Genomic DNA, 57,671 nt, shown 5'->3' on the forward strand with positions numbered 1-57,671 from the left:
GGAACTTCATAACGTGGGCTGCCCACCAAGTCCCACCAAAAGTCACCACCGTTGTGGATCAAGGCACGTACGTTGTTGATGTCAAGCTCCACAGAGGAACTTGCAGGTGCACAGTTTGCTGTAGTGCGCAACCCTTTTTCACTCGCACGTTTCTGGCCAATGTTCTCCTTGGCAAACAGTCCCGATGTCCCCAGCAAGGCCAGGCACGCGAAACCAAATACAGTCTTTGAAATCATTTTTTCCATCTTCATCATCGCTAGGATTAGAAGTTAATTTGAACACCGAGGCGAATACGACGCGGCAAGCTGTAGTTACCAGGATTTTGCATCCTGAGCGTATACAGGTAGGTGAATGCATCACCATCAATTGCAGCATTGATTGCTTGCTGACCGACACCTGTGCTGAGGTAACCATCGTCTGTTGGCAGACCGGAGGTTTTGTAGACGTTCAGCACGTTTTTGGTGTTGAGAAGGTTCAGCACTTGGAGATAGACGTTGAATGCCACTTGCTTGGAGCGGATGGTATTTCCTTTGCCATCAGACATTTCTTTGCCTTCTGCATCAAGCTTGGCTTTTCCACCCATCATGAAGTCCTTGTCGACTTTGGCATCAAAACGCAGCTGCCAAGGCAAGCGGCTACCGTTAGGAGTTCCAGAAAGCTGGATATTCTGGTTGATGCCTCCTTGAACGTCGGCCGAGTTGGCCAAGGAGTTCACGGAGTAAGGCGTACCTGAACCGAGATAGAAGGTCAAGTTAGCTCCAGCATTTGACAGCGGATACAGCGTTTTCTCTCCAAGGGTGATACCAGGACCTTTGTTATCATCGCCATAGAAGCGATAGTCAATGTTTCCTGACACACGGTGGCGCTGGTCAAAATCAAGCGGAAGCAATGCACGGATTGCGGTAAATCCGTCCACCGCACTCAAAGCATTTCTGCTGGAAGTAAAGCTGGAACCGGTACCTGCTGCAAACTGCATCGTGTAGCTTGCCGACATGCGGATGTTCCGCATACGGATCATATTGAGTGCAAACGTAAAGCCTTTGATCGTTCCGAAGTCAATATTGCTGTAGGTAGAATATGACGTCGGATATGCGTCTGTGAAGTTGGTGATCTGGAGCATGTCACGCATCTCACGGTAGAACGCGGAGATCGAAAGCGCCATGAAGTCATTCAACTTTTGCTTGAAGCCCACTTCGTAGTCGATCGTGCGCTCTGGGCGAAGATTTGGGTTGGTAACAGTGATCGTGGAGCTGTTCTGCAAAAAGTAGTATTCTGCAATTTGACCAGCCAACGCAGAACCGGAACCGGCACCTGTCTGACCTGGGCGCTGTGCCAACACGTCATAGTGGGCAAAGAATACAGCCTCACCAGAGATCGGGAAGGAGAAGGAAAGACGTGGCATCACAATCACCTGAGGGGTGTAGTCCTTGAAAGACTCGATCGAAATCTCGTCATCTTTCAAAAATGGCTGCACTTCACCACCTGAACGCAATGCTGCCGAACTCACAGGAGTACCATTGGCATCATACCAGATGTTGGCTTCTGGGTCGCGATAGCCCAAAACCCCATCTTGAGATGGATCGGTAGCATCGTCCATATAAGGCACCCAGTTATCTGGAATACCATCATTCACGTTGTAACCCAAAGCCTTTGCCTCACCGGCAGTATAGGTCGGGAAGAGGACGAAAGGATCTTTGAGCACTTTCTGATTGGCGTCAAAGCGGTCAATACGTACACCGACGTTGAAGATAATGTCTTCCAACTCAAACTTATCCTGAATAAATCCAGAGATATAGGTTGGTGCAAAGGCATTCATTGGACGGTTTTGCTTGTCAGTAAAGAAGTCTTCTGCGGCAACGCGCTTAGTCTTCTCACCTGCAAAGTTGTAACCGTAGTAGTTCACATACTGGTTACCGTCGTTCAACAATTCATCAGCACTGAACATTCTCAAGTTGAGAATTGAAGGATCCAAATTGTCGACCACGATGAAATCGCTTCCGCCCATTGGCAATCCCAGTACGTTGCGAAGGTTGCGGTCGAATACACTTTGATCGGACTCCTCAAAGAAGGCAGGAGCATGAACGGTATCTTGGAACTGACCGTTGACCATCACAAGTTCCCAGCTATTAGGATCCTGGTTGATGCCAGAAAGGTGACGGTTGGTCAACTGACGCATGTACTGCCACAATGCACGGTTGCCCACAGCCCAGAAGCGCTCTTGACGCTGCTCAAACTCAAAACCGACTTTGATCGCATGGCCTTTGATCTCAGCAGAGGCTTGACCTGTCAAACGGGCCTGATCATAGCTAGTCTTTTGGTAGCCTCCTTGGCTTGTGCCGGGACCGCTGTACAGGGAGTAAATCCCATCTACACCATCTCCGTTACGCAAACCACCATAGAAGGAAAGGAAATCCAAATTGCGGATACTGTAATCACGAATTCCGGTAAACGGATTGACAATTCCATTTTCAGCGACATAGTCAAAAATGAAATTGTTGTAGTTGGCCTGAAGTGGATTCTTGGAGGTGCTGGGATCAAAGGTCAAATTGATTGGCGAGAAGCCAGCAGTCATATAGTATCCATTGGAGGAGATGTCGGAGTTGTGAATATCGGCATTGTCAATCGGGTCGACATAACGATAGATTTCCTGACGATCGAAGTCAAAACTGCCGACATAACCGTAATCAAACAGGTTTTTCTTGTGGTTGGCATCCATAAACTCGCGCTCATAGCGTGACCAGTCCACCTGAAGTTGATAAAACAGGTTTTGAACCTTGCTGCCTTCAGCTGTCTTGAAAGTCTGCTGGAAACGTCCCCAGCCGCTGTATTGGCGACCGTGGAAAAGCTGATTGGCCTCAGGCGCAAACATCGAGTTTCCAATGCTCCAAGAATCGGAATTCACATCCGAAAAGCCACCGCCAAACTTGACAATGATGTTCTCGGAAGGCTGGAAATCCAAACGTGCGTTGATTCTCGCAGTTGAACCAGAGTTGTTCAGCTTGAATTTGGAAGTCTCCACCATGTCAGGCGTGACAAAATTTCCACGGTTCAAGAAGAAGTTTCCAGTGCGGTCCAGGGTAAGTGGATTTTCCTGGAAGTCCTGATAGGCTTCGTCAGTGAGCTTGAAAACGCCACCTTGAGCAGGATCTTGATCCTTTTCATACTGGTACTCTCCAGCGATGAAGAAGCCAAGAATCGGCTTGTTGTAGTCGATCGAGTCAATGTACTTGCTGATGATCGGGCCTGACAGGTTCAAACCACCCAAATGGTATCCATAAGGATCCAAAAACTGGGAAGTCAGATACTCGGCGCCACCGGTCACTTCGTAGCTCGGCGAAGACGTCGTGACAGAGATGATACCACCGATCACGTCACCGTACTCTGCCGGCGTACCACCGGTGATGACCGTAAGCTGCCCGATCGACTTTTGTGGAAGGTTCAAAGTACCACGTACCTTGACACCGTCGACAAAATAGACCGTCGAACTACTACGACCACCACGCATGCTAAGTCCATCGCCATCATCGGCTTGATAGACACCTGGCACAATGGCAGCAAGCGTGTTGATGTTTCGTAGACCGATATTTTTAACATCTGCCCCACTAATGGAACCGCCCGTTGTTGTGTTGTCAATGGGAATGGTCTCAGTAATCTGGACCTCCTTTAACTCCACACCGGTTTCAATCGCCAATGGCACATCAACCGTCTTGTTGGCAGCCACGTTGATGCCACTGGCATTGATCGTGTTACCAGCAAACGAGGCTCTCACCTCATACAAACCAGGCTCTACAGGCGCGATACTAAACTCGCCTTGGGCGTTGGTGTTTGCTCCACCCTTGATAATGCCGTTTGAAATGATCACCACCGTAGCAAACTCAACGGGTTCACCGCTTTCGTCTTTTACAGTACCCTTGATCTTACCAGCATCGGATTGTGCAAACACGCCCGAGCAGAAGAGCAGGCAAAACCCCAGCCAAATTCCGACTCGTTTAATCATAATTCCATCCGAATTAATTGTAATTCCACTTATAGGACAAAACAGAGGATAAAGATAAAAGCTAGAGTTTCATTATTCCAAATGTGCCGCAACAAAATCGAAGATCTGTCGTATGCAGCGCTTGGGTTTTATTTGATCCACGTCGCTTTCAACTACCTTATCCAGACTAAAATCAGTTCGAAAAGCATTGTTTCATGCCTTTCTTCACGCAATGTACACACAAACCAATGCCTTTCATTGTACTTTTGTTGGTGTAGGTTACACGATAAAAACAATTTCTTCTTAACTTAACCCTCATTATTGAACCCATTTCAGCGCATGGATCTCATATTCGACATTTTCAAAAAGCTTAAAAATCACGAAATTAGGCAGATTCGCAACCACCTCAACGCCTCGCCTTTTGAGTTTGAAAAGGTAGGCAAGCTGTTTGAGTTGGTGACACGGTACAAGGACAAAGACGAAGAGTTTTTTTCCGAAAAGCTTTATGGACGTGCTCCCGACAATACTTTTCGTGTGACCAAATCGCGCCTGAAACGAATTCTCGAGGATGTCATTTTGGACGACAAGAGCATCACCGACTACGATGCAGCCCGTGTAAATGCACTCCTGCAGGCTCAAAAGCGGCTTTTACAGGGGGAAATTCTTCTCGGACGCGGTGCTTACAAGGCGAGCAAGAACCTTCTCCTGCAGGTTGTGGGAAACGGACGGAAGTTTAGCCTTCACAATGAACATTTTTGGGCGCAGATGCTTCTGCACAGAACTCAAAGTGTAAATCTCTCCGTCAAAGAGTTCCAAAAGGGTACAGAAGACCTACAGAAACTGAATGAAGTCAACTATCTTGTCAATGAAGCCGCACTCCACCACTATGCCGTAACCAACATTCTTACCCAGACTTCGCTCAAGGACGATGAACTCGCTGAAATCGAACAAAAAATCAACCGAATTGAAAAAATTGCTGAGACCACGGCCTCTCCCTTGAGTCAGTACTACTTTTTGCTTTCCAAGATACTCTTCCTTCAATACACATATAATTATAGTGAAGCCTTGGTGTATTGCAAGCGGCAGTTGGAACTCATCAACCACGAGCCGGCAGTAAGGTCCAAGCAAAGGTTGGGAAGCGCCTTTTTTCAATTGACGGAAATTTCCCTTCGGAAAGGCGACTTACAGGAGGCACAAACATTTGTCGATGAGACACTTGCGCACTTTTCCAAGGAGGAAACCAATTACCTGATCGTGCTGGGCACCGCTTTTCGAATCTCCTTTTTTGCTGAAGATTGGACAAAGGCAGCTGCTATCATTCAAGAGGCACTCGCTCACCCCCGTTTCAATGCCTCCCCGTTCAGGGCAGCAATCTGGTATTACAACCAATCTTGTTTAATGCTGAAAACCAAGCGCGTCAGTGAGGCATTAAAAATGCTGAACGACGCGACTCCTCTCCTTGGCGACAAGATGGGCTGGAATCTCACCTTCAGGCTCCATGAAATCATGGTGCTGCACGAGGCTGGACTTCACGACCTTTTGGAGACGAAAATCCTCAATATGAGGCAATTCGTTAAGCGCACGCAAAAAAACAGTGAGATTTACCGTCCAATGAAGCTGATCCAAATCTTGATGGAGTGGCACAAAAACAGTTTGGATGTCAAGAAAACGCTCGTAGCTGCCAAACGACAGTTCACAGACCTGAAAGAGTTTCACCAAAACATTCCATTCGACCCATCTACCGGCGAATTGTTGCGATTGGAAACTTGGCTGGCAGAAATTGGAAAAGCCAAATAGATGGGGACCAACTAGGCATGCGTGGCTATTCGAGTGTTTCTATCACAATGGAGAATGCTTGAGCAAAAATTCCGATACCCCTTCAACCAATCGGTCGTTGATGCGATCAAGGGATTCATGACTCCATCCACCGATATGAGGTGTAAAAATGACTTTCTCCATCTGAAACAGCCTGTTCAAGTGTTCTCTTTGAAGATCGGACAACGTACTTAGCTTTTCATTTTCAAGGACATCCAGTCCTGCAGCGATCACCTTTCCAGAATCCAATGACTGAATCAGCCCCGCAAGCGGAACAATGGGGCCTCTCGAAAGATTCAAAAACCAAATCGGTTTTGAAAATTTTGCAAAAAAAGACGCATCCACCCAGTTTTCGGTCTCGGCGGTGAGCGGAATGTGGAGGCTCAAAACATCTGCTGATTCAAAAATCTGTTCCAACCCGGCTTCCTCAATTCCATTGCCTCCAAAGCCCGACTTGTATTTGTCGTAGGCGAGAACCTTGCATCCAAAACCCGACAAGCACCGCGACACGGCAGTCCCCGTGTTACCAAACCCTATGATTCCCACAGTTTTGGCATACAATTCAGTTCCGCGATTGCGCTCTCGCTCCCATTTCCATTGGTGAACCTCCCGGTCGGCCCGCGCAATGTTGTGCATCAGGCACAAGAGCATCCCCACCGCCTGCTCCGCTACCGGAATCGCATTGGCACCAGGAGTATTAAACGCCAGAATACCATTCTGTTCCAGCAGTGGAAGGTCAAAGTGATCCATCCCCACCCCTGCTCGACAAATCATCTTCAATCGAGGACCGTGGTTCAAAAGCTCTTGGTCGGCGTTGATCTTGGAATTCATGACCAGGATGTCTACCTCCTGCAAATTGGCGAGAATCTCCGCTTTTTTCCAATCGGGTTCATAGCGAAGTGGATGGCCGAGCGCTTCCAATTTGGCGCGCATCGACTCTGGAAATGGGTCGATCAACAGGATATTCATTTGCCCTCTGAATCAATTATTGCTTTCAATGCGCTCACAAGTGCCTTCGTGTCGTCCAAATTCACCATGCCGAAGTGGCCGACACGGATGACCAAATCGTGAAGTTGGTCCTGACCATCGGCTGTTTCGAGTCCATAGTCTCTTACAAGGGCCTCGCGAATGCTGTCATGGCTACGCCTGCCAAAACCAACAACGGTGAGTGCATCAGCATTTCCTTCTCCAAAAATTGCTCCACCCAGGGAAGGGATGGCCTCCTTTAGAAATTTGCTCATTTCATGCGTACGGTTCCAAATCACTGGCATCGTTTCAGCCCGCATCCTCTCCAGAGCCGCTTTTACCCCGTAAAACATTTGCAATGGCGGCGTAAATGGATAGGACCCGTGCATCAGGTATCGATAATAATGGCCTAAATCGCGGTAGTCTGCTGCCTCCGGGAAGACAAGGGACGCAGCCGCAAGCGGCCCAACGGCAACGAAGACCGTTCCACAAGGATTCAGAAATCCCTTTTGGCTGGCACCCACGACGACATCCAATTGCCATGCATCGGTGTAAAGCATTTGAATCCCAACCGAGCAGATGGCATCCACTACAATCAGTTGTTTGGGGGCAATTTCCTTGATTGCAAATGCAATTTCCTCAAGGTCAATCGCTACGCCCGTCGAAGTTTCTACATGTGTCAGTACCCAGCCCTTGAGATCCGGGTACTCCTTCAATACTTGGCCCACGTGGTCCAGCGTAAATGCATGCCCCCAAGTGACACCCAAGGGAACGACATCCAAACCAAGGGCAATCCCAAATGCGGCCCACCGTTGCGAAAATTTGCCCATTGCCGGGATGGCAACTTTGTCTCCGGCCTTGAAAAGGCTGAACATGGCTGATTCCACCCCAAAAGTTCCGGATCCCGGCATCGCGACCACAGGGTATTCCGTCTGGAAGACGTACTGAAGGTCATTCTGAAACGCCTCGAAAAATGTGTCAAATGCGGCAGTGCGCTGATGAACTACAGGTTTACCGATCGCGTCGATCACATACTGTGGCACCGCAACGGGCCCTGGATTCATAATCAAAGGATTTGAACTTCTAAGCATAACACAAATGTAAAGGTTGAATGTGCACCGCGGTAGTCCATTCAGCGCATTTGTGAGGACAACGCTGCCCCGCAACAGCGATGAGGGGGCATCAATTCCATTATTTCAAAGAACACTTTGACTGAAAGCTCCAAATCAGCCTGTCATACTCGGCCCAATGACGACCCATTGGCCTCAAATCGAGCCCTGCCTTGACCAATGAGTCGCTGAAGATCAGCCTCCGTCGGTAGGTAGAGCAGATACTTGCTCGCAAAGAGTTGCTTGCTTTCTGCCAAAACCGAATATTTCACGATGGTCTCGTCCTTTTCCGCGCACAACAGGATTCCCATCGTTGGATTGTCGCCTACAATCCTTTTGAGATCGTCGTACATCCTGACATACATGTCGATTTGTCCGATGTCTTGGTGCGATAGCGGCCCCATCTTGAGATCAAAAATCACGAAGCACTTCAGGATATAATTGTAGAAAACAAGATCAATATAGAAGTCGGAGGTTTCTGTTGCCACGTGTACTTGCCGTCCCACAAAGGCATATCCCTTGCCCAGCTCCAACAGAAAAGATTTCAAATGCTCGATAATCGCCGATTCCATGTCACTTTCGCTGGCAGTCGGCGAGATTGGAATATCCAGAAATTCGAAAATGTACGGGTCCTTTACCAAATGGGCGGGCTCCATCGGCTCACCTTGGGACTGCGGGCACACGGATCGCTCAAAATAGAGACTGTTGATGTTGCGTTGGAGTGTGCGGCTGTCCCAGCCGCAATGCGAGGCATGATTCAAGTAATAATCTCTTTTCCCCAGGTCGGAGAGCCGGCTCAGAATACGATAGTGGGTCCAGCTCAAATCGTGACGCAGTGCGTCACGATTTGGAAAAGACAAATAGAAAGAACGCATGTTTCGCAAATTGCTAGCATCATACCCCTTTCCATAAGCCTCCGTCAATTGAGCGGAAAGGTTTTTCAGCGTCGATTTCCCGTAGCCCGCCCTTGAGGCTCCCGCTTGCTCATCCTCCACGATCAATCGACCGATTTGCCAATAGGATTCAAGCAAGACTGCATTTGCGACACTATATACATGTGTACGTGCGCGATCAATGATCGCACGAATCGATTCAAACAGTAACGGATTGAGTTTTTCCATTTTCCTTCGCGTAAATTCAACGGCTGCACAAATACAGGCCCTGCCTACGCTTGGAAAATCCATTCGCATACCCTCCTCTACAGAACCCTTTCCCCACGCACGAATGATGCAAAACTACACAAAATATTTACAAATGAAGTATTTTGCTAATTTATTTTTCAATTCTCCGCTTCTTCTTCGCTTTCCTCCTCGAATTCAGTGGATTTACCGACCAACATTCCTGCCAACGTTGCAAAATTTGCAGTACTCATCGCCTCTGCTCGAAGTTCCAACCAAGCCGCAGGCACCTCTCCGGAAAATTCCAATCCTTTGATGGCATTTCGTAAAGTCTTGCGCCGTTGGCCAAATGCCGCCTTCACGACGGTGCGTAAAGCCTGAAATTCAGTTTCCACATCCTGTTTGGCGGTCAGGGAAAAAACTGCGCTCATGACCTTCGGCGGTGGCTTGAATACCGTGGGCGGAACCTTGAATTGTGTTTTCCTGACAAAAAAGGCATCTGTGAGTACTGTCAAGATGCCTCCCTCCTTTCCAGAAAGCCCTGCCGGTGCACAAATGCGGTCGGCGACCTCCTTCTGCACCATGAAAACTCCCTGTTGTACCAGATCACGATTTTCCAACAAACGAAAAAAAATCGGAGACGACACATTATAAGGTAAGTTGCCAATGAAACGCGCCGGCCTGCCTTCCAGAAGTCCGAAATCCCATTTCAAAAAGTCAGCATGAAAAACGCGAAGTCCTGTGCCCGCAAACCGCTCCTGAAGGTATTGAACGGCATCCGGGTCAAATTCGACGACCCAAACTTCCGGAAATTGCTCCAACAAATACTTGGTAAGCACTCCCATTCCGGGTCCAATCTCAATCACAGGGCCTTGCAAATTGACATCCAAAATCGAGACGATCTTGCGTGCAATGTTCTCGTCGGCCAAAAAATGCTGGCCCAGATGCTTCTTTGGTTTTAGATTCTGCATTTCAATTGTAAATTTAGCCGCTCATTTTAGAAAATCAGATATAATCAGAATGGAACTGAAACATTCCGGCAAAGCGCCCAAAGCTGCGAAAGACGTCCTCTTTACCGTCTTTGTATCCAGCAACACAGTGGCCGCCGCCGCCGAATTTGTACATACAGCACTCGGCTGCGACCTCAAAGTCGATGCCGCCTGTGCAGAAAAAGGTTTCCACACCTACCGTTTCGACGGCAAGCTCAACCTTGCCTTGATCGGTCTCGGGAATCCCTCTGACGAATGCGAAGGCCTTCGGAAGGGTGGGTACAGCGCCGTTTCGCTGTGCAACGACCACAATCTCACCAAGCTTGTGGCTGCTTATCCCGGCACACAGGACGGCCGAAGTGCGTTGATATCCGCTCTTGCTGAGTCCATCGTGCTCAGCAACTACCAATACCTTCGCTTCAAAAGCAAAAAGGAGACCCATTCTCTGGCAACTGCCACGATCATCTCCGAACTAAAAGACGGATCAAAAATCGTGGAACGTGCGGGCAAAATTGCCAATGCTACCCTGATTGCCCGTGACTTGGTGAATGAACCCGTCTTGACGCTGACGGCAGAAGCACTTGCCAACCGCGCAGTTGAACTTGGCAAGGAGTTTGGATTCACCACAGAGGTACTCAACAAAGCAAAAATCCGTTCGCTGAAAATGGGTGGCTTGCTTGCTGTCAACACCGGAAGCATCGATCCGCCGACTTTCAGCATTTTGGAATACAAAGGCAAGAAGGCCAAAAACAAAAAGCCGATCGTTTTGGTGGGCAAAGGCGTGGTGTTTGACACTGGCGGATTGAGTCTGAAACCCACGCCCAACAGCATGGATTCGATGAAATGCGACATGGCAGGTGCTGCGGCTGTGATATGTACCTTCTGCGCAGTTGCTGCTTTGGAGCTGGATATCCATTTGGTCGGGCTCGTACCCGCCACCGACAACCGCCCGGGCGGCAACGCTTATACACCGGGGGATGTCATCACGATGTATGACGGCTCCACGGTGGAAGTGCTCAATACCGATGCGGAAGGCAGGATGATTTTGGCTGATGCCTTGGCCTATGCCAAAAAATACAAACCTGAGCTCGTGATCGACCTTGCAACGCTCACAGGTGCGCAGGTGGTGGCCGTCGGCTACCATGGCAGCGCCTTCATGGGTACTGCCTCAGCTGAGACCAAATCGGCCTTGCAGCGTGCAGGGCAGCGCGTATATGAGCGCTTGGTCGAACTTCCGCTTTGGGAAGAATACAAAGACCAGCTTAAAAGTGACATCGCCGACATGAAAAACATCGGCGGCAGCTCGGGTGGCTGCATCACAGCTGGCAAATTCTTGGAGCAGTTTACCGACTATCCATGGATTCACATTGACATTGCAGGGCCTAGCTTCCTGCCTTCTTCCGACTCGTACCGCGGCAAAAACGGTACCGGTGTCGGCGTGCGTTTGCTCACGGAATTCCTGAGCAACTACTGATCCATTTCTTGGGGCCCAAAGGGAATCCATTTCGGATAACTCCCTGATCCAGGCTCCCATAGTTATTCGCTTTATGCAAAAGACAAGAAAAGTCCTTCGAATAGGCATCACCATTGGCGATTACAACGGCATTGGTCCAGAATTGATTATCCAAGGCCTGACAGAACCACGCCTGCGTGAAATTTGTACTCCGATTGTCTACGGCTCCTCCAAAGTGCTCAATGTTTACAGAAAACTTTTGAGCGTAGACAAGTTTTCCTACAATGTCATCCAAGCGCCCAATCAAGCGCAACCCAAGAAGGTCTCCGTGATTGATTGCATCACCAATGCAGACAATGTGGAGCCGGGCAAATTTTCGCTTGATGCTGGCAAGGGCGCCTTTGAGGCTTTGCGCCAGGCAGTTCAAGATCTGAAATCCGGCGAAATCGATGCATTGGTGACCTTGCCGATTGACAAGAGCTCCATTCAAAGCGAGGAATTTCAGTTTCCGGGCCATACGGAATATTTGGCGCAGCAATTTGGTCAAGACACCAGCCTGATGTTCATGATCCATGACCGTCTCAAAGTGGCTGTGGTCACAGGGCACGTCCCGTTGGCGAATGTTTCCAAAGCGATCACGGTCGAGTTGATCTTGAAAAAGCTGCGGATCATGAACATGTCGCTGAAGACTGACTTCAATGTCGACAAACCCAAAATCGCGGTTTTGGGCCTGAATCCGCATGCTGGCGACAACGGCTTGCTGGGTAAAGAAGAAAAGGAACGCATCAATAAGGCGGTCGAAGATGCCCAACGGGAACGCATTTTTGCAATGGGTCCCTACAGCGCGGATGGTTTCTTCGGAATGGGACTGTTCAAAAAATTCGACGCTATTCTTGCCATGTACCATGACCAAGGCTTGATCCCTTTCAAGTTGATGGCGGGCTTTGAAGGCGTGAACTTTACTGCGGGATTGCCGATCGTGCGCACCTCTCCAGATCACGGGGTTGCTTACAACCTTGCTGGCAAAGGAGAAGCCGATCCGAGCAGCTTCATCCATGCTGTTTACAAGGCAATGGACATTTGCAGAGAGCGACGCGACAACCTTGATCTGCAAGAAGGATCGCTTTTCAACCCTAAAGCAAGGGACCGCCGACACGTTCCCGCCGACCTTTCAGGGGCTGCAGAAGAGGAGGAATTTGTACCTTCGGCAGATGATTCGGTCCAAGATTAAGGACAAATCTTAAAATTCGAGAATCATTTCCACAAAAATTTAGAATTCATTGTGGATTTCACTAGTTTTGCCAGCTCAAAATTTCTACGGTGGACAGATTGTTTGAAAAGAAGTATTCTGTCGATGTACCCAAACTAGGGTACGGACTGAATCAGGAGTCATTTACTGTAGATGATGCGTTCTTTGCGGCCTTTGAATTTTCGCCGATTCATCAAGGGAACTTGAAAGTTGCAGTGACGATCGACAAATCGTCTACGCATCTTGATGCCAAGTTCCATTTTACGGGGGAGATCATGATAGAGTGCGACCGTTGTTTGGAGCCCTATCCGTTTCCTTTGGAATTTGAAACGCGCGTGGTTTATGCATTTGATGCGGAATTGGAGTTTGACACAGATGAAGTTGTCTTGATTGAAGAATCATTGCCTACTTTGTTTTTTGCACAGGACTTCTATGACTTCATCATTTTGCAATTGCCCCTGCGCAGGGTTCCCGAACCGGAAGTACACTTATGTGCACCCAACGTTCTCGAATTGCTCGGCATGAATCCCGATGGTAGCTTGAAAGAGCCCGCCCCGGTTGAAGAGGAAGAGGAAGTTGCTGACCCGAGGTGGGAAGCACTCAAAAAGTTAAAAGATAAAAAGGACTAAGTTAAGTTAATAGCCCTATGGCACATCCTAAACGTAAGATTTCCAAGACAAGAAGGGACAAACGTCGCACCCACCACAAGTTGGAGTCGAAGCCCATCTACATTGATGCCGTGAGCGGGGAAGCAACCCTCTACCATCGCGTTTGCCTTGAAAGCGGTTACTACCGCGGTCGGCAGGTGATGGAAGGGAAAGACGACCTGTAACCGATGCGCATCGGAGTGGATATCATGGGCGGGGACTATGCCCCCGCCGCTCCGATCGAGGGTGCCATTTTGGCACTGAAAAGTCTCGGCCAAAAAGCTGAGATTGTCTTGATCGGCGACGAAACCCTTATTCGCTCAGAACTTCAGGCCCGGGGTCACAACCCCGAGGCCTTTTCTATTGTGCATACCGATCAAGTGATCGGCATGGAGGAATCCCCCACCAAGGCGGTCGCATCCAAGCCAAGATCTTCGATCAATGTCGGCATGGGCATGGTCAAGCAAAAAACGCTTGACGGATTTGTCAGTGCCGGCAATACCGGCGCCATGTTGGTGGCTTCGGTCATGGGACTGGGTAAAATCGAGGGCGTCATGCGTCCCACGATCGGCGCATTGATCGAGATCGGGGAAGGCAGAAAAGCACTGCTCTGCGATGTCGGGGCCAATGTCGATTGCAAGCCCGAGGTCCTCCTCCAATTTGGCATCTTGGCGAAAGTCTTCCTGGAGAGCGTCCACAAAATTCAAGCGCCGCGAATCGGACTCATGAATGTCGGCGAAGAGGAAGGCAAAGGTCCGGAAGCTGTCAAGGCGGCCCACCAATTGATGAAGGGGACCGACAAATTTGACTTCGTCGGAAACGTCGAGGGCAGGGACATCTATCGCGGTCATGCAGACGCCTATGTCTGCGATGGCTTTACCGGAAATGTCGTGCTCAAATTTGGGGAGTCCATGTATGAACTGCTCAAAAGCCGTTTTCCAGCCGACGACTTCATCGAGACATTCAATTTCGAAAATTACGGAGGTGTGCCTGTCTTGGGCGTCAAAGGCATCTCCATCATTGGTCATGGCATCAGCACGGCCAAGGCGGTAGAAAGTATGATTTTGAGCGCGGTTTTGGCTGCCGAAGGCAACCTTGTCGCCAAAATCGAATCCGCATTTGCATCCTTCCAATCGGAGAATCCCATTATCGTATGAGAACAGCAGCGATCACGGCCCTTGGCCATTTCCTTCCTGAAGACCGCCTCACCAATGCCGACCTCGAAAAGATGGTCGATACCAATGATGCTTGGATTCAGGAGCGCACCGGCATCACGGAACGTCGCATTCTGAAAAACGGAGCGACCTCTGACATGGCCATCGCAGCTGTGAACGAATTGCTGGAACGCCGTGGCATCAAGGCGAGCGAGATCGACATGCTCATCTGCGCCACTGTGACGCCTGACCATACCTTTCCGGCAACTGCCAATATCATCACCGCTGCCGTTGGTGCCAACAATGCTTGGGGCTTTGACTTGGAAGCTGCATGCTCCGGCCTGCTCTACGGATTGGTGATCGGATCGAAATTCATCGAAACCGGAACCCACAAAAAAGTGGTCGTCGTAGGTGCCGACAAGATGTCGAGCATCATTGACTATACCGACCGCAACACCTGCGTGTTGTTTGGCGATGGTTGCGGTGCCTTGTTGCTGGAACCCAACGAGGAGGGCCTCGGCATCATCGACTCAAGCCTACATTCGGATGGAAACGGTAAAAAGCACTTGCACATGGTTGCAGGTGGAAGCCGCAAGCCGGCAAGCATTGAAACCGTCACCAACCGCGAGCATTACGTTTATCAGGAAGGCGTCTATGTTTTCAAATTCGCGGTGACCAAAATGGCCGACGTCGTTGCAGACGTCATGGCACGCAACCACCTTACAGCCGATGACATTGCCTACTTGGTGCCTCACCAAGCAAACAAGCGCATCATCGACGCATGTGCCGAACGCATGGGCGTCGGCTCGGAGAAGGTGATGATCAACATACAACGGTACGGAAATACGACCGGCGGCACGATTCCGCTTTGTCTCTGGGACTGGAAAGATGAGCTCAAAAAGGGCGACAACCTTATTTTGGCAGCCGTTGGCGGCGGCTTCACATGGGGTGCGATCTACTTGAAATGGGCAATCTGAGGTAGCCATGCGCAACCTCTTCGGAAAATACTTGGGGATCTCCTTGCTACTTACGGCATTCACCTTCGCCGGGTGCCGCATGGACGACGACAGCAGTTATGAGATCCGCACATACAGTAGCTTCTTCCTTGTCCAAAAGCCAAACGGGCTACGCAGCATCTACCGTTATCAGCAAGATTTTCATCAACTGGATTCTGCTTGGAATCTCAAGGCCAATGTGCCTGATGCCCAGTTGAGCGATGCCTCGATGGTAGATAACCGAATTTGGATTGCAAGTGGACCGCAAAACGCCATTCTGCAGGTGAATCCGGCTTATGGAAGTGTGCAAGAGAAATTTTCCAACCTGCCCCTTGCACCGCATTACATTGCGATCGGCGACAAACAAATCCTCATCTCAGACACCGCGGCAGGAAAAGTGGCGTTTTTGAAGCTCCGCAATGGCGATGTCCAAGAAATCCAATTCGAAGGAAAGCCGGGTATGTGTATCTACAACAGCGGCAAATTTTACCTGCAGGTGAACGATAGCCTTGTGTCGATCTACGACGAGTCTGCCTTGACAACGCGGGCCACGGTCTCGATTGGCCTTCGCATAACGTCTCTGGTCCTCAACCGTTATCGTGCCATCATCGCAATGTCAGCAGACAGCATGGGGACCTACCAAGCCCTCATCACGCACAGCGCAGATTATCTGGCCGGCAACTACGCCGTGCTTTTCAGCAAATTCGTACCCACTCCCTATTTCTCCAAAAGTTTTGGAACCGAATATCTGGCCGATCTCGAGATACTGGATGGCAACCTGATAAACGATTCGCTCATTGTTTTAGCGGATTCCATCGCAGATTTCGAAGCTGATTTTTTTGAAGGAACACTTTTTTACACGCGTGGAGGTGATCTTGTCGTAAAATCCATTTCAGGGTTGCAGCTAATAGACAGTCTTGCCTTCGAAGGCCGATTCATTAAATCCTTCCATCAATATGCCGCGGACTGATTGGTTCATTCGCCCGAATTGACCAAGGATGGCCTATGCGCACGAAAGTTGTTAGTTCCCGTCGAAATCACGTATCGGTTTTGCACTCCGCTATCTGAATTTTTCTTAATTTGCCCCTCGCTAATTTAAAAGTGATATATGGGTAGTACCTCAGAGATTAAAAAAGGACTGACGATCGATTTCAATAACGATATCTATACTATCGTCGAGTTCCTGCATGTGAAGCCGGGCAAGGGTTCGGCATTTGTGAGAACAAAGTTGAAGAGCCTGACGACAGGCCGCGTTTTGGAAAACACTTTCCCTTCCGGCGCAAAAATCGACATCGTCAGAGTCGAACGCCGCAACTATCAATACCTCTACCGCGAAGGCAACTACTTCGTGATGATGGACAATGAGAGCTATGAGCAAATCTATGTCGATCAGGCAAAAGTCCCCAATCCGCAGTTTATCAAGGAAAATGACTACGTCGAAATCCTTTTCAATACCGACAAGGAAGACGACATCCTGGCTGTCGAGCCGCCTGCAACCGTGGTGTTGACGGTGACCTATACGGAGCCCGGCATCAAAGGAGATACTGCTACCAATACCCTGAAACCCGCCACGATGGAAGGCGGAGCCGAGGTGCGCGTACCCTTGTTTGTAAACATTGGCGACCGCATCAAGATCAGCACCGAGGATGGCACCTATATGGAACGCGCCAAAGAGTAGTTATACAACCAGCAATTGGTCACGAGATATGGATATCAAAGACATTCAGGAACTCCTGAAATTCATCAATAGAAGTACCCTCACAGACGTGGAGATCGAGCAAAAAGATTTCCGTCTTCGCATTCAGCGCAAGCCAGAGGGTATTGTTTATGCACAAATGCCGCAAACGCAGCAATTTGTACAACAGCAGATGCCGCAATTGGTTCAGCAGTCAGCACCTGCAACTACCGATGCACCTGCACCGGTAGCAGAAAGCAAGCCGGCTACTGACAGCGGCAAGAATCTCCGTGAATTCCGTGCCCCTTTCATCGGCACATTCTACCGCTCCAATGGCCCTGACAAAGAGCCGTTTGTGAAGGTTGGAGACAGCATCACCTCGGGCAAAGTCCTTGGGATCATCGAAGCCATGAAGCTTTTCAACGAAATTGAAAGCGACATCAACGGTACGATTGTCAAAATCCTGGTCGAGAATGCTCAGCCTGTCGAATATGACCAACCCCTTTTCTTGATTGAGATCCACTAATTCTCCACGGCCTTGTTTAAAAAGATCCTAATTGCGAATCGTGGCGAAATTGCGCTGCGCATTCAACGCACTTGCAAAGAGATGGGCATCAAGACAGTCGGAGTCTATTCGACTGCCGATCGCGATAGCCTGCATGTACGCTTTTCGGATGAGGCCGTTTGTATCGGACCACCGTCAAGCAAGGAAAGCTACCTCAACATCCCCAACATTATTGCTGCGGCAGAGATTACCGGCGTGGATGCAATTCACCCCGGCTACGGCTTTTTGTCTGAAAACGTCGAATTTGCCGAGGTCTGCACAGAATACGGGATCAAATTCATCGGACCGCGTCCAGATGCCATTCGCAACATGGGCGACAAGTCCAGCGCCAAGGCGACCATGAAAAAGGCGGGCGTCCCGGTTGTTCCCGGTTCGGAAGGTTTGCTCAAAGACTTGCCACAGGCCATCAAGATTGCCGCTAAAATCGGCTATCCTGTGCTGATCAAAGCCACCGCAGGTGGCGGTGGCAAGGGTATGCGCATCATCTGGGAAGAGTCTCAACTCGGTCCGCTCTGGGAAGATGCCCGCCGCGAAGCGGCTGCTTCCTTTGGCAACGATGGAATGTACATGGAGAAATTCATCGAGCAGCCAAGGCACATCGAAATCCAGGTCGTCGGCGATCAGTATGGCAACGTCTCCCACTTGAGCGAGCGCGACTGTACCATCCAACGCCGTCACCAAAAACTCGTCGAAGAATGCCCGAGCCCAGCGCCTTTCATGGACGACAAGCTCCGCGCCAAAATGGGTGACGCAGCCGTCAAGGCCGCCCAATCCGTCAACTACGACAGTGCCGGCACCGTCGAATTCATCGTGGACAAGACGGGCAAGTTCTATTTCATGGAAATGAACACCCGTATTCAGGTAGAGCACCCCGTCACAGAGGAAGTATTTGGCTATGACTTGATCAAGGAGCAAATCAAGGTTGCTGCGGGCATCGAGGTTTCCGGACACCATTATTTCCCCAAGGATGTGCATTCGATGGAGGTGCGCATCAATGCCGAAGATCCCGACAACGATTTCCGTCCTTCTCCGGGCAAAATCACGGGCTTCCACAAGCCGGGTGGGCATGGTGTGCGCGTGGACACACACGTGTACGCAGGCTACGTGATCCCGCCCTATTACGACTCGATGATTGGAAAACTCATCGTGACGGCGCGCACACGCGCGGAAGTGATCGCCAAAATGGAGCGTGCCCTTGACGAATTTATCGTCGAAGGCATCAAAACCACAATTCCTTTCCACCGGAAACTCATGCAAAATGAGATCTTCCGCTCTGGAATTTACTCGACGAAATTCATCGAGGAAAACAAGATCATGCGTTGAGCATATTGCTTGTCCATTCCTTTCAGCGGTCGTAAGTGGGTTCATTTACGACCGCTTTTTCGTTGGCGGAGGGGATTGGATTTGGGATGCCATTCCGCGAATATTCTTCCTAAATTACATCCGTGAAGACCTCAAAGAATCAATTGCCGCTGCTGCTGCTGCTGGGAATCTTGCTGGTAATGGTCGGCTTTTTTTACCGTCAACCTTTGCTCGAACCCAATCAAACCTTCATGGGCGGCGGTTTTGACGGCCTGAAAAACTATTACACGCCTTGGTACCACGCCAAATACGACAGCACTTATACCCATTTTCAGGGGATGAACTATCCCTACGGGGACCATGTGGTCTTTGCCGATGCCCAACCGCTCCTGAGCAATGCGATCAAATTGTTCGGGCTGGGTGATTGGACCGTAGCGATTGTGAATTATGCATTGATTTTGAGCATCTTCTTGACCGGATGGCTGCTGTTCCGGATCCTGCAGCGTTGGCAGGTGAATGATTATTGGGCTGCAATTTCGGCTGCGGCAGTGACGCTGCTTTCACCGCAGTTGGTCAAAATGAATGGGCACTACGCCTTGGCTTACACGTTTGTGGTGCCTTTGATTTGGCATCTTTCACTCCGGTTCTTTGAAAAGCCCGGCGTTGGGCGGTCTTTTGCAGTGGCCGCGCCCGTTTTTTTGATCGGATGGATGCATCCGTACTTTGTCATGATTTCGGCGGTGTTTCTGACGGCGTTTTGGGCGAGCTTCAGCCTTGTTTCTTGGCGTAGCAGCAAATTGCCTTTCAAGCTGCTCCACTTCGGATTGCAAGTGATCGTCCCCGTAGCGCTGTTCACGTTGAGCTTGAAAATGACCGATCCCGTGACCGACCGTCCGGCAAATCCCTACGGCATCAACGAATATGTCGCCACTTGGAGTACCATCTTCATGCCGGTGGCCTTGCCATTGCTAAAGGGTTTCATTCCCGAATTTGTATTGAAAAGGGTCCACCCAAGCTGGGAAGGACTTTCTTACATCGGTCTATTGTCTGGTTTGATGTTTTTTGTTTTCTGGATCAGGACCGGGGCGAATCTCATTCGTAGTATTATCCAGCGGCGTTTCCAATCCTTTCAGTTGGTTCCCGGCGAAGGCATTTCAGATCCCACGCGGAAGCTGATTGCGGCATCAGTCCTGGCCGGATTGGCGGTCGGCATCTTTGCCTGCGGATTTCCCTTTGCCATCAAACCCGAACGAATGACGGAGCTCTTCCCTCCGATCAAACAATTCCGCAGCTTGGGTCGCTTCACTTGGGCGTTCTACTATACCTGGGTGACCTTCAGTTTTTACTTGGTTTGGCAGCTCATTTTGTGGCTGCGCAAACGGCAAATGGGCGCCATTGGTCTGGCAATCGGCGTCGTATTGGCAGGTTGGACTTTATTTGAGGGCGGCGCACTCAACGAAGGGGTGCGTTTGAGAATCTGGGTCGTGAAGCTCATGACCTACATGGAAGGCGAACCTGGGATGATCCCCGGCATGAAGGTCAGTCCTTGGATGGCGACCATTCAACCTGAAAAGTACGCTGCTATTGTTGCGCTGCCTTATTACCACGACGGTTCAGAAAACTTCCGCGCAAACCTACCCAATGCGAGCAAATACGCCTTTGAAGCATCGATCCGCACGGGTTTGCCCATGCTCAATGTGATGATGAGCCGCACCTCGCTCAACCAAACCTGGAGCCTGCTACAATTGGTGACGGAGGCCAATGCACCGCTGGAAATCCTTGACAAACTCAAGGATCCCCGCCCGATACTTGCGATGCGCTTCGGCAATTCCAAGGAATTTGACGGTCCCTACATGCAACCCAGAGGGGAGTTGGTCTATGCACAAGACACGATCCAATTTTATACACTCGACCTGCGGGCACTGCAAGAAAGACTCCTCGGCGAGAAAACAATGGTCCCCGACAGCCTTTGGGAGGCGCCCAACGGCCTTCGACTTAGTCGCCCCGACAACGGCATGTTTTGGATCGATTATGAAGCCAAAGGCAAGGGAGCCGGTTATCGCAGCAACAAGGGAAACACGGTTCAGTTGAAAGACAACAATATTTTCCACGAAGGCCCGCTGAATTTCAGCCCCAAAGACACCATTCTCGTAAGTCTGTGGCTCAAAATGCGCGCCGACCGTTTGCCGCTGACCCAGATGGGATTCGAAGAGCTGAAAGGCAGTGAGGCCCAAACTTGGGATTACCTCAGTTTGCACAATAATATTCAACGGCTCGATGGCGAATGGGCACTTTGCGAACGGGAATTTGTGTTGACTGATCCTGCGGTGAATAACATTCGGATGAATGTGACCACCTGGAAACGCCGCCCGCCCGAGATCACCTTTGACAACGTGCTCGTGCGCAAAAAAGGAACGGATGTCTACAAGTTTGAAAACGGCATCCCCGTCTGGAAAAACAATCGTTACATGCCCCTACAGGTCGCAACACCCCCATTGGATTCGTTGCAATAGTGCCAAGCATCCACCGCGCTGGAAAAAATCCTAACTTGCCGTCGATGGCCTTGAAACCCGACATTTCGGTAGTGGTGCCCGTCCATAACGAGGAAGGCAATTTGCAGATGCTGCATCAGCGGCTCAGTGCTGTCTTGCAAGGCATGGACGCGACCTACGAAATCGTGCTCGTCAACGACGGTAGCCAAGACCGCTCCATGGTCATTCTCCGCGAACTCGCTGCCAAGGACCCGCATGTGCGCTACCTTGATCTAAGCCGCAACTTCGGACATCAAATTGCAGTTACCGCCGGGCTCGATCATTGTCAGGGCAATGCGGTGGTGATCATCGATGCCGACTTGCAGGATCCGCCTGAGCTCATCGCTGAGCTTTACCAACGCCACAAGGATGGCTTTGAGGTCGTGTACGCGCGCAGGCGGCAGCGCAAGGGCGAAGGTTTTCTGAAAAAATGGACCGCCCGCATGTTTTACCGCATCCTGCGCAGGCTCACAAAAATCGAAATTCCGCTGGACACCGGGGATTTTCGGATCATCGACCGCAAAGTCGTCGACGTACTCAAGCAGATGCCGGAGCAAAACAAGTTTCTGCGTGGGCAAATTTCTTGGGCGGGCTTTCGGCAAACGTTTGTGGAATACGACCGCGACGAGCGCCTGAGCGGCAAGACGAGTTATACGTATGCCAAGATGATCCGATTTGCGATCGATGGCATCACTGCATTTTCAGAAGTGCCGCTTCGGTTTATCACCTTGGCCGGATTTGCGGTTTCGGGAATCGCATTTTTGTTGATCATCTACGCGGTGTTGAGCTATTTTTTCTCGACGAGTTACCAAACGGGCTGGGCTTCGCAGATGATTTCCTTCCTGTTTATCGGAGGAATTCAACTGATCGGCATCGGCATCATTGGAGAATATCTGGCAAGAATCGGCGCGAATGTGCGGCAACGGCCCTTGTACATCGTGGCGGAGGATAGTGCGACCCAAGACACATCGTCATAAGAGGATCAAACTTGATAAAGTCTGAAGTGATCAAATTGGAGACATCTCTATCTGGTCAGTAAAAAAGCGCAGTCTTCAATCGCGTAAGTAGGGAAATCTTGATGGATGGTATAGCTGAGGTGAATCTCCGAACCGTCTGCATTGGAGGTGCCATAAATTTGCTTTGCAACTCTACCGACAGAAATAAACTGGTCTGGAATGCGAAACCTTGTACCTTCTAAAAAAACGGTTGCCACTACCTTGAAACAATTGAACCAGAGATTGTTGGCTGAAAATTTGTCTGGCGTGGTTTCAATAGGCTTTAAATCAATAAAAACCGTATCGGTCCCCGCCGAATCACAAGTTTTTATCGCTGAATAGCGCCCGTTGTAGATCAGGTTGATAGGCGGAGTGAGCGCGACATCCTGACTCATGGACGCAGAACGCTCCTTTTTGTCGCGCACGGTAAGCGTGACTTCATAGTTCCCGTACGAAGCGTAGGAATGCATGGGATTGGGATCGGTGGAACTCGTTCCATCGCCGAAATCCCATTCGTAAGAAACGGCATTCAAGGAACAATCCACAAACTGAACCTTGCGCGACGGCACCTCGGCGCTGACGCGCATACTTGAAAAACAAACTTCGACTTCCTTCCGCGTACAGGAGGCAATCATCGTGATGAAGCAAAGCAAAAGAAGTAAATCGAGCAGTCTTTTCACGCAAATTTTGTTTTTATGACCTAGAACTGAATCGCTAAGATTGTAAATATAAACAACTTTCAGAGGTCACCTTCCAAATAGGTAACCACCCCAATTCCCGACAAAAAGTCCTCTTCCTTTTGCACTAAATTCCAACTAAGCAGTCGCAAACTTGCCTGACAGTTTACGCAACGATTGTTTTATCTTCGCCCACAGAATGCAATTCGCGCACGTCAGCATCAGCAGCAAGGCAATTTGGACCATCGCCGTGGTTTCCTTGGCTTTGTTTTTCATTCTCGGGCGCTGGCACAGGAGCAAGGTGGTCGATGCGGATGTGATCTCCTACTACAGCTATTTGCCAGCGGTCGTGGTGCAGGGCGACATCACGATGAATTATGCGCATGGCAATGACTTTTACGCCGACAAAGTCTGGGGAATCATTTGGAAAGAGGGCTTCGGGCCGGTGCAGAAATACACCATGGGCCTCAGTTGGCTGTATGCGCCATTTTTCCTGGCGGGTCATGGAAGTGCAATGCTTTTGGGCTACCCGGCGGATGGCTATTCGGCGCCGTATAAATTTTGGCTGCAACTGAGTGCGCTCTTTTACCTCGTGTTGGGGATGGTATGGCTGCGGAAGGTCTTGCGGACTTATTATTCGGAGGAAATCACAGCACTGACATTGCTGGTGCTGGCATTCGGGACGAATCTCTACTACTATTCCCATGGGCAGGCGGCGATGCCGCACGTCTATCTTTTTGCGTTGGTGAGCGGGATGCTTTGGCTCACGATCCGGTTTTACGCTGCTCCAAATTGGGGACGCGCCTTGGCGCTTGGATTGATTTGCAGTCTCATCACGCTCGTGCGGCCCAATCACATTCTCCTTTGGATCGTCCCGATGGGATACGGATTAACTTCGTTGGCCCAATTGCGTGCGCGGCTGTCCTTTTGGCTCCGGCATTTCCCGAAATTATTGCTGTTCCCGTTGCTACAAGCCTTGATCCTCGCTCCGCAGTTGCTGTATTGGCACCTGATGACCAACCATTGGATTTACTACAGTTATGGCGACGAATCGTTTTTCTGGGATGCCCCGAAGGTGCTCAAGGTTTGGTTCAGCTACCGCAACGGCTGGCTGGTTTATACACCCCTGATGGCATTGGCCGTCGTGGGATTGGCTCTGCTGCGCAAATATGCGCGGGATTTCAGCATTGTCTTGCCCGTGGTTTTTGCTTTGGGCACCTACGTCATTTCCTGCTGGTGGTGCTGGTGGTATGGTGGCAGCTTCGGGCAACGGGTGTTCATTGATTTCTACCCGATGTTGGCATTGGGTTTTGCGGGAGCGCTCACGCAAATACAATCGATTTCTCACTCAAAAGCATCCAAAATCGTTGCCTTGAGCTTTTTGGGTTTATTCGTCGCATTGAATGTCTTCCAAACTTTCCAATACAGCCGAGGTGTGATCCATTATGACTCCATGACCTCCAGAGCTTACTGGAATGTATTTGGACGTGACCGACGTTCTCCAGCACAAGCATTGGAACTCCAAGCACCTGATTACGAGGCCGCGAAGCTTGGGGTTCGGTAAAGGCGAAAACGAAAAAATAGTACCTTGCCGCGGAATGATAGCCAAAAGATCCTTCGCGACCGCGCTTGCCCAAATCTGGATACCCTTGCTGGTATTGCTCCTCTTTGGGGTGTACCACGGCTGCATCACCTTCGTGAATCATTGGCAGTTTCGCACGTTTGCATTCGACCTCGGATACTATACCCATACGGTTTATGAATTCGGACACTTGCGTCTCGGCGAACATGTACTCGAGAATTCGATTTATTGGCATACCTGGGGCGACCATTTCGAGCCGATTTTGATGCTGATCGGCCCCCTGATTCATATTTTCGGCGCTTATACCCTGCTCATCGTGCAATGGGCGGCGATCTTGATCGGAGCCATCGGTGCCTTCCGCTATTTCCAGTTCCGTTCCGAAGACAAATGGTTACCGGTGATTGCGATGGCTCAATTTTTGGCCATTTGGGGAAATAGCTCTGCATTGAGTTTTGATTTCCATGCAGTCGTGCTTGGCGCTATGGTCGTGCCTTGGTTGTTGCTTTATTTCCACAAACGCGACCGCCTTCGACTTGTGATTTCCTTGCTTTTGCTCGTTGCATGTGGGGAGAAGGTGGCATTCTGGGGGATTTTCATCTTCCTGGGCCTCGCGTTGCTTGAGCTTCGCAACCGCAGACAGGTGATGTGGGCGCTCGGCGGAGCTACATTTTGTCTGGCATGGACGGCCGTCTCCCTCAAATATGTGATCCCGCTCTTCTTGCGCCCTGACAAGGTGTATCAGCATTTTGACTTTCATGTGATGGGCGAATCGAATGCAGAGGTGATCGTGAATTGCTTCAAGGACCCGCTCAAGGCGATACGGTTATTGTACATTGCGCATCGTCCAGAACTACCGGAAACCAAACTCCTCAAAGTGGAACTCTGGAAAATGGTCGCTTTGTCAGGAGGAATCGGCTTGCTCCGCCGCCCCGCCTACTTGCTCATGCTCATCCCCATCATTGTCACCAAGATGTTCAACGATGCTGACATTCGCTGGGGAATCAATGCGCATTACAGCATCGAGTTCGTCCCGATTCTCTGTATTGCACTCTACGAATGGGTGAAAGACATCCGGATCCCGCAGCTGCGGCGCAGCGTCGCCGTCTTTATGCTGATTCTCACAGCGACCTCGAGTATCGTTTCCCTATCGACACGCTATGTTTGGTCGAGCAGGCCTGAAAACCTCAATGTTTTTGATTCACGCCACTGGGAACGCTGGGAATATGATATCTGTAACCTTGAATATGCGCTCACGTTTGTGCCACCCGATGTGCCGGTCACCGCTTCTGACAGGTTGGTTCCGCACATTTCTCCGCGTGACAAAATCTATTTTTTCCCTACAGTCAAGGATGCAGAATATGCTGTGATCCAGCTGATTTTGGACACGTATCCGATCCCGGAAGACCGTTGCAGGCAGCTTTACCAGGAGATGTTGGGCAGTGGCGAATGGGAAGAGCTCTGGGTATCCCCCGAAGTCGGGGTCCTCAAACGTAGACATCCGTAGGCATGTTGCTGCCCCGATTTGGTGAATAGCCTGCTGTTCTGCATCTTGTATCCAAATCAACGCTACCAACATGTCGGAAATGATCGATCACCCCGTTCAAAAGCGGATATCCTCGCCGGGTCCCAAGCGCATATTAGCCCTCGATGGCGGCGGCATTCGCGGAGCCATTACCCTCGGATTCCTCGTTCAACTCGAAAGCCATCTTCGCAAACGGCACAACAACCCCAATTTGCTCCTGCGGGACTATTTTGACCTGATTGGTGGCACAAGTACGGGCTCGATCATCGCGGCTTCGCTGGCCATCGGCATGAATACCCGAGACATTCTGACCGAATATGAAAAAATGGGTGATCAGATCTTCGAACATCCCGCAAAATTCTGGCAAGTTCTGCGGCTGCTGCGGCAAAACCTTTTCTATCGGAACAAGCCCGCCGTGATCGAATCGATCCTGCAAAAATTCTACGCCGACCAAACGACCGGCCGCGAATTCACCCTCGGGGACTCCCGTCTCACAACCGGATTGTGTATCGTGACGAAGCGGGTAGACACCTTCAGCGTTTGGCCCATGCACAACAATCCAAAAGGTCGTTACTATGCAGACAACAAGGACTTGCCACTTTGGCGTGTGGTCCGTGCAAGCAGTGCCGCCCCTACTTTTTTCCCGCCGACTATTTTCGGATTTGACCCAAGTGGAAAGGAAGGTGCATTTGTCGATGGAGGGGTGAGCATGTACAACAATCCCTCGATGCTGCTGTATCTCATGGCGACGCTGAAAGGGTATCGCTTCGAATGGCCGACCGGTGAAGACAAACTCATGGTGGTCTCTGTGGGAACGGGAACAAGCAATGTGAAGTTTACAGCCGAAGAAGTGCGGCAATTGGGCAAAAAAAATGCGATTTTCTGGGGCAGCACCGTGCCGGACATGTTCATACGAGACGCCAGCGAATACAACGAAATGCTCATGCAAAGCCTCAGCCAATCCCCTACCGCCCGGAAGATTGACAGCGAGGTGCGTAATTTGGATGGGGATCAGCTCGCAGGCACACCACGTCTGCATTACCTGCGCTACAACGCAACGCTTAGCAATGAAGACATCGCGCTGAATGCCAAACTGACAGCGCAGGACCATCAAAAATTTCCGAAGGTAAAAACCGTGGCCGACATGATGAAGATGGATGTCGGATCCCATGTTTTCCATCTCGCCGAGATTGGCAAACGTGCTGCCGCGACTTCGCTGGGTGCCGAACAATTCGACGCGCACTTTCCGAGCTGTTTTGACCTTCCCCGCACCTGACGGATTGCCAAAAAGCAAATCGCCACTTTCCGCGAAGAAAAGTGGCGATTCGAAGGCAATTTCAGGCATCCGCGCTCGGCAAATGCGAGTGCAGTCCGGAATTAACCGTTCAGTGAAAGCTCGAGATCAAATTGTGTGAGCCTGCGGAAGCCTTTGATGCGCTCAGCCACGTCGTTGCGGCTCAAGTCGATCAGGCGCTCGGGACCAAATTTCTCCACAGTGAACGAAGCGAGGGCCGAACCCACGATCACGCCGTTGCGGAGGTTGGTAAAGCTGAGATTGTCGGTGCTTGCGACGTAGCCGATCAAGCCACCGGCAAAGGAATCCCCTGCGCCGGTGGGATCAAAAACTTCTTCGAGCGGCATGGCCGGCGCGTAGAAAATCTGGTCTTCGGCACCGTGAAACAACAAGGCGCCATGTTCGCCCTTCTTGATTACCAAGTATTTGGGGCCCATTTTCAACACTGCGCGGGCAGCCTTGAGCAGGGAATATTCGCCAGTGAGCAAACGCGCCTCTTCTTCATTGATGGTCAAGACGTCGACCATCGAAATCGTTTTCAGCAGGCTGTCCATGGCGATTTCCATCCAGAAATTCATGGTGTCCATGACGACAAGCTTTGGGCGGCGGCGCAAGCGCTCAAGTACGAGACGTTGCACGTCGGGCATCAGGTTGCCCAACATCAAGTAGCTGCAATCCTGATAAGCTTCCGGAATGATCGGATCAAAGTCACCCAACACGTTGAGCTGCGTATCCAGCGTATCGCGGCTGTTCATGTCGTTGTGGTAACGGCCCGACCAGAAGAATGACTTCTGATCTTCCTTGACCTGCAAACCCTGTGTATCGACGCCGTGACGCTGCAACATGGCAATATTTTCCGCACCAAAGTCACCGCCAACGACGGAAACGAGATTGACAGGCTTGGTAAAATAGCTCGATGCCAAGGCGATGTATGTGGCTGCACCACCGATGATTTTGTCGGTTTTTCCGAATGGGGTTTCGATGGCATCAAAGGCGACCGAACCAACTACCAAAAGACTCATGCGATTTTGTGTTTTTGACTGATGAAAACGGGGGCAAATATCGGATTTATTCTCGGTTTGAAGCAACGAAGAATTGTAACGTGGAATTAAAGCGGGACAGAAACGACTGCTCTTGGAAGGCAATCAAAAAACATCGACGACTGATTTGTCACCTTCATGAAACCTTGTCAGTATCTTACAAGAAAAGTGGTGCCCGGATGCAAGAATTCACAAAGGAAACGGCGGCCATTCTTGCGAAACACATGCAAAATACCGCTTCCACTGAATAGATGCATCGAAAAATGAAATTTCCGAAACTCGATTAAACGTGCGATGATCCAATTTTCAGATGTCCAAAAAGCGAGGTTGATTGGATTTTTAGACACGTTTTCACTTCCTAACTTAATGAGAGTTTGATTCACGTTCATTAACTAAGGAAAGGAAATTGGCTATGAAAAGTTTAATCCCATTCTCCGCTACCCTGATCGTTTTGGCACTTTTCACTGGCACCGTGCTGCCTGCACAAGTGATCTTTAGCCGCTTCGATTTCAATGCCATTCCGTACACTACTGCCACCATCGGCCCCAACGCGACGGCGATTGATGCCGACGCCACAGACGATGGTGCCGCCGTATTCATCGATGCCAATTGCGGCGCGCTAAAAGGAATCGACCTGAGTATCCCCAACACTGCTGCGATCTTCGATCAACCAGAAATGGGGATGACATTTCGGTTCCGAAAGCTGGAATCCCGTTCCGATTTCTTCCTGCGGGGCGGCACCACATTCTACCAGTCTGGAAATAATCTATGGATTTCCTACCGTACAAGTGACGGAACTGGCGGATTCGTAGACTATGGACCTTACAACACTGCATTTACGCTGGTCGAAGACGGCTTCTTTCACGAGTACACTTTCATTTACGTCGCAGCAACAGGAATTGCCACTGTTTCCGTCGATGGCATCCTTGTTTGGACGCAAGATGGCCCCGACAACCGCAACTTCTACTGGACCGGAGCACCTGACCCGATCGTAGGAACAGTGATGGATGGAAACTGCAGCGGACTCGGATTCCTCGACTATGCCTACTTTTTCATTCCGATTGACCCGCTTCCCGTGGAATTCCACTCATTTGAGGCCATCGCCGATGGCGAAGACGCATTGTTGGACTGGACAGCTGAAAACGTGATGCCTGGCGCAAATTTCCAGGTCGAACGCAGCATGGATGGAAGACAATTTGAACCTGTTGGCACGATCGCAGCACAAAACCATCCCGGTAGCCAATCCTATCATTTTGCCGACGTAATGCCTGGCAATGCCGAATTCTATTACCGGATTGTACAAGAATCGGGTGATGGGGGATCTCACAGTTCTGAAATTCGAACGGTATCCTTTGCTGGAAATGCCGCTCCTTCCATGTCCATTTGGCCCAACCCGGTGAATGCTGGTCAACAGCAACTTCATTTTTCGATTACGAATGCTGGTCAAAATCCGCTGGTCAAGATTTATGATGTTCACGGGAAGATGATCGCGGAACCTCAGCAAAATGAAGCAGGGACCATTGAAGGTCACGAATATGCGACGGGAGTCTACTTTCTCTTCTGCGAATGCGATGGTGCCCGACTGATGGAAAAATTGATCGTGCGCTGATCTTCAACAGCCGCTTTCAAACATGCAAGGGGGTTCATTTCTGAAAAGAGATGAACCCCTTTTCTTCAATGCACTTATTCCGCCCAATTCGCTGGATCGTCTCCCTCCATCAAACGCCGGACGGTGTGCGCAACACCATCTTCCTTGCCCGCTGCGGCGATATAATTGGAAATTTGCTTGACTTCGTCCTTGGCATTGCCGACGGCGACGCCCAATCCAACCGCCTCGAGCATTTCCATGTCGTTGTAATTGTCTCCGAATGCCACCAAGTCTTCCCATTGAATCGGATATACTTGATCCAGCAGCAATTGCAGTGCGGTGCGTTTGGAAATGCTACTGTGGGCAATCTCAAGGTAGGTCGGCTTGGAGCGGTAAAGGTTCAATTCGTCCCCATAATTCGCAGCCAGAAACTGCTCGATCGCCTCAATTTCCTCGGCAGGGCCCATGCACATGACCTTGTGGGCGCCAATGCCACGCGCTGCCCAGTCGGCAAAAACATCGTCAAAATTGGCGAGGGTTGGCTGCACCTTCGTATTGTTGGCTTCGCGTGCTGCCCATTGATCTTGTGCGGGCACGTACCATTCGTCGGCATGGTAAAGGCTCACGTGAACCTCTGTCCCGGCAGACAATTTGTGGATCGCGATGCAGACCTCCAACGGAATCGGCGTCGAATGCAGCACCACCGGATCCGAGGCTCCTTCCGGATAATGAATCACGTAACCGCCATTGTAACAAACGAGGGGACAATCGAGGATGCCCAATTCGGCTTGCAGGTGGCGCATCGCGGCGGGCATGCGCGAGCTCGCGAGGATCACAGGCACGCGGTCCTTGGCGCGCCGCAAGACATCGAGCGTCTCAGGCGACAATTCGCGCTCCGCATTGAGCAGCGTTCCATCGATGTCAGTGCAAATGGCTTTGAATTTCATGTTTCCTTCCAATGATGAGGCCTCTAATTCGACGAACAAAACTAGGCAAAAAGAGAAAGCCCGCACAAGTTTATCACTTGCGAGGGCTACCTTCTCAAGCTCCTCTTCTAGGACTTGAACCTAGGACCTATCCCGATGAATCGGGATAAGCCGCGCCAACCAACTCGGGGGCAAAGCTCCAAACCTTGGGAGGACCCCCACCCCGGCCGGCGCGCCCCAAAGCACCCCCGGGCCGCCCCCCCGAAAGGAAGGGAGGGGGGGGGGGAAAAGGGGGGGAGGGCGGCCCCCCCCCAAAAACCGGGGCAAGGGGCCCCCCCCGGGCGAGGGCCAAAACGCAGGAGAGGGCCCAAAGGCCGCAGGGCCCCCCGCCCCGCCCGCCCCCCCCCCCCCGGCAATCCCGCGGGGGGGCGGGCGCCGGGGCAAAACCGGGGGGCCCCCCCCGCCCCCCCCCCCCAATTTCTGGCGCGCGCCCGGGGGGGGGGGGCGCCCACCGCCCCTGGGCGGCCCCCGCCTTCCTCCCTGCACGGGGCGGGGGGAGAAAAAACCTCCCCGGCGGGGGGCGCCGGGGGCAAAGGCGGCCCCACAAAGGCCGACCGGGGACCCAACGCGGGGCCGAGGGGCCGGGCCCCGCGGCCCCCGGGCGGAGAGGAGTACTCCAAATAGTACAAAAATGAAGAGGCCATGCTTTCACATTACTTCTGGCCGCAAACCAAATCTCGGGGAAAATTTCTAGGCCCAATTTTCAAGAGCTCATTTTGCTGATTTCAATCGTTTTATCCTCAACAAAAATGAAGAGGCCATCGCTTTCACGATGGCCTCATATTCTCAAGCTCCTCTTCTAGGACTTGAACCTAGGACCTACTGATTAACAGTCAGCCGCTCTAACCAACTGAGCTAAAGAGGAATTTTGAAAGAACATCCCTTTTTTCAAAGAGAAGACAAATTTAAGCGGTTGCCGCCGAAAAATCCAAACTTTTGGGCAAGAAATTTTTAAAAAAAGTTTGCCGAAGCGGCCTATTCCACTGTAAAGCGCTTAATAAAAACACCTTGCGTATTGCGAATTTCTAAAATATAGACGCCTGAGGACAAATCGGATGTTTGAAGCAGAAGGCCCCCGGATACGGTGGAATACGCAACATTGACGGTTTGTCCCAATGGATTCCGCAATTGGAGCTGGAGATCGGCGGTGGGATTGCCTTTGAAATTCTGCCATTCGACATGCAAAACTTCCTTGGCAGGGTTGGGATAGATCAGAATCTCCGGCACCGCATCGAAATTGACTTCTTTTACCTCGCTGTAGCTGCTGCTGCCGTCAAGACTTGTCTGTCGGATGCGGTAGCTCGACCGATCGGCAAGGGGCTTTTCGTCGGAGAGGCGGTATTCAGAGGCCACTTCGCTGTTGCCTACGGCGTCAACTTCGGCAATTTCTTCCCATTGGACTCCGTCAGCAGAGCGCTCGACCGTGAAGAAGTCATTGTTGATCTCGGTTGCAGTCGTCCACAACAAATCGACCCCCTCGGTGGAATTGACCTTTGCATCAAAGTGAAGCCATTCAGTGGGGAGAAAGGCATTGCAGATAAAAAGGGAAAACAGCGAACCATTGGGTGTGCCGCCAACCACAAAGTCCTCTACCGTGAGCGATGAAATTGGAAACCCTGAGATGCTGGTATTGGACCAACCCGAGACACCGCATCCAGGACAACCCACAAGGTCCCCTGCGCCAGTCAACGATGCCATTGGGTCACAACCATTGGCGACTCCGGGTGCAGACATGGCATAATGCGCACCGTTGATTTGAAGGCGAATCTCCTCGACGCTCGGCGGGGAATTGCTCGCCCCACTAAAATTTAACCGGATGCCGCTGATGGATGGACTGAAATTGAAGGTAAATTGACCGGGGCCGCTGCCGGGGCCTGGGGCATAACCGATAAAAAACGGTTGCGTCACGGTAGGGCAATAGGTCGTCCATGCACAGGTATTGCCCGAAGTGGTCACCGTGACATTGACGCCTGCCACAATCGCCGAACCCGTAGTATGCATCACTTGGTTAGTGCATTGGGCTTGCAGCCCACTGAGCGGCAGGCAAGCAGCCAAACAGCCGATCCAAATCAGAAATAGGTAGCGATGCCTCATAAAATATTACCGATATGGCAGGAATCCCGCCGGTCCCTTTCCCCGATCCAATTGAAATGCTGATCAAGGTCACAAAAGTAGTGATTTCTACGGTCACTTTTGCCTAGGCGTCCTGAAAAATTGCCACTAACCAACAGTGGCCCAATGAAGAAGGCAGGGAAAACCCTGCCTTCTTTATCCTATTTCCAGATCAAGCGACTTATTTGTCGCACTCGCGGGTGAGTTCCTTGACCTTGTCCATGAAGGCATCGTCATCCTTGTGTTTGGCTTCGACCGACTCTTCAAATTCCTTGCGTTCGGTGACCAATTTTTCGCGGGCTTCGCCCTCTGCTTTGTCAATTTCGGCAGTCATGCCACACCATTTTTTGGAAACGGCTTCGGGGCTGTCGCCGCCGCAACCTGTAAGTGTTACCGCTGTGAGCAACGCCAATGCATAGATGAACTTTTTCATTTTATATTTCTTGATTTGAGACAACAATGATCATATCCATTCGAAAAATAGGCATTTCCAAGCGAATAGCAAGCCTATGTCATCCAAACACCGAAAATTTGATTTACACGGCACGCAACTTCCCTCCCATACTATCTCTGCTTAACTTCGCAAACCAATTCGTTTTCCAATGAGATTCACATCCATTCTGATCTTTTGCATTGGCCTCACCCTTGTCTTTCTGACGGGCTGCAAGGACAAAACCGACGCTGCAAAATCCGCTGACGAGCGTACTTCGGGCACCAAACCGGGCAAGGAATCCGGGATTCTCAACCAAAAGCCCGCGGCCGAGGTTCTCGGAAGTACCGTCAAGCGAAACTTGCGCTATCAACCTGAAGCAGAGACGAATGAAATCCTTTCGCTGGAAGAATACCTGGAATACATCCGCCAAGTCGGATTGAGCTTGAGTCGGCAAATCGGCAAATTGCAACCTGAGGCACCCGGCGCAGGCACCGTGGTCGTCGGGTTGAATGCCGAGGGTGAAAATCGGCTTTGGTATGTTTTCCCCGAAGGGAAGCCGAGTGAATCCTTTAAAGCGGCAGCCAAACAGGCCATTGATGATGTACCAAAACCCAAACTCAAGAAAAGTTTGATTGTATTTGGCGTTGCCTTGACCCTTTGGGGCTACCAAGAGACAGAGGAGGAATCGGCGAAAATCCAGCTACCCAAGGAGTGGAAAGCGATTACCGACCGCTTGAAGGCCGATCAACCCGCGAGCAAACTGGCAGAAATGACTTGGGATCAGGTCGTACAGTAACGCATCATTCGTTTGGCAATCCCCTATCCAGGGTCGCCAACGGATCAGGTCCCACTGTTTTCTCCTGATTGGAATTCGCCCAAAGTATGCCTAACTTCATTCCTTTAAATCGATCAACATGAAGACGACGCTTTCTTTCCTTCTTCTTTTCTGTGTTGCGCTGAGCTGCTTTGCTCAAACCGCAGGCACCGCCAAAGTCCCGGAAGCCGCCAAGGCCGACCTTGCGAAACGCTTTGCCATATCGACATCCTTCAAATGGTACCAAGAGGGCAATCAATTTGAGGCGGAATATGTCGAAAACGGAAAAGAAATCGCTGTAGCCTACTCATCTTCAGGTCAGTGGCTCGAGACAGAAAGGGAAATCGACAACGGTTCGCTATCGACCAACTTTGTCGCTGGCTTTCAGAAATCTTTTCCAGGCGGAGAAATTGTGGGCGTGGAGTCTGTGGAACGGCCCGACAAGGCCTTGGCCTACGAAGTCAAGTTTTATGTAGGAAAGAAGTTTCAAGAGCTGATTTTTGACGCTGCCGGCAGCGCGGAAGAAGGCCAAGGTGGAAGCGGTAGCGGCACCGAAGGCAGTGACGAGGACGAGGACTGAAAAGTTTCAGCGGGAGTTCGAGGGGATATTCAGTGTGAGTTCGAGTGTGAGTGAGGAGGGAGTCGGCGAGCCGACTACGCACCCTCCATATAACAATCCTCCTCTTCGGCCATGAAGCCTGAAGTAGGCGTCAGCCCCAATCCCAAAGCATCGTAAATCAATTGCTGCACCCCCTGCCGGATGCGGTAGGCGTTAATCTTTTTGTTGGCGTCGTCGGGATAAACACGGTTGCTGAGAAAAACATAGACCACCTGATTTTGCGGATCAGCCCAGGCACAGGTTCCTGTATATCCGAAGTGACCAAAGGTACCCGGGGAAGCACTGACACAGCAATAACCCTTTTCGCAATTGGGCACCGGCAATTGCATATCAAATCCCAAACCGCGGCGACTTCCCGTTTGTCGGCTGGTAAAAAGCTTCACCGTCTCGGGATCAAAGTATTGCTTGCCGCCGTACTGACCGCCATTCACGATCATTTGCATCAACGTCGCCAGGTCGGCACCATTGCTGAAAATTCCTGCCGGACCGCCGATTCCGCCCAAAAAGGCAACCGTCGGATCATGCACATCCCCACGCAAAACCTGCTTGCGCCAATGGCGATCCTGCTCCGTCGGCACAATCTCCTCCTTCTCAAACCGATCCAAAGGATGGTACCCGATTCGCCGCAAACCCATCGGATGGTAAAACGCACTGTCGACATAACGGTCAAGCCTTGAACCCATAATGCGTTCCAAAACGGCCTTCATCAAGTACATGCTCAGGTCGGAGTACTCATATTCCGGCGGATTGAGGCGCATCCGCCGCACTTTGTCCCAAACAGTGTCTTGATAGGCTTGTGCCAAATAAAGGTCTTCGGCGATCCGGAGGGAATGCAAACTGTCGGGCTTGGCACTGTAAATCCGGTTGCGAATCGAATCGACTGCATGGATCATCTTGAAGTACTTGTTCAGGATGATGCCCGCCGGCAAGCCCGAGCTATGCGTGAGCAATTGTTGCGGCGTGATGTCTTTTATGGTGACAAATGCCGAATCCAATTCGGGGATAAAGTATTTGAGCGGCTGATCGAGTTTCAAGGTATCCGCATCGAATGCAGCCATGGCCATGAGCGTCGTCGCAGCGATTTTGCTTACCGAGGCAATGTCATACAGGTCCTCCGTGCGCACACGTTGGCTCCTTTCGTAGTCGTGATAGCCGTAGCCTTTGTGCAAAAACACCTTTCCGTCCTTGGCGGCGAATACCTGACACCCGGGAAACACCTGCATTTTGACGGCGTTGTCAATAAACGAATCTATGCGGAGCATAGCCCGCGGATCAATGCCGAGGTCTTCGGGTTCGGTATATTCAAAGCGTAATTTTTTGGAAAGCACGATGCCCGAACCTGCTGGAAAGGCGGCCGAAATGTCATCGGGCAAAAGTGTCGTGACGGGAAATGCGCCGAAAAGGGCTTGTCCGGCAAGGTGGGCAGTGCGGTCACGGTCTTCGGAGACGAATGCCAGACAGCTGAGCCCGTCCAAATCCTGAAGGCTTGCTTGGCCGGCAAAATCGACTACCACCAGTTTTGTGCTGCGATCCAGTTTTTTCAGAAATGCCGTCAATTGCGGCGAAAATCGCCCATCGGGCCGCTCAGTGACCAAGGCATGGTGCAGGCTCACGACAACGTATTCGTACTTTTTGAGCAGGGAAATTTGCCTTTCGAAGGCCAAGGAATCTGCTTTCGCCCCCATCAAATAATGGTCCACTGCAGCGTAGGCATCCATCGCGACTTGCAGTTCGGACTTGCTGGGAGCCCCGATCGCGAGCGTCGCGACTTTGGCTTGGGTAATATTCGCTCCGAATGGCAACCTTCCCTTGGTGTCGCGCAACACCACCAAGGTGCTTTTGGCCATAGCGCGATCAAGCTGCAAAAGCCGACGCGCTGGATCGATTGCGAATTGCGGTTCGGTCGTATGTTTGTGCAATCCGCGGGCTGCCTTGGCTTTCAGGACTTTGCGCACCTTTTCATCCAGCCAATCCTGGGATTGCTGGCCGCCTTCGACCAAGGCGACGATGTCATTCACCACACGCATTGGATTTTGGGGAGCCACAACGAGATCGGCACCGGCCACCAAACTTGCGGCATCGCCTCCCCTTTGCGACAAAACGATCCCTTCGAAATGCAGTTTTTCTCTCAAAAAATAGCCCAAAGCCCGCTTGGATTGCCCGATGGACACATTGTCGATGGCCGTGTAGACGGCGTTGCTCGCTTGGAACCAGAGGTTTTTGTCGCTGAGGAGCAGGCGCTGCAGCGGATAACCCTTGCCTGCGTTGAGTTTCAGGAGGTCATCTTGAATGCCGACGGGGCGGCTTATGCTGTCGGATTTCTGATCTTCGACATCCATGAGAGGTCTGAAACAAGCTTGGACGCCGCCCTCGCGGAGGCCTGTGGCGAGTGCTTGGCTCAAACGCGTGACATTCTTGGGCACGACCCCGAGCGCGTCGCGCACCCAAGCACCAGATTCGCCGACTTTCCCGCCGCTGATAAGACAAAGATTGCCACCCAAATACTGCGTTTCCGCTGCCAAAGCCTTGCCCCAGAGCTGCGCCAGCGAATCCGATGCAACGGTGCCCAAGGTCAGCAGACTCGGCCAATTTTGCGAATCCGACCAAGCCGACCCCGCATCCAAAGCCACCCAGAGGGGTAAAACGCTGCCTTCCTTCCAGGCATGGACCTGTTCGCGGAGGGTGTCACGTTGTCCAAGTGCGATGATAACACCGCCGAAGCCGTTTCGCCCGAGCGAATCGGAAAACTGTGCCAACAAGACAGAATCCGACATGACATTTCCCTCCACCAAGACCAACTGCGCAGCTTTTTCGGCGAGGCTCAACTTCGCCAAAACGGAATCCGCCCAAGCGCGGTCCGCGACTTCCGAACCCAAAAGTGGCACTTCGGCCTTGGGAGGTGCCTCTTCGCCGCAGCCCGACATGAACGTCAGGCCCAGAATCAGGGAGAGAATGAAAATTTTGAAGCTATTGGCCGCCATCGTCGCAGGGTGAATACAAAAGTGATCTACGTAAAAATAGGAAGAATCGGCGGGGCGGATGGGATGATTTTCTTGCACGCGGAATGGAAATTTGAAACCCCCCCCCCTTTTTTCCCCTCCTTCCCCCCCCGGGGGTCTCGGGGGGGGGGGGGCTTTTTTTTTTGTTTTGTTTTTTTTTTTTTCGGGGGGGGTTGGCTCTTTCCCTCCCCCCCCCCCCCCCCCCCCTTTGGGGGGGGGGCCCCCCCCCCCCCCCCCCCCCCCCCCCCCCCGCGGGGGGCGGGGGGGGGGCCGGCCCCCCCCCCCCCCTTCTTTTTTTTTTTGGGGGGGGGGCGGGGGGCCCCCCCCCCCCCCCCCCCCCCCCCCCCCCCCCCCCCCCCCCCCCCTTTTTTCTGGTGGGCGCCGGGGCGGGGTTCTCCCCCCCCCCCCCCCCCCTTCCCTCCCCCCCCCCCCCCCCCCCCCCCCCCCCCCCCCTTTTTTTTTTCCCCCCCCCTTTTCCCCCCCGCGTCGGGGGGGGGGGCGGGGGCCCCCCCCCCCCCCCCCCCCCCCCCCCCCCTTTTCCCCCTTTTTCCCCCTGGGGGGCCCGCGTTTCTTTCCCCCCCCCCCCCTTTGCCCCCTCCCCCCCCCCCCCCCCCCCCCCCCCCCCCCCCCGGGGGGTTCCCCCCCCCCGGGCGGGGGGGGGGGGGCGGCCGCCCCCCCCCCCCCCCCCCCTCTGGGGCCCCCCCCTCTCCCCCCCCCCCCCCCCCCCTCCCCCCCCCCCCCTCCCCCCCCCCTTCCCCTTTTTTTTTGGGCTGGGGGGGGCCTTCCCCCGGGGGCCTCCCCGGGGGGGTTTTCCCGCCCCCCCCCTCCCTCTTTGGTGGCCCTTCCCCCGCCCCGCCCCCCCCCCCCCCCCCCCCCCCCCCCCCCCTTTTCCCCCCCCCCCCCCTCCCCCCCCCCCCCCCCCCCCCCCCCCCCCCCCCCCCCCCCCCCCCCCCCCCCCCCCCCCCCCCCCCCCCCCCCCCCCCCCCCCCCCCCCCCTTGTTTTTTTTTCCCTCGGTTGGGTTGGTTTTGGGGGTTTGGGGGTGGGGGTGGTGGGGGGTTGGGGGTTTTGGGGGGGGGGGGGGTTGGGTTTTTGGGGGGGGGGTTTGGGTGGGTTTGGGGGGGGGGGGGTGGGGTGGGGGTCTTGTGGGGGTGGGGGGGGGGGGGGGGGGGTCCGGGGGGTTTTGTGGGGGTGGTTTTCCCTTCCCCCTTTTTTCCCTTGGCGGGGGCCCCCCTGGGGGGTCCCTCCCCTTTTTTTCTTGGGGGGGGGTTCCTCCTTTTTTTTTTTTTTTGGGGTTTTTGGGGGGGGGTTGGGTGGGGGGGGGGGGTGGGGTGGGTTTGTTTCCCCGCGGCTGCCTCCTTTTTTTTTTGTTTTTGGGGGCGCGCCCCCCCCTTTTTGGGGGGTTCCTCCCTCTTGGGGGGGCATGGAGCGCATTTGCAGATTGCCAAAAAAATCCATTTTGCTTTCTCACCTTTCCTTCCTTATTTAGACGCGTTCTAAATAAGCATGGGAAAAGCATCCATTCGCATCGTATTGGCAGATGCCCAGTTCCTTACCAGAACTGGCTTGGGGCACCTTTTTGCGGGACATCCGCAGATAAGAGTGGTCGGGGAAGCGACGGATGGCGAAGAACTTCAGGTCGTTTTGGCCAGCCAGAATCCGCAAATCTTGATTGTGGACCATCAGAGCAGTTCCGATTTTGCATTGGATCGGCTTGCGGTCCTAGCGAAGAACCATCCGGCGATAAAGCTGATGTTGGTAACAGACGATCAGGATCATGCACGCATCCGCGCGGCGCTCGCGATGGACGTGCAATGCATTCTCACCAAACATTGCAGTCCCGAGGAAATCGTCAATGCTGTGATTGCCATCGCCAAGGACGAAAAATTCTTTTGCCACAAGGTGCTGGAAATCATCCTTGAAAAACCATCCGACTCTGACGATTGCAGCCCAAGCAACCTCAGTCCTCGCGAAATCGAGATCATTCAGTTGATCGCAAAAGGGGTCAGCACCAAGGAGCTTGCCGACCAACTTTTTCTGAGCACGCATACCGTTTATACCCATCGCAAAAACATCATGAAGAAGCTCGGGGTCCACTCGGTTTCAGAAATGATCCTCTATGCGGTGAATTCGGGCATATCCAGCAAAACGACTACCTAATTTTAGGTAGCAATTCACTGCGAAAAATCACCGATTTGGGTATTGCCCAGCCAGTTTTCAGCCTCTAGCTTTGCCCCAGTTTAGATTCATTCTAAATAAGAAAAGCATAAAATGAAAACACAGTTCCACTCCAGCCTTAGAATACTCTCCGTCGGCGCCATGATGGCAGCCGCCTTCTTCAGCAGCTGCCGCGAAGACAAAATCAAATATGACATCCCCGAAACCTACAACTTTGACAACGTGAGCTTCAGTGGCCAAACCTCGCGGTTGGACATGCTGGATGAAATCTCGGACTATATCGCTACGGCAACTACGCCCGGCACGGTACTCGATGCGCAGCGTCTCCGCGATATGTTTGAAAATCAGAACAATCCGTTTACGTTTGTGGCTACCAAACAACTCAAAGACAAATGCTTTTTGGCAGATCAGACCTTGATCGAAACTTGGATGGATGCAGTGGCTAACAGTTCTACTTCCACACAGCCCGCTGCTTCAGGAGTCGCAGGAATCGCAACAAGTTTGGACGGTACTGAGCACTTTCTGCTGGATTCCAACGGATTTGAACATGCGGAATTGATCGAAAAAGGCATCATGGGTGCGGTATTCTACTACCAAGCCGTCGGTGTTTATCTCACGGAATCCAAAACTGGCAGCACGGTGGACAATACCACGGTGACGGATGGCGAAGGCACGGCTTTGCAACATCATTGGGACGAAGCATTTGGGTATTTTGGTGCGCCAATCGACTTTCCAACCAACACCAACGCCCGCTTCTGGGCCAGGGCAAGTACGCAACGCGATGCACAGATCAGTTCGAATGAGGCGATCATGACAGCCTTTATTACAGGTCGCGCCGCCATCAACCACGATGATCATACGACCAAAACGGCCCAAATCGCCATTATTCGCGACAATTGGGAAAAGGTGATCGCCGCAACTGCCATCCACGAACTCAACGAGGCCAAGTCCCATCTCGGCGACGATGCCCTGCGCAACCACGAAATCTCCGAAGCCATCGGTTATACCCGCGCGCTGAAGTACAGTCCAGTGAAAAAAATCACGGACGCACAAATTCAAAGCATCATTGATATGCTTGGGACAAACCTCTACGCCGTAACTTTGCCCGCGATTGACAATGCGCGTGCAGCGCTTGCCGCTCCTTACGGTTTGGAAAGTATCATGAATGCACTCTGATGGAAGTAAAAACTGCGAATAAAGGCCGGATGCGGCTGCAATTTGTTCCGATCTTGATGGGTATGATGCTGCTTGCGGCATCCTGCAAAGACAAGACCGATCCGACAGAATATGACCGTACTGCATTGACTGCCAACCTCGGCGAACGCGTCATCGTGCCGGCGTACGATCAATTGCAGGACAAAGTCGACCTGCTTCGAAATGGAAGCGCAGATTTTCGGGTGGCGAAGGATCAGGTTTCGCTAGACAGCCTCCAAAGCCGATTTGCGAAGGCTTGGCTGGCATGGAAAGCCTGTTCGGCATTCGAATTTGGGCCAGCGGCGACAGCTTCCCTGCGAAGCGTTTTGAATACATTTCCCTGCGATACCCTGCAAATTCACAACAATTTTACCAGCGGGGCCTACGACCTGAACCAAGCGGTCAATCTAGATGCACGTGGATTTCAAGCACTTGACTTTTTGCTCCACGGTTTGGGTTCGGGCGATGCTGCAATATTGAACAGGTATCAAAGCCCGTCAGATTCGTCCAGGCTCACGGAGTACCTCGAGGCGGTGGTCAGCGACATTCAGGCGCAAGTTTCGAATGTGCGTCAAGCTTGGAATTCAGGGTACTTGGCGACTTTCAAGGCAAGTTTGGGGACCGACGTGGGCAGTAGCACGAGCATGTTGGTCAATGAACTCAACCGCGACTTGGAGATCATCAAAACGGCGAGCATCGGAATTCCGCTGGGGAAGCAGACTTTTGATTCTCCATTGCCTGAAAAGGTGGAGGCGCTTTACAGTGAAATTTCAATTGAGCTGGCAATTGCCGAATTACAAGGTCTGGAACTGCTTTTCGAAGGCCAAAAAGACGGCTCTGCAGAAGGCTACGGACTACGCGAGGCATTGAATGCGGTCGAGGCGCTTTATAATGGCGAAAACTTGGGTGATGCGATTCACAATCAGTTTCAAACTGCCAAGGCTGCCGTGGCGGCAATTCCCGGTTCACTGTCCGAGGCTGTGGTTACCAACCGCGTACCCGTCGAAGCCGCCTACAACGAGATCCAAAAGCTGGTCATCTTGCTCAAGACCGACATGGCTTCCGCGCTCAGCATTTTGATCACCTATACCGACGCAGACGGCGATTGATCGCCCCGATTGGCCGTGCTTTCGGCCATTTCAAGGTTCTCTGGAAATCAAAATGCAACGTCTTAGAACATACTTGACCCAACCGATCTCGATCGCGCCCTTGGCGACTTTCAGGATCCTGTTTGGGGCGATCATGTTCGTGAGTGTAGTCCGGTTCATGCTCCGCGGATGGGTGACGGATTTGTACGTAGAGCCCAAGTTCTTCTTCAGTTACTACGGCTTCGAATGGGTGAAGCCCTTGGGCGAATTCGGGATGTATGCGGTGTTTGCCGTCATGGCCTTGGCAACAATCGGCATCGCTTTGGGGGCATTTTACAGAGTTTCATCCATCACATTTTTCCTGACTTGGACCTACGTCGAATTGTTGGATGTCACCAATTACCTGAACCATTATTATTTCGTTTCCCTCGCGGCCTTCCTTTTGATGTTGGTTCCTGCGAATCGGTATTTGTCGGTGGATGCCTGGCGAAGGCCTGCGATCAAGCTGGAATTTGTGCCACGCTGGATGATCGGCGCTTTGCGGATGCAAATGGGCATCGTTTACGTCTTCGCGGGCATCGCGAAAATCAATGGCGACTGGCTGTTGCGGGCACAGCCCCTCAAAATCTGGTTGGCTTCGCGTACGCATTTGCCCGTAATCGGATGGGCCTTCAAATACAGCTGGACCGCATTCGCTTTCAGTTGGATGGGTTGTTTGTATGACCTGACCGTACCGTTTTTCCTGCTTTGGCGTAAAACGAGGCCGTTTGCCTACGCAGCGGTGATCGGGTTTCACCTCATCACGTGGTGGCTGTTTCCGATCGGGATGTTTCCGTTTATCATGATTTTGGGGACGCTTGTTTTCTTCCCTGGCGAATGGCATCTCAAGTGGCAATCCCGTTTGCTGAGTTTTGCCACGAAGACACAAAGGCACGAAGAAAACCCACTTGACCTTCGTGCCTTCGTGTCTTCGTGGCCACATAAAAACAAAATCCTTCCGACCCTACTGACCCTCCACTTGGTTCTGCAAATCTTGATTCCATTCCGTTACCTGCTTTATCCGGAGAATCTCTTCTGGCACGAGCAAGGATTTCGGTTCAGTTGGCGCGTGATGCTGATGGAGAAGGCGGGTTACGCAGTCTTTCACGTGCGGGATCCGGAAACCGGCAAATCCACAGAAGTCATCAACCGGGAATATCTGCGTCCCAACCAAGAGCGCATGATGTCCACGCAACCGGATTTGATCTTACAATTCGCTCATTTTTTGGAGGACGAATACAAGCAAAAAGGCATCGCCGACCCGGAGGTCTATGCAGAAGTCCACGCCACGTTGAACGGCAGCGGATCGCGGCCCTTCACTAACCCCAACATCGACCTGACCCAACGCAAAGAGGGCTTTGCTCCCAAGGACTGGATCTTACCCTTCGAATCGCATTCACCCACATTTGGACAGGAGGATCGGCGGTGAATGTGAAAGCGTGCATGTTGATGATCTGCGGATTGCTCTTGGGAAGCTTTGTTTTGGGGCAACGCATCAGTGGAACCGTAGGTTACGAAGCCAATCAACGCTCAGACAGTACCAAGGAACGCTGGGGCGCTGCAGGCGAAACGGTGTTTTTGATGCCGGGGAAATTGCAGTCAAAAACCGATTCATTGGGCAGGTATAGCTTTGGTCCACTCGCGCCGGGCACTTACACGCTACGTACCAGCATGGAAGGCCTGGGGCAAAAACGAAGTTGGAAATCACCGTCACCGACCAAGACATCGTTCAGGATTTTTACTTCCACCAGTTTTACAGCCGTTTGTCAGGCGTCGAAATCACCGACCAAACCAATTCCGTGAATTGGATGCGCAATGTCGAAGGCATGGGCATTTACGCAGCCCGCAAATGCGAACTCATTGACATCAGCCGCATTACGGCCAACCTTGCCACCAACAATGCCCGGCAAATCTTCAACAATGTCGCTGGACTGAACATCTGGGAAAATGATGGCGGCGGCTTGCAATTGGGCATTGGCGGACGTGGACTGAGCCCCAACCGCAGCAGCAATTTCAACACCCGCCAAAACGGCTACGACATCGCTGCCGATGCCTTGGGCTATCCGGAAAGCTATTATTCGCCGCCGGTAGAGGCGTTGCGGAGGATCGAGGTCGTCCGTGGGGCGGCGAGCCTCCAATATGGTACACAATTCGGGGGAATGGTCAATTTCCTCTTCAAGGAGGGCCCGCAGGACAAAAAAATCGAATTCACGAGCCGGCAAACCGGCGGCAGTTTTGGATTTTTCAGCAGCTTCAACAGCTTGGGTGGGCAGGTTGGCAACCTGAATTATTACGCATTTTACCAAGGCAAACGCGGCGATGGCTGGCGGGCCAACAGCGGCTTCCAACAGCATACCGCCTACGGCGGACTGCGTTGGCAAATCAGTCCAAAATTCAAGCTCGGCGCCGAATACACCTACATGCATTACCTCGCGCAGCAGGCGGGCGGACTCACCGACGCGATGTTTGCACGCGATCCGCGGCAGAGCATCCGCGACCGGAATTGGTTCCAAGTGGATTGGAATTTGGCAGCCTTGACCGCCGACATCGCCCTGTCGCCGAGCACGAAACTCAACATTCGCAACTTTGGATTGTATGCGCGGCGCGACGCCTTGGGCTTTTTGGGTGCCATCAACCGCATTGATCCGTTGGGCGAACGCGACCTGATCACGGGTGCATTTCAAAATTTCGGGAATGAGACCCGGTTGATGCACAAATACAGCTTTCTGAAGCATCCGGCGGCAATTTTGGTTGGCGCACGCTATTATCAAGGCCATACAACTGCCGCACAAGGCTTGGCCAATGCGGGTTCCGGTCCAGACTTTGAATTGATCAATCCCGAGCAACCTGAGGGCAGCGACTATGTCTTCCCGAGCCGCAACGTGGCGGCTTTTGCCGAGCAAGTCATGCACCTGAGCAGCAAATGGACGCTTGCGCCGGGGATTCGGTATGAATTCATCCGCACCGCCTCGGAAGGGAGCTATCAGGTCCGCAACACCGACTTGGCGGGAAATGTCATTTACGAAGCCACGATTGCTGACATTCGCAGCCGTGACCGCCAAATTCTGCTTGGGGGCCTAGGGACATCTTATAAACCAGGCGAAAACCTCGAAGTCTACGCCAACATCTCGCGCAACTACCGTGCGATTACATTCAACGATATGCGCGTGGCCAATCCCAACTTCGAGATCGACCCCAACTTGCGCGATGAGAAAGGCTTCAATGCCGACCTCGGATTCCGGGGGAATGCTGGGAATTGGTTCAACTTCGACCTGAGTGCCTTTTACCTTTATTATCAAGACCGCATCGGGCAAGTCCTGAAAACCGATTCGACGACCTACCGCTACTACCGCTACCGCACCAACGTCGCCGACAGTCGCAACGTTGGCTTGGAATGTTTTGCAGAGGCCGATCTTTTCCGGATGCTGGGCAATCAATTGTCAACGACGCGCCTGACCCTGTTTGGAAACTTGGCCTGGATTGATGCCCGGTACCTCGACAGTCAACAGCCGGCATTTGATGGAAAGCAAGTCGAATTTGCGCCAAAAGTCAACCTCAAGACTGGCTTGAGCCTAAGCCACAAAAAACTGAAAGCCAGCCTTCAATGGAGTTATTTGTCCAGTCAATTCAGTGACGCGACCAATGCCATTTCTTCGCCCAATGCCGTGGAAGGCCTCATTCCCTCCTACCATGTTTTGGACGCGACGGTCGGTTACACCTGGAAATGGTTCACGCTGGAGGGCAGCTGCAACAATGCCTTGAACCGGATGTATTTTACACGTCGCGCAGCGGCTTATCCGGGTCCGGGAATCATCCCAAGTGATGGTAGGAGCTTCTTTTTGACCTTGCAAGTCAAGATTTGAAGCATCCGATTTGCAGAAAAATCAATTTTTCTCGCCCATCAAATCCATCCCGAAATTCAGGAATGGCCTATTTTTGCAGCGATTCAAGAAAATTTGAAAAATATTTCGACCCGCACACACCAAAACGCATTCGCAGGACATCTATAGATTCAAAAGGCAAAAGGTTTGCAAGAGAATACGCTCATAGCAGGATGCAAAAATCAGGATCGCAGGGCCCAAAAGGCACTCTACGAACTGCATGCACCCAAAATGCTGGGCATTTGCCGACGTTATCTGGGTCAGCAGGCGGATGCCGAGGACGCCTTGCTCAATGGATTTTTCAAGGCCTTGAGTCAAATCGACACCTTCGAAGTTAAAGGCAGTTTTGAAGGATGGCTTCGTAAAATCATGGTCAATGAATGCCTGATGGCCTTGCGCAAGCGCCTGCGATTTCCGGAAGCTGCCGAATTGAGCGATGTACAATTGCGTACCTCCGAGGACCCGATGACCATTATGGCCGCAGGCGACCTCATGGCAATGGTTGCCAAATTACCGGAAGGGTACCGCACCGTTCTGAACCTCCACGCGATCGAGGGGTACAAACACCACGAAATCGCGACGATGCTGGGAATCAGCATCAACACTTCCAAAAGTCAGTTGATTCTGGCGAAGCAAAAACTGCGCAGCATGGTCGGGCAAAACGTTTATCCGGAGGCGAGCTAAGATGAAAGCAGAAGAAGACATCGAAAAGCAACTCGCAGCATCGCAGAATGCCTGGGACAGTCAGCCGTCGGCAGAGCTCTGGGATCGTCTGGAGGAACGTCTTGAAGAGGCGCAACCGACGATGGGGCCGAGAAAACCCAAAAATTGGCCGTTTCGCATCGTGAGTGTATTGCTTATGATTGGAATCGGAACAGGAATTTGGATGGCTTGGCCGGAGGAAAAACAGGAGATTCCCATGGCAAAACCCATCGCGGCGCATCAAATAGTTGACCCAGGCACTGAATTGCATGCGGAGCAGCGCGATACCGTGGCGAAAGCCAATAGCCATTTGACCTTCGGCGAAAATGTAGGCATCGGCGAATCGGTCCTCGGAAGGGCCAAATCAACGACCTTGGGTGGCAGAACCGGCGGCTTGTTTGCGGATTTCAGGAGTCAGCGCCTTGGCTTGCAAGGTGCCACCAAAATGCATTTCGGCAGCGGTGCGGTTGAAAATGAAAATCCCGGGGCACAGGCGAGCTACAATGGTTCCTCGGTTCAAATCAATGGCGGATTTCCCGTGAACAACCCGGGCACGGCCAACATGTATGCAGGCAAGCCCGAGCTTGAAGTGACTGCCAATCTTCTGCCGTTGGGAAATATGCTCGTGACCAACAGCGTGGGCAATCCGATCGACACGGTCAATTCGTTGCAGCAATACAGCAATTTGATCCAAAGCAACGACAACAACCGCTATTTGCAGATCAACGCGGCCCGCAACGACATGAATTTCAACTTTGCAGGGCCTTCAACGGCAGGCAATCAGGAGAATTTGCAGCACTTGAAATGGCTGCTCGGCAGTTGGAAAACGCAAGGTGCAAGCGGCGGCGCGATCGAAGAATGGCGGCAGTTGGATGATTTCACCTTGGTCGGCCGCGGCTATTTTGTCGTGAACGGCGATACGATTGTCACGCAGGAAATGCGCATTGAACAGCGCGGACCCAATGTTTACTATATCATTGTCAAGGACGAAAATGCCAAGGCAATGAAATTCAGGCTGCGCTCACGGATGAGCAATGAGCTGATTTTTCAGGACGAAAGCCCCAAAACGGATCAGGAATTGGTATTGCGCAACAATCCGGCAAAGGACGAAGTCGAAAAAATTATTTCGACACCGGCGGAACGCAGCGTCAATCAGCTGAATAAGAGCAGTCAAAATTCACCGGGCAACTACAAGGTGATGCAACGCAAAAAGCAGCCTTAACAGGCACTTTCTCCCGGAATAAAAAAATCTCCTCGGGCGTCTTTATCGGACGCATGGATTTCGCATGCCATTCAGGAAGCATCACGATCCGTTATTGAGCCCGTCGATCATGCCCTTTTGTCAATTTTTACTTCAAAAAAATCAATATGAAACGATTTCTTCCCCTTCGGTCGGTGATAGCGAGGCTATCCATGACCTTGCCGATGCTCCTGATTTTGGCGCTTGCGCCATCGTTGCAACTCTTTGCAGGCGGCGGATTTGTCCCCGCGCAGATTTACGATGGCCCTTTGAATCTTGCCCAGCCGGCGGCCCCACCGCTCAACAATCCCGTTTCGCTGAATGATAGGCAGATTCCAACGACTCCAACCGACCCCAAAGTGGATATAGAGGTCACGGTCAGCATTACGCCTGAAGAAATCAACTGGCTAAACTCCCTCGACAATGACTTGCCCTACCACCATCGCGGACTTTCTGAGGCGGCTTATCAGCAACAACTTCTCGCCGCAGACAATATCCTCAGACCATTGACTTGGCAAGCAAATGAGCCCGAAGCCGCGTCAAGTTTGGAAAACGCAGAAAAACATGATGTGCAATCCTTGAAACTATTGACTTGCCCAAATCCGTCCCATGGTCAATTTCGCGCAACGATCGAAGGAAGCGGGACGGGCCTATTTACCTATCGAATTGTGTCCTTGTCCGGGCAGGTGATGGAATCGCGTAATTCAGCATCCGTATTCGAAGACTTTGATCTCAGTGGCAATCCGGCTGGCATTTACTATTTGCAAGTCATGCAGGGGAACACCCAATTAACCGCAAGGGTTTTGCTTCAGTACTGATTTTTTGACGAAACCCTCAGAAACATAACGGAACCCAAAGCACGGATTGAAAGGCATTCATCCAAACTTCAATCAGAAATATAACACCTGATTTGAAGGCGCAACCCTGGTGGATGCGCCTTCTTGGTGTTCCTATTGGCGGTTTTGCTTTCTAAAAATGGATGATTTTGCGCGATTTCCGCTCATTTCCAGCCGACCAATGGAAGTTGATTGATTACATGGAAGACAAGAATCACGGTTAGGCTCAGGCGTCTTTTCATTCGCTTTGGCGGCAACAGCTCCCCAATTTGCCCCTGTTTCACCAACGATTGAATGACCTACACGATTTTGATGGACTGATTCGCAATGATTTTGAAGTCAAGTGATCCAGTTTGGAATGGGTTTCGTAAGTCATTTTGTTCTCGCAATTTACTTGGAAGGCAAGTATCGTTTGATCGACATAGGAGAGCTCGTAGGGAATCCGGAATCCACGGGGAATCTGGCTTAGGCTGGGATGGATAAAGGTGCAGGGAAGGGATCAAAGATGCAGGTTTGGGCAACATGAGGCGAAGGAGCGGCAATCTGCCGTAGGGAGTTGGCTCAAATCACGACCATTGGACTGCGCCGCCGCATTGCGTGCGGCTGCAGTCGGTGGGCGCCACAAAGCGACTTGTCTCGCTTACGACATTCAAAGTTAAATCGTGCCTTCACACTTGCACAGCAAGGAATCACATGTTAATTTTAGAATCCGTTGGCTATCCATGCATAGTCCACGGTAGGTATTGTGAATTTAGTTTTCATCCAATAAGTCAAAAAGTCGAGAATATGAAAAGGTTTACTACGATGTTGGCTTTGGCCGGTGCTCTGACAATCGGGGCGCAGACCACAGCTTCTGCACAAGCGACACGGCACAACGTGATCCTTGAAATTGCTACCGGTACATGGTGCCAATATTGCCCAGGTGCTGCCATGGGTGCCGATGACCTCCACGCAAGCGGAGCCAACGTCGGAATCGTTGAGCACCACGACAGCGATCCATATGAGACCCCCGAAAGCGTAGGTCGTTATGATACCTACTATGGTGTCACCGGCTTCCCAACCGCATTCTTTGACGGTGGCAACAGCGTCGTTGGTGGTAGCAATACCAACTCGATGTTCAGCACCTACAACCAAAAGTACACGACTGCGATTGGAGTTGCTACCCCATTTGACATCACATCAACATGGACACAAAACGGCGCAAGCATCGACGTGTCTGCAACCGTGAACCAAATGGGTGCATATTCAGCTGGCAACTTGCGCTTGCAAGCTTGTGTGACTGAAAGCCACATCCAAGTCAACTGGCAAGGTCAGACGGAGATCAGCTTCGTCAACCGTGACATGTATCCTGACCACCTTGGCCAGACATTGACCTTGACACAAGGCAATTCGCAGACACTCAACTTCAATATTCCAATCAGCCCATCGTGGGTACAAAACGAGATGGAAATTGTGATTTGGGTGGAAAACAGCTCTACCAAGGAAATCTTCAATGGCACAGTAGCTCCGTTGGCAGTCGCTTCGATGGCCAATGACCCAATGGCGGTCGAAATCAGCAATGAAATCGGTGCAACCAACTGCCTCGACAACATTGCGCCTGAAGTCAAAATCCGCAACATGGGCAGCAATGCCCTGACCAGCGTCGATTTTAGCTACAGCATCAATGGCGGTACGCCACAAACCCACACTTGGACTGGCAACTTGCCTTTCTTGAGCTATGCAGTGGTTACACTTCCTTCGATCAGCTTCACGCCATCTGCCAACACCACGCTGACGGTGAACATCACCAACAGCAACGACGGCAATATGTCCAACAATACTGCATCCACGACTTGGGGATATGCTCCATATAGCAGCCCAGGTGCCTATGTGATGACGATTCAGCCTGACAACTACGGTAGCGAAACCACCTGGGAAGTCAGGAATGGTGCTGGCAGTGTGATCGCTTCTGGCGGACCTTATACCGACGGCAACACAACGCCGGTCAACGCCAACGTGACCATCAACGCCAACGATTGCTTTACGGTTACCGTGTTTGATTCCTATGGCGATGGCATGTGCTGCGCTTACGGTCAAGGTTCATGGACTTTGAAGGATCCAAGCAACAACGTTGTGGCCACAGGTGCTCAGTTTAACTCTGCAGATGCGAAGGCATTCTCGACCATCGTGGTCGGTGTAAATCCTGCGCTTGCTGCAAGCATCAACGTGTATCCAAATCCTAGCAACGGTGTATTCAACGTCGAGATTCCAAACGTCGACAACGCTGAAATCTCCATCGTGACCCTCACCGGCATGCAGGTGTACAACACAACTGCTTCGCAGTCCCTTACCAAAATCGACTTGAGCGATTTGGCTGCTGGCATGTACATGGTACGCGTCAAGACTGCCGAAGGTCTTGCTGTCAAGAAAATCACCAAAGAGTAATCTCTACTGATACTCACGGTAAAAAATATGCCGTCAGTCCTTCATTGGGCTGACGGCGTTTTTTTGTGCCGTAACCCCATGATGCAATTCATTCAGCAACCACTAAATTTGCCCAATGAAGGGAAATGTAGGGAAACAGCTCCTCTTTTGGGGACTCTTGATTGGAAACGCATTCACTGCAGGGGCGCAGTCGTTCGCAAGCGGGTGGGAGGCATTGCAAGCTGACAATGCAACCTTGAGGGAAGATATTGTTCGTACCGAGCAGGCCATTGATCTGGTTCAGGCTTGGGTGGCTGACTCCATCGTTGAAAAAGACAAACAGCGCCTCAAAGGTCTTGGAGGATGGATCGCGCAACGCACCGCCGCACGATTTTGGCTCAAATACGACGAACGAAAGCAAAAATATGTCGGCACAATCAGCAGGCCCTACCACATCTACGACGGCATGGCCGATGAAGTGGACATCAACATCTTCCTCATGCCCCATCTCCCGGAGTACATCCAAATGGTGCGAAAAGGCTTTGACTTGGCAAGAGAAAGACCACGGGGAGACAAGGCATTCCGTTTTGATGCCCCGGAGAACTATCCTTTGCCGGCAGAGCTGAAAGTGGAGGACTTGGGCTATATCACTATCGAATGCGAAGTGACGCCGCCGCAAAAATTTGCCCAAGACCTCGAAAAGCAGCTTTTTCCCGTCAAAGACGGTGATTATAGCTTGGATACCATTCCCGGATTCGGGACAAAATACACCAGCTTTGGCATGACTGGAGTCTGGTGCATGGACTGCAACCACAATTGCCGACCAGAAATTCATCCCATCGAATGGCTTTGGTGGATGGACCTGAGCGAAGACCGGCCTGCTACCCAAACCTGGCATGCCACCTTGATGGTCGATGGCAGCAACCGGTTTCATGATTGGTCACCGAGCCCCATATCCGGTGAAATCGCGATCCCTTTTTTCGTCACCGACTACACGCAGCACCTTGAATTCAACTTGAAACACATTGTTTCAGACCCTGTTTCCAAGGCGGAAGCGAGTTTGCCGATGCCGGAAACCGCTTTCCAATCCGCAGACACGACCTTCAGGGTACCGCTGTCCATTCCTGGTGCCAAGCGACAGGCCATCAACGCAGACCTTAAGGTTCAGGGCGGATGGCCAAGTGCCTCCACATACTACTGGATCAGCGATTTGAAGCCGGTGGAAGGCGGATACGGCGGCTATTTCCACGTGTCCACCACTGCGGAAAGTATGCTGGCTTTCGAATTGTCGATCAGTACACAGGAGCATTGAGCAATTGGCTTTTGAAACTAGCGGAAACTGCCTAACTTGATTCGATGCTGTTCAATTCAGTCCATTTCATCTGGTTTCTGCCGCTGGTCATCACCCTCTATTACCTGCTGCCTGGAAAATTCCGATGGATCCTGCTGTTGGCGGCGAGCTATACGTTTTACATGTTTTGGCGGGTCGAATATGCAGCCATCATCCTCGGCAGCACATTCATTGACTTTTGGGCGGGCCGGCAAATGGGCAAACGCGCAACGCCGCGGGCACGGCTCCCCTTCCTCTTGGCGAGTCTGACCTGTAATTTTGGTCTGCTTTTCACCTTCAAATACGCGGGATTCTTTGGCGAAACCCTGAATTCCGTCTTTGATGCAGGGATAGAGCCCCTGCAATTGTTGTTGCCGGTCGGGATCTCCTTTTACACATTCCAAAGCGTCGGCTATATGGTCGATGTCTACAAAGGAAAGTCCAAACCCGAAGCCCATTTCGGGTATTTTGCGCTTTTTGTCGCCTATTGGCCACAATTGGTCGCCGGCCCGATTGAGCGCTACCACCACATCGGACCGCAGCTCCACGCGACACAAAAGCTGGAGTATGACAATTTGGCGAATGGTTTCCGGTTGATCGTCTTGGGATTCTTCGCCAAAATGGTCGTGGCAGACAATCTTGCAGTATTGGTCAATCAGTTCTACGAAAACCCGGTGGGATTCGGCCGCAGGGATGCCGCACTGTCCTTGGTGGCGTATTCGTTCCAAATCTATTGTGACTTCTACGGCTATTCCCTCATCGCGATCGGCTCGGCAAGGCTGATGGGCGTGCGCTTGGCCGACAATTTCCGCACACCTTATCTATCAAGTTCCGTCGCCGAATTTTGGCAGCGTTGGCATATTTCGTTGAGCACTTGGTTTCGCGATTACCTTTTCATTCCGCTGGGGGGCAGCCGGGTGGGATTGGCCCGTTGGGCCTTCAATGCCATGATCGTCTTCACCGTTTCCGGGTTTTGGCATGGTGCAAGATGGACGTTTGTGATCTGGGGAGCCGCTTGGGGGCTGTTTTATGTCTTAGAAAAGTTACTGAACAAACTTGGGAGCCGCAAAAACGCTGAAAAGGAGGCGAATAAGGCCTTCTCCATCGGCAAGCTCCTTCGAATTCCGATCATTTTCCTACTTGCAACGGCCGCTTGGGTTCCTTTTCGCAGCGAAAGTTTGGAAAAAATGGCTTTGGTCGGCGATGCGTTGATCCATCAGCATGCAGGAATCCAACATTTCGAAATTCCATGGGTCACTTTTGCCGCCTTGGGGATTTTCCTGCTGCTCGACGCATTGCATTACAAGCAACGTCCGGAGGAATGGTTTGCCAACCGCCCATTTATCCTGCGCTGGGCAATCTATGCGATTTTGATCTTTGGCACGCTGGCCTTTGCCGCTGTTGAAGAGGTTCCCTTCATCTATTTTCAATTCTAGGGATGCAGGAACTCAAGAAAATAGCACCCAAGATCGCCCTGTTAGCTGCTTTGCTGCTCGGGATGAACCTGATTTACCGGCAATGGCTCTACCCCGCAGACCGCAAGGCCTACAGCGAAAGCGCGGAATTGGTCAATGCCGTTCAAGACAGCGCGGAAATCCTCTACCTTGGCGAGTCGAGCAATTTCACCATCGCGGACCAAGACGTGGAGAAACTGAGCATCAGCCAGTTTCTTGCGCAGTATTTCCCCAAAAGGAAACTCGGAACAGTTGCCAAGGGGGCACTTCACGCCGGCAATTATTACGACATGCTGCGGAGTATTCCGTCGGGCAGTCCTGTGAAAACGGTGGTGGTGACGATGAACCTGCGTTCGTTTGATGCGAGTTGGATCCATTCAAAGCTGGAAACCGCATTGCAAAAGGAGATGGTGCTGCTCAAACCCGGTCCGCCGCTTTGGAACCGCCTCATGCTGAGCCTCCGCAACTACGAAATCAAATCCTTGGCGGAACGCGAGGCCCAAGTCAAGGCGCAGTGGGCCAAGGATACGCTGAGGTTTCCCGAGCCGTTTCCTTACCGGAATGTCATCGAATGGGATTCGGCCATTGCGAAGCGGAAATACCTGAAGCATGATACGCTCTCCGAGCGGAACGATGCCGAAATCGACCTCGCCTGCCACTATGTCAAGACATTCGCCTTTCAAATTGATACGGTCACAAATCCAAGGATCCAAGATTTTGACCGGATCGTCGCGCTTGCACAAGCACGTGGGTGGAACCTGATCCTCAACATCTTGCCGGAGAACATGGAACAGGCGGAAAGGCTCGTCGGAAAGGAACTGACCTGGCTGATGCGTCAAAACCGCGATCTTTTGGTGCGACGATATGGGAAGCAGAAAGGTGTGACCGTCATAGATCAGTTGGAGGCACTCCCCAACGCAGACTTCCGGGATCAGGATTGGACCACGGAACATTACTTGGAGCATGGCCGCCGCAGCGTGGCGGACCGTATAGCGGCAGCCATCAAGCCAATATATCCGAAGGATTACGTCATCCCCAAGCAGCAAAACCGCTTGACAAACCATTCATTTTTCAACGATTGCGAAGGCGGCGAAGTCTGGAGCCAAATGCAAACCTTGGATGCGGTTCACGCCCACGGCGGCCTCAGCGCGAGCCTCACGGGAAATGGCAAGGGACAATTCGGGGTGACTTTCACTTACCCCATTCCAAAATTGGACTCCAACAGCTTGGACAGCATTGCCTTCAGTTGCTGGGTATTTTCGGAGAGCCAAGACCACAATGCCGCCATCGCTTGGGAGGCAAGTGGCGACAGTACAGGCTATCTTTGGGACAGTTTGCAGTTCCGGGGCCTGCAACAAAAACCTTCGGAATGGCAACAAATTCACTTTAGAATCGCCTTGTGGCCCAATGTTGCAGCGGCGGACATCATCAAGGTTTATCCCTACAATCCCTCGGCATTGCCGATTTGGTTTGACGACATCCGGATCGAGTTTTTGGGGAATGGGAATTGAACGGTATCCACAACGGGACCGAGCCAATTTGCAGATTCGCAGCCGATTTAATGCAATGATTTGTTTTTCAGACCATTAACACAAACGTTCAACAAATCCAAGTGTCCAATTTTTGTAGCCGGATGTGAATATCCTAGCTTTCATTGGCGCCCTGTATTCACTAATTTTACAGGCCCATAGTTAAAACCATTTGCCTAATTGGGCAGCTTTGGCAAAAAAAGAGGCAGAACGCAAAGTATGGCAGCAGAAAACAAGGGCGGCGTCTACGACGAAAGTTCGATCAAATCACTTGATCCACTAGAGCACATCCGGATCAGGCCCGGTATGTACATCGGCAAGTTGGGAGACGGCTCCTCGCCCGAAGATGGTATTTACATCCTGCTCAAGGAGGTGATCGACAACTCCATCGACGAATTTATGATGGGTGCAGGCAAGACGATCGAGGTGACTGTGACGCAACACAAAGTGCGTGTGCGTGACTACGGCCGCGGCATTCCGTTGGGCAAAGTGATCGACTGCGTCTCCCAGATCAACACGGGCGGCAAATTTGACTCCGAATCTTTCCAAAAGTCGATCGGTCTCAACGGTGTCGGTACCAAAGCCGTCAATGCGCTTTCCTCCTCTTTTTCCGTTCAAGCTTACCGCGACAACAAGACCAAACTCGCTGAATTTGAATTCGGAAAGCTGGTCAAAGACGAGCCGATCGTGGAGAATTCGATGCGGCACGGTACGCTGACCATTTTCACGCCTGACGAATCGATTTTCCGCAATTACAAGTACAATCAGGAGTACGTCGAAAACCTGATTCGCAACTATGTCTTCCTCAACCGCGGCCTCACGATCATTCTCAATGGCGAAAAATATGCCTCGGAGAATGGTTTGAAGGACCTTTTGGAATTCAATACCACCGAAGAAGAACGTCGTTACCCCGTCATTCATTTCGCGGACGAAGACATCGAGGTAGCAATGACCCACGGTTCGCAGTACGGCGAACAATACTACAGCTTTGTCAACGGCCAAAACACCTCCCAAGGGGGTACGCACTTGGCAGCATTCCGCGAAGCGATTGTGAAGGCCGCGCGGGAATTTTACGGCAAGCCGTTTGAGGCAAGCGACGTGCGCGCAAGCATCGTGGGCGCGATCGCGGTGCGGGTGCAGGAGCCGGTCTTCGAATCCCAAACCAAAACCAAACTCGGCAGCGTCAATACCGAACCCAAGGGTGAGGGCAAGGTGATCCGGACGTGGATCAACGACATCGTCTCCAAGCAGCTCGACAACTTCCTGCACAAGAATCCGACGATTGCAGATGAGTTGCTGAAACGCATCCGCCAAAGCGAACGCGAGCGCAAGGACATTGCCGGCATCAAAAAGCTCGCCAATGACCGCGCCAAAAAGGCCAATTTGCACAACAAGAAGTTGCGCGACTGCAAAATCCACTTTGACACCCAGCACGAACGCAATGGCGAGACCGTGATCTTCATCACCGAGGGTGACTCGGCGAGCGGTTCGATCACGACCGCGCGCGATCCGCAGACGCAAGCCGTCTTCTCGTTGCGAGGTAAACCGCTCAACTGCCATGGGTTGACCAAGAAGATCGTTTACGAAAACGAGG

46 protein-coding genes, 1 tRNA gene and 1 pseudogene (2 of these 48 cut by a window edge) are annotated in these 57,671 nt (G+C 51.9%); 35 read left to right on the forward strand and 13 right to left on the reverse strand.

What is annotated here, in order from left to right; genetic code table 11:
* Positions 1-245 carry the start of a T9SS type A sorting domain-containing protein gene (locus IPN95_15235; GenBank protein ID MBK9450727.1) on the reverse strand. Its footprint begins 3,667 nt before the window's first position, so 245 of the gene's 3,912 nt are visible here — the first part of the coding sequence; its start codon is at positions 243-245; its stop codon lies off the left edge, out of view.
* 17 nt (positions 246-262) lie between these two features.
* Positions 263-3,997 (reverse strand): TonB-dependent receptor, encoded by a 3,735-nt coding sequence (locus tag IPN95_15240; protein ID MBK9450728.1) that lies wholly within the window; start codon positions 3,995-3,997, stop codon positions 263-265.
* A 318-nt stretch (positions 3,998-4,315) separates the two neighbouring features.
* Here IPN95_15240 and IPN95_15245 point away from each other — a divergent pair, with 318 nt between their 5' ends.
* Positions 4,316-5,773 (forward strand): hypothetical protein, encoded by a 1,458-nt coding sequence (locus IPN95_15245; protein ID MBK9450729.1) that lies wholly within the window; start codon positions 4,316-4,318, stop codon positions 5,771-5,773.
* Positions 5,774-5,815: 42 nt separating this feature from the next.
* Here the strand turns inward: IPN95_15245 and IPN95_15250 are convergent, their stop codons facing one another.
* The 4 genes from IPN95_15250 to rsmA all read right to left on the reverse strand — a co-directional run bounded on the left by IPN95_15250 (position 5,816) and on the right by rsmA (position 9,955).
* The gene (locus IPN95_15250) at positions 5,816-6,760 is read right to left on the reverse strand and encodes a phosphoglycerate dehydrogenase (protein ID MBK9450730.1); all 945 of its coding nucleotides are present in this window, start codon (positions 6,758-6,760) and stop codon (positions 5,816-5,818) included.
* The gene (locus IPN95_15255) at positions 6,757-7,821 is read right to left on the reverse strand and encodes an alanine--glyoxylate aminotransferase family protein (GenBank protein MBK9450731.1); all 1,065 of its coding nucleotides are present in this window, start codon (positions 7,819-7,821) and stop codon (positions 6,757-6,759) included. Before IPN95_15255 ends, IPN95_15250 begins: the two co-directional genes overlap by 4 nt.
* A 170-nt stretch (positions 7,822-7,991) precedes the next feature.
* Positions 7,992-8,987, reverse strand: coding sequence for a DUF1016 family protein (locus tag IPN95_15260; protein ID MBK9450732.1), 996 nt, complete (start codon positions 8,985-8,987; stop codon positions 7,992-7,994).
* Positions 8,988-9,145: 158 nt separating this feature from the next.
* The gene (gene rsmA / locus IPN95_15265) at positions 9,146-9,955 is read right to left on the reverse strand and encodes a ribosomal RNA small subunit methyltransferase A (GenBank protein ID MBK9450733.1); all 810 of its coding nucleotides are present in this window, start codon (positions 9,953-9,955) and stop codon (positions 9,146-9,148) included.
* Positions 9,956-10,004: 49 nt separating this feature from the next.
* Between rsmA and IPN95_15270 the strand changes: the two genes are divergently transcribed.
* The 12 genes from IPN95_15270 to IPN95_15325 all read left to right on the forward strand — a co-directional run bounded on the left by IPN95_15270 (position 10,005) and on the right by IPN95_15325 (position 22,521).
* Positions 10,005-11,447 (forward strand): leucyl aminopeptidase, encoded by a 1,443-nt coding sequence (locus IPN95_15270; protein ID MBK9450734.1) that lies wholly within the window; start codon positions 10,005-10,007, stop codon positions 11,445-11,447.
* 73 nt (positions 11,448-11,520) lie between these two features.
* On the forward strand, positions 11,521-12,657 hold the full coding sequence (gene pdxA, locus IPN95_15275; GenBank protein MBK9450735.1) for a 4-hydroxythreonine-4-phosphate dehydrogenase PdxA: 1,137 nt from the start codon (positions 11,521-11,523) through the stop codon (positions 12,655-12,657).
* Between the two features lie 89 nt (positions 12,658-12,746).
* Complete coding sequence (locus IPN95_15280; protein ID MBK9450736.1) at positions 12,747-13,304, forward strand: DUF177 domain-containing protein; 558 nt, start codon at positions 12,747-12,749, stop codon at positions 13,302-13,304.
* Between the two features lie 17 nt (positions 13,305-13,321).
* On the forward strand, positions 13,322-13,507 hold the full coding sequence (rpmF, locus tag IPN95_15285) for a 50S ribosomal protein L32 (protein MBK9450737.1): 186 nt from the start codon (positions 13,322-13,324) through the stop codon (positions 13,505-13,507).
* Positions 13,508-13,510: 3 nt separating this feature from the next.
* Positions 13,511-14,479 carry a phosphate acyltransferase PlsX gene (plsX, locus tag IPN95_15290; GenBank protein MBK9450738.1) on the forward strand — a complete coding sequence of 323 codons (969 nt, stop codon included), beginning with the start codon at positions 13,511-13,513 and terminating at the stop codon, positions 14,477-14,479.
* The gene (locus IPN95_15295) at positions 14,476-15,453 is read left to right on the forward strand and encodes a ketoacyl-ACP synthase III (protein ID MBK9450739.1); all 978 of its coding nucleotides are present in this window, start codon (positions 14,476-14,478) and stop codon (positions 15,451-15,453) included. Before plsX ends, IPN95_15295 begins: the two co-directional genes overlap by 4 nt.
* A 7-nt stretch (positions 15,454-15,460) precedes the next feature.
* Positions 15,461-16,441, forward strand: coding sequence for a hypothetical protein (locus IPN95_15300; protein MBK9450740.1), 981 nt, complete (start codon positions 15,461-15,463; stop codon positions 16,439-16,441).
* A gap of 138 nt (positions 16,442-16,579) precedes the next feature.
* A complete protein-coding gene (efp, locus tag IPN95_15305; GenBank protein MBK9450741.1) occupies positions 16,580-17,149 on the forward strand; it encodes an elongation factor P in 570 nt (189 codons plus the stop codon).
* A gap of 28 nt (positions 17,150-17,177) precedes the next feature.
* Positions 17,178-17,672, forward strand: a complete 495-nt coding sequence (gene accB / locus IPN95_15310) for an acetyl-CoA carboxylase biotin carboxyl carrier protein (protein ID MBK9450742.1) — start codon at positions 17,178-17,180, stop codon at positions 17,670-17,672.
* Positions 17,673-17,684: 12 nt separating this feature from the next.
* Entirely contained in the window at positions 17,685-19,034 is a 1,350-nt protein-coding gene (gene accC, locus IPN95_15315) for an acetyl-CoA carboxylase biotin carboxylase subunit (GenBank protein MBK9450743.1), read from the forward strand.
* A gap of 122 nt (positions 19,035-19,156) precedes the next feature.
* On the forward strand, positions 19,157-21,526 hold the full coding sequence (locus tag IPN95_15320) for a hypothetical protein (protein MBK9450744.1): 2,370 nt from the start codon (positions 19,157-19,159) through the stop codon (positions 21,524-21,526).
* Positions 21,527-21,570: 44 nt separating this feature from the next.
* Positions 21,571-22,521, forward strand: a complete 951-nt coding sequence (locus IPN95_15325; protein ID MBK9450745.1) for a glycosyltransferase family 2 protein — start codon at positions 21,571-21,573, stop codon at positions 22,519-22,521.
* A 47-nt stretch (positions 22,522-22,568) separates the two neighbouring features.
* Here IPN95_15325 and IPN95_15330 read toward each other — a convergent pair whose 3' ends face one another.
* Positions 22,569-23,174 (reverse strand): PKD domain-containing protein, encoded by a 606-nt coding sequence (locus tag IPN95_15330; protein ID MBK9450746.1) that lies wholly within the window; start codon positions 23,172-23,174, stop codon positions 22,569-22,571.
* A gap of 241 nt (positions 23,175-23,415) precedes the next feature.
* Here IPN95_15330 and IPN95_15335 point away from each other — a divergent pair, with 241 nt between their 5' ends.
* The 3 genes from IPN95_15335 to IPN95_15345 all read left to right on the forward strand — a co-directional run bounded on the left by IPN95_15335 (position 23,416) and on the right by IPN95_15345 (position 27,596).
* Positions 23,416-24,780: a hypothetical protein gene (locus IPN95_15335; GenBank protein MBK9450747.1), complete on the forward strand. Its 1,365-nt coding sequence runs from the start codon at positions 23,416-23,418 to the stop codon at positions 24,778-24,780.
* A 34-nt stretch (positions 24,781-24,814) separates the two neighbouring features.
* A complete protein-coding gene (locus IPN95_15340) occupies positions 24,815-26,302 on the forward strand; it encodes a DUF2079 domain-containing protein (GenBank protein ID MBK9450748.1) in 1,488 nt (495 codons plus the stop codon).
* Positions 26,303-26,372: 70 nt separating this feature from the next.
* Positions 26,373-27,596 (forward strand): patatin-like phospholipase family protein, encoded by a 1,224-nt coding sequence (locus tag IPN95_15345; protein MBK9450749.1) that lies wholly within the window; start codon positions 26,373-26,375, stop codon positions 27,594-27,596.
* Positions 27,597-27,697: 101 nt separating this feature from the next.
* Here the strand turns inward: IPN95_15345 and IPN95_15350 are convergent, their stop codons facing one another.
* Positions 27,698-28,636, reverse strand: a complete 939-nt coding sequence (locus IPN95_15350; protein ID MBK9450750.1) for a sugar kinase — start codon at positions 28,634-28,636, stop codon at positions 27,698-27,700.
* Positions 28,637-29,066: 430 nt separating this feature from the next.
* Between IPN95_15350 and IPN95_15355 the strand changes: the two genes are divergently transcribed.
* On the forward strand, positions 29,067-30,263 hold the full coding sequence (locus IPN95_15355) for a T9SS type A sorting domain-containing protein (GenBank protein ID MBK9450751.1): 1,197 nt from the start codon (positions 29,067-29,069) through the stop codon (positions 30,261-30,263).
* A gap of 74 nt (positions 30,264-30,337) precedes the next feature.
* On the opposite strand, the gene IPN95_15360 is transcribed toward IPN95_15355, so the two are convergent.
* The 4 genes from IPN95_15360 to IPN95_15375 form a co-directional block, all read right to left on the reverse strand.
* Positions 30,338-31,189 (reverse strand): HAD family phosphatase, encoded by an 852-nt coding sequence (locus IPN95_15360; protein ID MBK9450752.1) that lies wholly within the window; start codon positions 31,187-31,189, stop codon positions 30,338-30,340.
* A gap of 830 nt (positions 31,190-32,019) precedes the next feature.
* Positions 32,020-32,093, reverse strand: a tRNA-Asn gene (locus IPN95_15365).
* A 110-nt stretch (positions 32,094-32,203) separates the two neighbouring features.
* Positions 32,204-33,322: a T9SS type A sorting domain-containing protein gene (locus tag IPN95_15370; protein MBK9450753.1), complete on the reverse strand. Its 1,119-nt coding sequence runs from the start codon at positions 33,320-33,322 to the stop codon at positions 32,204-32,206.
* A gap of 199 nt (positions 33,323-33,521) precedes the next feature.
* A complete protein-coding gene (locus IPN95_15375) occupies positions 33,522-33,773 on the reverse strand; it encodes a hypothetical protein (GenBank protein MBK9450754.1) in 252 nt (83 codons plus the stop codon).
* Positions 33,774-33,942: 169 nt separating this feature from the next.
* Between IPN95_15375 and IPN95_15380 the strand changes: the two genes are divergently transcribed.
* The 4 genes from IPN95_15380 (at position 33,943) to IPN95_15395 (ending at position 36,519) form a co-directional block, all read left to right on the forward strand.
* Positions 33,943-34,569, forward strand: a complete 627-nt coding sequence (locus IPN95_15380) for a hypothetical protein (protein MBK9450755.1) — start codon at positions 33,943-33,945, stop codon at positions 34,567-34,569.
* Positions 34,570-34,687: 118 nt separating this feature from the next.
* Positions 34,688-35,167 carry a hypothetical protein gene (locus IPN95_15385; protein ID MBK9450756.1) on the forward strand — a complete coding sequence of 160 codons (480 nt, stop codon included), beginning with the start codon at positions 34,688-34,690 and terminating at the stop codon, positions 35,165-35,167.
* Between the two features lie 161 nt (positions 35,168-35,328).
* Positions 35,329-35,883 (forward strand): hypothetical protein, encoded by a 555-nt coding sequence (locus IPN95_15390; protein MBK9450757.1) that lies wholly within the window; start codon positions 35,329-35,331, stop codon positions 35,881-35,883.
* A 207-nt stretch (positions 35,884-36,090) separates the two neighbouring features.
* Complete coding sequence (locus tag IPN95_15395; GenBank protein MBK9450758.1) at positions 36,091-36,519, forward strand: hypothetical protein; 429 nt, start codon at positions 36,091-36,093, stop codon at positions 36,517-36,519.
* Positions 36,520-37,143: 624 nt separating this feature from the next.
* Here the strand turns inward: IPN95_15395 and IPN95_15400 are convergent.
* Positions 37,144-38,187 (reverse strand): annotated as a pseudogene (locus IPN95_15400) (hypothetical protein).
* A gap of 1,522 nt (positions 38,188-39,709) precedes the next feature.
* Between IPN95_15400 and IPN95_15405 the strand changes: the two are divergent.
* The 14 genes from IPN95_15405 to IPN95_15470 form a co-directional block, all read left to right on the forward strand.
* Complete coding sequence (locus tag IPN95_15405; GenBank protein ID MBK9450759.1) at positions 39,710-40,363, forward strand: response regulator transcription factor; 654 nt, start codon at positions 39,710-39,712, stop codon at positions 40,361-40,363.
* Positions 40,364-40,474: 111 nt separating this feature from the next.
* Positions 40,475-41,557 carry a DUF4856 domain-containing protein gene (locus IPN95_15410; GenBank protein ID MBK9450760.1) on the forward strand — a complete coding sequence of 361 codons (1,083 nt, stop codon included), beginning with the start codon at positions 40,475-40,477 and terminating at the stop codon, positions 41,555-41,557.
* Positions 41,557-42,684 carry an imelysin family protein gene (locus tag IPN95_15415; GenBank protein ID MBK9450761.1) on the forward strand — a complete coding sequence of 376 codons (1,128 nt, stop codon included), beginning with the start codon at positions 41,557-41,559 and terminating at the stop codon, positions 42,682-42,684. The genes IPN95_15410 and IPN95_15415 overlap by 1 nt, the downstream gene beginning before the upstream one ends.
* A gap of 52 nt (positions 42,685-42,736) precedes the next feature.
* On the forward strand, positions 42,737-44,131 hold the full coding sequence (locus tag IPN95_15420) for an HTTM domain-containing protein (GenBank protein MBK9450762.1): 1,395 nt from the start codon (positions 42,737-42,739) through the stop codon (positions 44,129-44,131).
* Complete coding sequence (locus IPN95_15425) at positions 44,128-44,505, forward strand: carboxypeptidase regulatory-like domain-containing protein (GenBank protein MBK9450763.1); 378 nt, start codon at positions 44,128-44,130, stop codon at positions 44,503-44,505. The genes IPN95_15420 and IPN95_15425 overlap by 4 nt, the downstream gene beginning before the upstream one ends.
* Complete coding sequence (locus IPN95_15430) at positions 44,400-46,565, forward strand: TonB-dependent receptor (GenBank protein MBK9450764.1); 2,166 nt, start codon at positions 44,400-44,402, stop codon at positions 46,563-46,565. The genes IPN95_15425 and IPN95_15430 overlap by 106 nt, the downstream gene beginning before the upstream one ends.
* 165 nt (positions 46,566-46,730) lie before the next feature.
* Entirely contained in the window at positions 46,731-47,267 is a 537-nt protein-coding gene (locus IPN95_15435) for an RNA polymerase sigma factor (GenBank protein ID MBK9450765.1), read from the forward strand.
* A 1-nt stretch (position 47,268) separates the two neighbouring features.
* Positions 47,269-48,507, forward strand: a complete 1,239-nt coding sequence (locus IPN95_15440) for a hypothetical protein (protein ID MBK9450766.1) — start codon at positions 47,269-47,271, stop codon at positions 48,505-48,507.
* A gap of 146 nt (positions 48,508-48,653) precedes the next feature.
* Positions 48,654-49,343, forward strand: a complete 690-nt coding sequence (locus IPN95_15445; protein MBK9450767.1) for a T9SS type A sorting domain-containing protein — start codon at positions 48,654-48,656, stop codon at positions 49,341-49,343.
* Positions 49,344-50,147: 804 nt separating this feature from the next.
* Entirely contained in the window at positions 50,148-51,785 is a 1,638-nt protein-coding gene (locus tag IPN95_15450) for a T9SS type A sorting domain-containing protein (protein ID MBK9450768.1), read from the forward strand.
* Positions 51,786-51,900: 115 nt separating this feature from the next.
* Positions 51,901-53,076, forward strand: coding sequence for a hypothetical protein (locus IPN95_15455; protein MBK9450769.1), 1,176 nt, complete (start codon positions 51,901-51,903; stop codon positions 53,074-53,076).
* A gap of 44 nt (positions 53,077-53,120) precedes the next feature.
* Positions 53,121-54,530 carry an MBOAT family protein gene (locus IPN95_15460; GenBank protein ID MBK9450770.1) on the forward strand — a complete coding sequence of 470 codons (1,410 nt, stop codon included), beginning with the start codon at positions 53,121-53,123 and terminating at the stop codon, positions 54,528-54,530.
* Positions 54,531-54,532: 2 nt separating this feature from the next.
* The gene (locus tag IPN95_15465; protein MBK9450771.1) at positions 54,533-56,059 is read left to right on the forward strand and encodes a DUF4843 domain-containing protein; all 1,527 of its coding nucleotides are present in this window, start codon (positions 54,533-54,535) and stop codon (positions 56,057-56,059) included.
* A gap of 237 nt (positions 56,060-56,296) precedes the next feature.
* On the forward strand, positions 56,297-57,671 hold the 5' portion of the coding sequence (locus IPN95_15470) for a type IIA DNA topoisomerase subunit B (GenBank protein ID MBK9450772.1). 494 nt of this gene lie beyond the right edge of the window; the window shows 1,375 of its 1,869 coding nt (coding positions 1-1,375); the start codon lies at positions 56,297-56,299; its stop codon lies beyond the right edge, outside the window.

The sequence above is a fragment of the Bacteroidota bacterium genome, assembly GCA_016718825.1.
Lineage (GTDB): Bacteria > Bacteroidota > Bacteroidia > J057 > JADKCL01 > JADKCL01.

Bases quoted from the DNA above. Each gene is read 5' to 3' on its own strand.
- IPN95_15360 (MBK9450752.1), bottom strand. From the start codon at position 31,189: ATGAAATTCAAAGCCATTTGCACTGACATCGATGGAACGCTGCTCAAT.
- IPN95_15380 (MBK9450755.1), top strand. From the start codon at position 33,943: ATGAGATTCACATCCATTCTGATCTTTTGCATTGGCCTCACCCTTGTC.
- IPN95_15325 (MBK9450745.1), top strand. From the start codon at position 21,571: ATGGCCTTGAAACCCGACATTTCGGTAGTGGTGCCCGTCCATAACGAG.
- IPN95_15295 (MBK9450739.1), top strand. From the start codon at position 14,476: ATGAGAACAGCAGCGATCACGGCCCTTGGCCATTTCCTTCCTGAAGAC.
- IPN95_15300 (MBK9450740.1), top strand. From the start codon at position 15,461: ATGCGCAACCTCTTCGGAAAATACTTGGGGATCTCCTTGCTACTTACG.
- IPN95_15240 (MBK9450728.1), bottom strand. From the start codon at position 3,997: ATGATTAAACGAGTCGGAATTTGGCTGGGGTTTTGCCTGCTCTTCTGC.
- IPN95_15250 (MBK9450730.1), bottom strand. From the start codon at position 6,760: ATGAATATCCTGTTGATCGACCCATTTCCAGAGTCGATGCGCGCCAAA.
- IPN95_15395 (MBK9450758.1), top strand. From the start codon at position 36,091: ATGGATCATCTTGAAGTACTTGTTCAGGATGATGCCCGCCGGCAAGCC.
- IPN95_15455 (MBK9450769.1), top strand. From the start codon at position 51,901: ATGAAGGGAAATGTAGGGAAACAGCTCCTCTTTTGGGGACTCTTGATT.
- IPN95_15350 (MBK9450750.1), bottom strand. From the start codon at position 28,636: ATGAGTCTTTTGGTAGTTGGTTCGGTCGCCTTTGATGCCATCGAAACC.
- IPN95_15385 (MBK9450756.1), top strand. From the start codon at position 34,688: ATGAAGACGACGCTTTCTTTCCTTCTTCTTTTCTGTGTTGCGCTGAGC.
- IPN95_15445 (MBK9450767.1), top strand. From the start codon at position 48,654: ATGAAACGATTTCTTCCCCTTCGGTCGGTGATAGCGAGGCTATCCATG.
- rpmF (MBK9450737.1), top strand. From the start codon at position 13,322: ATGGCACATCCTAAACGTAAGATTTCCAAGACAAGAAGGGACAAACGT.
- IPN95_15420 (MBK9450762.1), top strand. From the start codon at position 42,737: ATGCAACGTCTTAGAACATACTTGACCCAACCGATCTCGATCGCGCCC.
- IPN95_15355 (MBK9450751.1), top strand. From the start codon at position 29,067: ATGAAAAGTTTAATCCCATTCTCCGCTACCCTGATCGTTTTGGCACTT.
- IPN95_15260 (MBK9450732.1), bottom strand. From the start codon at position 8,987: ATGGAAAAACTCAATCCGTTACTGTTTGAATCGATTCGTGCGATCATT.
- IPN95_15405 (MBK9450759.1), top strand. From the start codon at position 39,710: ATGGGAAAAGCATCCATTCGCATCGTATTGGCAGATGCCCAGTTCCTT.
- IPN95_15330 (MBK9450746.1), bottom strand. From the start codon at position 23,174: ATGATTGCCTCCTGTACGCGGAAGGAAGTCGAAGTTTGTTTTTCAAGT.
- IPN95_15270 (MBK9450734.1), top strand. From the start codon at position 10,005: ATGGAACTGAAACATTCCGGCAAAGCGCCCAAAGCTGCGAAAGACGTC.
- plsX (MBK9450738.1), top strand. From the start codon at position 13,511: ATGCGCATCGGAGTGGATATCATGGGCGGGGACTATGCCCCCGCCGCT.
- IPN95_15245 (MBK9450729.1), top strand. From the start codon at position 4,316: ATGGATCTCATATTCGACATTTTCAAAAAGCTTAAAAATCACGAAATT.
- IPN95_15370 (MBK9450753.1), bottom strand. From the start codon at position 33,322: ATGAGGCATCGCTACCTATTTCTGATTTGGATCGGCTGTTTGGCTGCT.
- IPN95_15415 (MBK9450761.1), top strand. From the start codon at position 41,557: ATGGAAGTAAAAACTGCGAATAAAGGCCGGATGCGGCTGCAATTTGTT.
- IPN95_15440 (MBK9450766.1), top strand. From the start codon at position 47,269: ATGAAAGCAGAAGAAGACATCGAAAAGCAACTCGCAGCATCGCAGAAT.
- IPN95_15450 (MBK9450768.1), top strand. From the start codon at position 50,148: ATGAAAAGGTTTACTACGATGTTGGCTTTGGCCGGTGCTCTGACAATC.
- IPN95_15255 (MBK9450731.1), bottom strand. From the start codon at position 7,821: ATGAATCCAGGGCCCGTTGCGGTGCCACAGTATGTGATCGACGCGATC.
- IPN95_15335 (MBK9450747.1), top strand. From the start codon at position 23,416: ATGCAATTCGCGCACGTCAGCATCAGCAGCAAGGCAATTTGGACCATC.
- accB (MBK9450742.1), top strand. From the start codon at position 17,178: ATGGATATCAAAGACATTCAGGAACTCCTGAAATTCATCAATAGAAGT.
- IPN95_15375 (MBK9450754.1), bottom strand. From the start codon at position 33,773: ATGAAAAAGTTCATCTATGCATTGGCGTTGCTCACAGCGGTAACACTT.
- IPN95_15345 (MBK9450749.1), top strand. From the start codon at position 26,373: ATGTCGGAAATGATCGATCACCCCGTTCAAAAGCGGATATCCTCGCCG.
- rsmA (MBK9450733.1), bottom strand. From the start codon at position 9,955: ATGCAGAATCTAAAACCAAAGAAGCATCTGGGCCAGCATTTTTTGGCC.
- IPN95_15410 (MBK9450760.1), top strand. From the start codon at position 40,475: ATGAAAACACAGTTCCACTCCAGCCTTAGAATACTCTCCGTCGGCGCC.
- IPN95_15340 (MBK9450748.1), top strand. From the start codon at position 24,815: ATGATAGCCAAAAGATCCTTCGCGACCGCGCTTGCCCAAATCTGGATA.
- IPN95_15465 (MBK9450771.1), top strand. From the start codon at position 54,533: ATGCAGGAACTCAAGAAAATAGCACCCAAGATCGCCCTGTTAGCTGCT.
- efp (MBK9450741.1), top strand. From the start codon at position 16,580: ATGGGTAGTACCTCAGAGATTAAAAAAGGACTGACGATCGATTTCAAT.
- pdxA (MBK9450735.1), top strand. From the start codon at position 11,521: ATGCAAAAGACAAGAAAAGTCCTTCGAATAGGCATCACCATTGGCGAT.
- IPN95_15460 (MBK9450770.1), top strand. From the start codon at position 53,121: ATGCTGTTCAATTCAGTCCATTTCATCTGGTTTCTGCCGCTGGTCATC.